Annotated in this window: 50 protein-coding genes, 1 pseudogene and 1 riboswitch (1 of these 52 cut by a window edge); of the genes and pseudogenes, 25 read left to right on the top strand and 26 right to left on the bottom strand. The window is 57.0% G+C overall.

Translation table 11 applies throughout. The annotated features are described in order from the left end of the window. Positions 1–153 precede the first annotated feature (153 nt). Complete coding sequence (gene uvrA / locus H3Z84_RS05260) at positions 154–2,973, bottom strand: excinuclease ABC subunit UvrA (protein ID WP_199456748.1); 2,820 nt, start codon at positions 2,971–2,973, stop codon at positions 154–156. 212 nt (positions 2,974–3,185) lie between these two features. On the opposite strand from uvrA, the gene H3Z84_RS05265 reads away from it, so the two are divergent. The 3 genes and pseudogenes from H3Z84_RS05265 to H3Z84_RS17340 form a co-directional block, all read left to right on the top strand. Further along, positions 3,186–4,556 (top strand): MFS transporter, encoded by a 1,371-nt coding sequence (locus tag H3Z84_RS05265; RefSeq protein WP_199456749.1) that lies wholly within the window; start codon positions 3,186–3,188, stop codon positions 4,554–4,556. 57 nt (positions 4,557–4,613) lie between these two features. Further along, positions 4,614–5,156, top strand: coding sequence for a single-stranded DNA-binding protein (gene ssb, locus H3Z84_RS05270; protein ID WP_199456750.1), 543 nt, complete (start codon positions 4,614–4,616; stop codon positions 5,154–5,156). A 486-nt stretch (positions 5,157–5,642) separates the two neighbouring features. Beyond that, positions 5,643–5,714, top strand: a pseudogene (locus tag H3Z84_RS17340) (DUF6701 domain-containing protein); the annotation flags it as partial. 24 nt (positions 5,715–5,738) lie between these two features. On the opposite strand, the gene glnG reads toward H3Z84_RS17340, so the two are convergent. From glnG to glnA, 4 genes are all read right to left on the bottom strand, one after another. Beyond that, positions 5,739–7,172, bottom strand: a complete 1,434-nt coding sequence (gene glnG / locus H3Z84_RS05275) for a nitrogen regulation protein NR(I) (RefSeq protein ID WP_199456751.1) — start codon at positions 7,170–7,172, stop codon at positions 5,739–5,741. Continuing rightward, positions 7,169–8,269, bottom strand: coding sequence for a nitrogen regulation protein NR(II) (gene glnL / locus H3Z84_RS05280; RefSeq protein WP_199456752.1), 1,101 nt, complete (start codon positions 8,267–8,269; stop codon positions 7,169–7,171). The genes glnG and glnL overlap by 4 nt, the downstream gene beginning before the upstream one ends. Before the next feature lie 261 nt (positions 8,270–8,530). Continuing rightward, the gene (locus tag H3Z84_RS05285; RefSeq protein ID WP_199456753.1) at positions 8,531–9,058 is read right to left on the bottom strand and encodes a DUF4124 domain-containing protein; all 528 of its coding nucleotides are present in this window, start codon (positions 9,056–9,058) and stop codon (positions 8,531–8,533) included. 131 nt (positions 9,059–9,189) lie between these two features. Continuing rightward, positions 9,190–10,593 carry a glutamate--ammonia ligase gene (gene glnA, locus H3Z84_RS05290; RefSeq protein ID WP_022989933.1) on the bottom strand — a complete coding sequence of 468 codons (1,404 nt, stop codon included), beginning with the start codon at positions 10,591–10,593 and terminating at the stop codon, positions 9,190–9,192. Between the two features lie 392 nt (positions 10,594–10,985). Between glnA and typA the strand changes: the two genes are divergently transcribed. The 4 genes from typA to H3Z84_RS05310 all read left to right on the top strand — a co-directional run bounded on the left by typA (position 10,986) and on the right by H3Z84_RS05310 (position 15,609). Beyond that, the gene (gene typA / locus H3Z84_RS05295) at positions 10,986–12,797 is read left to right on the top strand and encodes a translational GTPase TypA (RefSeq protein ID WP_022989932.1); all 1,812 of its coding nucleotides are present in this window, start codon (positions 10,986–10,988) and stop codon (positions 12,795–12,797) included. Between the two features lie 258 nt (positions 12,798–13,055). Further along, positions 13,056–14,018 carry a prolyl aminopeptidase gene (pip, locus tag H3Z84_RS05300; protein ID WP_199456754.1) on the top strand — a complete coding sequence of 321 codons (963 nt, stop codon included), beginning with the start codon at positions 13,056–13,058 and terminating at the stop codon, positions 14,016–14,018. Positions 14,019–14,126: 108 nt separating this feature from the next. Beyond that, positions 14,127–14,582: a D-aminoacyl-tRNA deacylase gene (gene dtd, locus H3Z84_RS05305; protein WP_199456755.1), complete on the top strand. Its 456-nt coding sequence runs from the start codon at positions 14,127–14,129 to the stop codon at positions 14,580–14,582. Between the two features lie 166 nt (positions 14,583–14,748). Next, the gene (locus H3Z84_RS05310; protein WP_199456756.1) at positions 14,749–15,609 is read left to right on the top strand and encodes a CYTH domain-containing protein; all 861 of its coding nucleotides are present in this window, start codon (positions 14,749–14,751) and stop codon (positions 15,607–15,609) included. On the opposite strand, the gene H3Z84_RS05315 is transcribed toward H3Z84_RS05310, so the two are convergent. Next, positions 15,586–16,779, bottom strand: a complete 1,194-nt coding sequence (locus H3Z84_RS05315) for a potassium channel family protein (protein WP_199456757.1) — start codon at positions 16,777–16,779, stop codon at positions 15,586–15,588. The two genes, H3Z84_RS05310 and H3Z84_RS05315, sit on opposite strands and share 24 nt — an antisense overlap. A gap of 80 nt (positions 16,780–16,859) precedes the next feature. Here H3Z84_RS05315 and glnE point away from each other — a divergent pair, with 80 nt between their 5' ends. The 3 genes from glnE to H3Z84_RS05330 all read left to right on the top strand — a co-directional run bounded on the left by glnE (position 16,860) and on the right by H3Z84_RS05330 (position 21,507). Next, positions 16,860–19,685 carry a bifunctional [glutamate--ammonia ligase]-adenylyl-L-tyrosine phosphorylase/[glutamate--ammonia-ligase] adenylyltransferase gene (glnE, locus tag H3Z84_RS05320; RefSeq protein ID WP_199456758.1) on the top strand — a complete coding sequence of 942 codons (2,826 nt, stop codon included), beginning with the start codon at positions 16,860–16,862 and terminating at the stop codon, positions 19,683–19,685. 79 nt (positions 19,686–19,764) lie between these two features. After that, on the top strand, positions 19,765–20,688 hold the full coding sequence (locus tag H3Z84_RS05325; RefSeq protein ID WP_199456759.1) for a branched-chain amino acid transaminase: 924 nt from the start codon (positions 19,765–19,767) through the stop codon (positions 20,686–20,688). Positions 20,689–20,808: 120 nt separating this feature from the next. Then, entirely contained in the window at positions 20,809–21,507 is a 699-nt protein-coding gene (locus H3Z84_RS05330) for a 3-deoxy-D-manno-octulosonic acid kinase (protein ID WP_113880424.1), read from the top strand. On the opposite strand, the gene H3Z84_RS05335 is transcribed toward H3Z84_RS05330, so the two are convergent. The 9 genes from H3Z84_RS05335 to H3Z84_RS05375 all read right to left on the bottom strand — a co-directional run bounded on the left by H3Z84_RS05335 (position 21,497) and on the right by H3Z84_RS05375 (position 30,478). Further along, entirely contained in the window at positions 21,497–22,603 is a 1,107-nt protein-coding gene (locus tag H3Z84_RS05335; protein ID WP_153741289.1) for a glycosyltransferase family 4 protein, read from the bottom strand. The two genes, H3Z84_RS05330 and H3Z84_RS05335, sit on opposite strands and share 11 nt — an antisense overlap. Further along, entirely contained in the window at positions 22,600–23,847 is a 1,248-nt protein-coding gene (locus H3Z84_RS05340; RefSeq protein ID WP_153741290.1) for an O-antigen ligase family protein, read from the bottom strand. Before H3Z84_RS05340 ends, H3Z84_RS05335 begins: the two co-directional genes overlap by 4 nt. Beyond that, positions 23,844–24,851, bottom strand: coding sequence for a WavE lipopolysaccharide synthesis family protein (locus H3Z84_RS05345; RefSeq protein ID WP_194841924.1), 1,008 nt, complete (start codon positions 24,849–24,851; stop codon positions 23,844–23,846). The genes H3Z84_RS05340 and H3Z84_RS05345 overlap by 4 nt, the downstream gene beginning before the upstream one ends. 20 nt (positions 24,852–24,871) lie before the next feature. Continuing rightward, the gene (locus H3Z84_RS05350; RefSeq protein WP_228285720.1) at positions 24,872–25,861 is read right to left on the bottom strand and encodes a hypothetical protein; all 990 of its coding nucleotides are present in this window, start codon (positions 25,859–25,861) and stop codon (positions 24,872–24,874) included. An 87-nt stretch (positions 25,862–25,948) separates the two neighbouring features. Further along, a complete protein-coding gene (locus tag H3Z84_RS05355) occupies positions 25,949–26,812 on the bottom strand; it encodes an aminoglycoside phosphotransferase family protein (RefSeq protein WP_199452546.1) in 864 nt (287 codons plus the stop codon). 40 nt (positions 26,813–26,852) lie between these two features. Continuing rightward, positions 26,853–27,407, bottom strand: coding sequence for a D-glycero-beta-D-manno-heptose 1,7-bisphosphate 7-phosphatase (gene gmhB, locus H3Z84_RS05360; protein ID WP_199452545.1), 555 nt, complete (start codon positions 27,405–27,407; stop codon positions 26,853–26,855). Then, the gene (locus H3Z84_RS05365; protein WP_199452544.1) at positions 27,404–28,447 is read right to left on the bottom strand and encodes a glycosyltransferase family 9 protein; all 1,044 of its coding nucleotides are present in this window, start codon (positions 28,445–28,447) and stop codon (positions 27,404–27,406) included. Before H3Z84_RS05365 ends, gmhB begins: the two co-directional genes overlap by 4 nt. A gap of 1 nt (position 28,448) precedes the next feature. Beyond that, positions 28,449–29,897 carry a bifunctional D-glycero-beta-D-manno-heptose-7-phosphate kinase/D-glycero-beta-D-manno-heptose 1-phosphate adenylyltransferase HldE gene (gene hldE, locus H3Z84_RS05370; RefSeq protein ID WP_416225938.1) on the bottom strand — a complete coding sequence of 483 codons (1,449 nt, stop codon included), beginning with the start codon at positions 29,895–29,897 and terminating at the stop codon, positions 28,449–28,451. Then, entirely contained in the window at positions 29,894–30,478 is a 585-nt protein-coding gene (locus H3Z84_RS05375; RefSeq protein WP_199452542.1) for a D-sedoheptulose-7-phosphate isomerase, read from the bottom strand. Before H3Z84_RS05375 ends, hldE begins: the two co-directional genes overlap by 4 nt. Before the next feature lie 264 nt (positions 30,479–30,742). Between H3Z84_RS05375 and rfaD the strand changes: the two genes are divergently transcribed. From rfaD to H3Z84_RS05390, 3 genes are read left to right on the top strand one after another with little or no spacing between them, the layout of a single operon-like run. Further along, positions 30,743–31,684, top strand: coding sequence for an ADP-glyceromanno-heptose 6-epimerase (gene rfaD / locus H3Z84_RS05380; protein ID WP_022989914.1), 942 nt, complete (start codon positions 30,743–30,745; stop codon positions 31,682–31,684). After that, on the top strand, positions 31,681–32,688 hold the full coding sequence (gene waaF / locus H3Z84_RS05385; RefSeq protein ID WP_199452541.1) for a lipopolysaccharide heptosyltransferase II: 1,008 nt from the start codon (positions 31,681–31,683) through the stop codon (positions 32,686–32,688). Before rfaD ends, waaF begins: the two co-directional genes overlap by 4 nt. After that, positions 32,685–33,434 carry a glycosyltransferase family 2 protein gene (locus H3Z84_RS05390; protein WP_199452540.1) on the top strand — a complete coding sequence of 250 codons (750 nt, stop codon included), beginning with the start codon at positions 32,685–32,687 and terminating at the stop codon, positions 33,432–33,434. The genes waaF and H3Z84_RS05390 overlap by 4 nt, the downstream gene beginning before the upstream one ends. Here H3Z84_RS05390 and H3Z84_RS05395 read toward each other — a convergent pair. Next, positions 33,418–34,512: a glycosyltransferase family 4 protein gene (locus tag H3Z84_RS05395; RefSeq protein WP_113880419.1), complete on the bottom strand. Its 1,095-nt coding sequence runs from the start codon at positions 34,510–34,512 to the stop codon at positions 33,418–33,420. The two genes, H3Z84_RS05390 and H3Z84_RS05395, sit on opposite strands and share 17 nt — an antisense overlap. Positions 34,513–34,582: 70 nt before the next feature. On the opposite strand from H3Z84_RS05395, the gene H3Z84_RS05400 reads away from it, so the two are divergent. Continuing rightward, entirely contained in the window at positions 34,583–35,611 is a 1,029-nt protein-coding gene (locus tag H3Z84_RS05400; protein ID WP_199452539.1) for a glycosyltransferase family 4 protein, read from the top strand. Positions 35,612–35,634: 23 nt separating this feature from the next. Here H3Z84_RS05400 and H3Z84_RS05405 read toward each other — a convergent pair whose 3' ends face one another. The 3 genes from H3Z84_RS05405 to H3Z84_RS05415 form a co-directional block, all read right to left on the bottom strand. Further along, positions 35,635–36,543, bottom strand: coding sequence for a lysophospholipid acyltransferase family protein (locus tag H3Z84_RS05405; RefSeq protein ID WP_011784312.1), 909 nt, complete (start codon positions 36,541–36,543; stop codon positions 35,635–35,637). Next, on the bottom strand, positions 36,540–37,958 hold the full coding sequence (locus H3Z84_RS05410; protein ID WP_011784313.1) for a mannose-1-phosphate guanylyltransferase/mannose-6-phosphate isomerase: 1,419 nt from the start codon (positions 37,956–37,958) through the stop codon (positions 36,540–36,542). Before H3Z84_RS05410 ends, H3Z84_RS05405 begins: the two co-directional genes overlap by 4 nt. Positions 37,959–38,041: 83 nt before the next feature. Beyond that, the gene (locus H3Z84_RS05415; protein WP_011784314.1) at positions 38,042–38,713 is read right to left on the bottom strand and encodes a YrbL family protein; all 672 of its coding nucleotides are present in this window, start codon (positions 38,711–38,713) and stop codon (positions 38,042–38,044) included. Positions 38,714–38,737: 24 nt separating this feature from the next. Here H3Z84_RS05415 and H3Z84_RS05420 point away from each other — a divergent pair, with 24 nt between their 5' ends. Beyond that, positions 38,738–39,394: an SGNH/GDSL hydrolase family protein gene (locus tag H3Z84_RS05420; protein WP_011784315.1), complete on the top strand. Its 657-nt coding sequence runs from the start codon at positions 38,738–38,740 to the stop codon at positions 39,392–39,394. On the opposite strand, the gene H3Z84_RS05425 is transcribed toward H3Z84_RS05420, so the two are convergent. From H3Z84_RS05425 to lpxL, 4 genes are read right to left on the bottom strand one after another with little or no spacing between them, the layout of a single operon-like run. Then, positions 39,372–40,385 carry a glycosyltransferase gene (locus H3Z84_RS05425; RefSeq protein WP_011784316.1) on the bottom strand — a complete coding sequence of 338 codons (1,014 nt, stop codon included), beginning with the start codon at positions 40,383–40,385 and terminating at the stop codon, positions 39,372–39,374. The genes H3Z84_RS05420 and H3Z84_RS05425 overlap by 23 nt on opposite strands. Next, a complete protein-coding gene (locus H3Z84_RS05430; protein ID WP_199452538.1) occupies positions 40,382–41,500 on the bottom strand; it encodes a glycosyltransferase family 4 protein in 1,119 nt (372 codons plus the stop codon). The genes H3Z84_RS05425 and H3Z84_RS05430 overlap by 4 nt, the downstream gene beginning before the upstream one ends. Then, entirely contained in the window at positions 41,497–42,462 is a 966-nt protein-coding gene (locus H3Z84_RS05435; RefSeq protein ID WP_199452537.1) for a mitochondrial fission ELM1 family protein, read from the bottom strand. The genes H3Z84_RS05430 and H3Z84_RS05435 overlap by 4 nt, the downstream gene beginning before the upstream one ends. 4 nt (positions 42,463–42,466) lie before the next feature. Next, positions 42,467–43,429: an LpxL/LpxP family Kdo(2)-lipid IV(A) lauroyl/palmitoleoyl acyltransferase gene (gene lpxL / locus H3Z84_RS05440; protein ID WP_199456760.1), complete on the bottom strand. Its 963-nt coding sequence runs from the start codon at positions 43,427–43,429 to the stop codon at positions 42,467–42,469. 102 nt (positions 43,430–43,531) lie between these two features. Between lpxL and waaA the strand changes: the two genes are divergently transcribed. Further along, positions 43,532–44,785, top strand: a complete 1,254-nt coding sequence (gene waaA / locus H3Z84_RS05445; protein ID WP_153741304.1) for a lipid IV(A) 3-deoxy-D-manno-octulosonic acid transferase — start codon at positions 43,532–43,534, stop codon at positions 44,783–44,785. A 47-nt stretch (positions 44,786–44,832) separates the two neighbouring features. On the opposite strand, the gene H3Z84_RS05450 is transcribed toward waaA, so the two are convergent. Beyond that, positions 44,833–46,236 (bottom strand): TolC family outer membrane protein, encoded by a 1,404-nt coding sequence (locus H3Z84_RS05450; protein WP_199452535.1) that lies wholly within the window; start codon positions 46,234–46,236, stop codon positions 44,833–44,835. Between the two features lie 137 nt (positions 46,237–46,373). Continuing rightward, a riboswitch (TPP riboswitch) is annotated at positions 46,374–46,487 on the top strand. An 80-nt stretch (positions 46,488–46,567) separates the two neighbouring features. Between H3Z84_RS05450 and thiC the strand changes: the two genes are divergently transcribed. The 4 genes from thiC (at position 46,568) to cpdA (ending at position 50,734) form a co-directional block, all read left to right on the top strand. Then, positions 46,568–48,445, top strand: coding sequence for a phosphomethylpyrimidine synthase ThiC (thiC, locus tag H3Z84_RS05455; RefSeq protein ID WP_199456761.1), 1,878 nt, complete (start codon positions 46,568–46,570; stop codon positions 48,443–48,445). 214 nt (positions 48,446–48,659) lie between these two features. Beyond that, positions 48,660–49,280 (top strand): NUDIX domain-containing protein, encoded by a 621-nt coding sequence (locus tag H3Z84_RS05460; RefSeq protein ID WP_199456762.1) that lies wholly within the window; start codon positions 48,660–48,662, stop codon positions 49,278–49,280. Continuing rightward, positions 49,277–49,762: a DUF1249 domain-containing protein gene (locus tag H3Z84_RS05465; protein WP_199456763.1), complete on the top strand. Its 486-nt coding sequence runs from the start codon at positions 49,277–49,279 to the stop codon at positions 49,760–49,762. Before H3Z84_RS05460 ends, H3Z84_RS05465 begins: the two co-directional genes overlap by 4 nt. A gap of 165 nt (positions 49,763–49,927) precedes the next feature. Further along, positions 49,928–50,734 carry a 3',5'-cyclic-AMP phosphodiesterase gene (gene cpdA, locus H3Z84_RS05470; protein ID WP_199456764.1) on the top strand — a complete coding sequence of 269 codons (807 nt, stop codon included), beginning with the start codon at positions 49,928–49,930 and terminating at the stop codon, positions 50,732–50,734. Positions 50,735–50,817: 83 nt separating this feature from the next. Here the strand turns inward: cpdA and metE are convergent, their stop codons facing one another. Next, complete coding sequence (gene metE / locus H3Z84_RS05475) at positions 50,818–53,088, bottom strand: 5-methyltetrahydropteroyltriglutamate--homocysteine S-methyltransferase (RefSeq protein WP_199456765.1); 2,271 nt, start codon at positions 53,086–53,088, stop codon at positions 50,818–50,820. A 115-nt stretch (positions 53,089–53,203) separates the two neighbouring features. On the opposite strand from metE, the gene H3Z84_RS05480 reads away from it, so the two are divergent. From H3Z84_RS05480 to H3Z84_RS05490, 3 genes are read left to right on the top strand one after another with little or no spacing between them, the layout of a single operon-like run. Next, positions 53,204–54,094, top strand: coding sequence for a LysR family transcriptional regulator (locus H3Z84_RS05480; protein WP_199456766.1), 891 nt, complete (start codon positions 53,204–53,206; stop codon positions 54,092–54,094). A gap of 47 nt (positions 54,095–54,141) precedes the next feature. Next, complete coding sequence (gene gcvH, locus H3Z84_RS05485) at positions 54,142–54,534, top strand: glycine cleavage system protein GcvH (protein WP_153741312.1); 393 nt, start codon at positions 54,142–54,144, stop codon at positions 54,532–54,534. Between the two features lie 6 nt (positions 54,535–54,540). Continuing rightward, positions 54,541–55,737: a class I SAM-dependent rRNA methyltransferase gene (locus H3Z84_RS05490; protein WP_199456767.1), complete on the top strand. Its 1,197-nt coding sequence runs from the start codon at positions 54,541–54,543 to the stop codon at positions 55,735–55,737. 154 nt (positions 55,738–55,891) lie between these two features. Here the strand turns inward: H3Z84_RS05490 and H3Z84_RS05495 are convergent, their stop codons facing one another. Further along, positions 55,892–56,548, bottom strand: coding sequence for an HAD family hydrolase (locus H3Z84_RS05495; protein ID WP_199456768.1), 657 nt, complete (start codon positions 56,546–56,548; stop codon positions 55,892–55,894). Positions 56,549–56,719: 171 nt separating this feature from the next. On the opposite strand from H3Z84_RS05495, the gene H3Z84_RS05500 reads away from it, so the two are divergent. Both H3Z84_RS05500 and ptsP read left to right on the top strand, forming a co-directional pair. After that, on the top strand, positions 56,720–57,232 hold the full coding sequence (locus tag H3Z84_RS05500) for an RNA pyrophosphohydrolase (RefSeq protein ID WP_022989890.1): 513 nt from the start codon (positions 56,720–56,722) through the stop codon (positions 57,230–57,232). A 29-nt stretch (positions 57,233–57,261) separates the two neighbouring features. Continuing rightward, on the top strand, positions 57,262–57,337 hold the 5' end (the start) of the coding sequence (ptsP, locus tag H3Z84_RS05505; protein ID WP_199456769.1) for a phosphoenolpyruvate--protein phosphotransferase. 2,231 nt of this gene lie beyond the right edge of the window; the window shows 76 of its 2,307 coding nt (coding positions 1–76); the start codon lies at positions 57,262–57,264; its stop codon lies beyond the right edge, outside the window.

Genomic DNA, 57,337 nt, shown 5'->3' on the forward strand with positions numbered 1-57,337 from the left:
AGGCAAAGTTGACGGGCACTGAGACTTCGGAGTAAGAAGAGAAACCCCGCGTCGCTACGCTCCGATGGGTGGCAGCCTTGCTCCGGTCCGGGTGGCAGGCTTCACGTGGAATGGGTGGCAACCTTCAGCGGTTTACGCACCGTGGCTAAAAGCCTACTTAAGCATAGGCTTCAAATAACGCCCGGTATGTGACGCCGGATTGTCCGCCACCTCCTCCGGAGTTCCCTCGGCAATAATCTGCCCGCCACCAGAACCACCCTCGGGTCCGAGGTCCACAATCCAGTCCGCCGTTTTAATCACATCCAGGTTGTGCTCGATCACTACAATGGTGTTGCCATGGTCCCGCAGCCGCTCCAGTACGGTCAGCAACTGCTGGATGTCGTAGAAATGCAGGCCGGTAGTCGGTTCATCCAGTATGTACAGGGTTTTACCGGTATCGCGCTTGGACAGTTCCTTGGCCAGTTTTACCCGCTGGGCTTCGCCGCCGGAGAGGGTGACGGCGCTTTGACCGAGGCGGATGTAGGACAAGCCCACGTCGATCAGGGTTTGCAGTTTTCGGGCAATGAAGGGCACGGCGTCGAAGAATTCACGGCCTTCTTCAACGGTCATTTCCAGCACTTCGTTGATGTTTTTGCCTTTGTAGCGGACTTCCAGGGTTTCGCGGTTGTAGCGTTTGCCTTTGCAGATGTCGCAGGGCACGTACACGTCGGGCAGGAAGTGCATTTCTACTTTGATTACGCCATCGCCCTGGCAGGCTTCGCAGCGGCCGCCTTTGACGTTGAATGAGAATCGGCCGGGTTTGTAGCCTCTGGAGCGGGCCTCCTGGGTGCCGGCGAAGAGTTCACGGATGGGGGTGAACAGGCCGGTGTAGGTAGCCGGGTTGGATCTGGGGGTTCGGCCGATGGGGCTCTGGTCTATGTCGATGACCTTGTCCAGGTGGTCCAGGCCCTTGAGGTTTTTGTAGGGGGCGTGGCTCAGGCTGGTGGCTTTGTTCAGCTTGGCTGCCGCCACCGGATAAAGGGTGGCGTTGATCAGGGTGGATTTGCCGGAGCCGGATACACCGGTGATGCAGGTCATCACGCCCAGTGGCAGGTTCAGGGTGACGTTCTGCAGGTTGTTTCCGGAGGCGCCGGATAGCACCAGTTTTTTGCCGTTGCCTTTATTTCGGGCTTTGGGAACGGCAATTTCCATTTCGCCACTGAGATACTGGCCGGTCATGGAGGCCGGGTTGGCGATGATCTCCGCCGGGGTGCCGCGGGCGACGATTTCGCCGCCGTGTACGCCGGCGCCCGGGCCGATGTCGATGACGTAGTCGGCGGCGCGGATGGCGTCTTCATCGTGCTCCACCACGATCACGGTGTTGCCCAGGTCCCGGAGGTGAGTGAGGGTTGCCAGCAGGCGGTCGTTGTCACGCTGGTGCAGGCCGATGGATGGCTCATCGAGTATGTACATGACGCCCACCAGGCCCGCGCCTATCTGGCTGGCCAGGCGGATGCGTTGGGCTTCACCGCCGGACAGGGTGTCGGCGCTGCGTTCCAGTGTGAGGTATTCCAGCCCGACGTTAACCAGGAATTGCAGGCGTTCGCGTACTTCCTTGAGGATTTTCTCGGCAATTTCACCTTTGCGGCCGGGCAGGGCCAGTTCGCTCACGTAACGATGGGCGTCGCCGACAGGCAGTCGGGTGATTTCCGGCAGGGTACGCTCTTCGATAAACACATGGCGGGCGCTGCGGCGCAAGCGTGAGCCGCCACAATCCTTACAGGGCTGGGTGCTGAGGTTACGGGCCAGTTCTTCCCGCATGCTCTGGGAGTCGGTTTCCCGGTAGCGGCGTTCCAGGTTGGGCAGTATGCCCTCGAACGGGTGCGCCTTTTCCATAATATGGCCGCGGGAATTTACATATCGGAAGGTGATGTCTTCATCGCCGGAACCATACAGCAGGGCCTGCTGGAAGTTTTCGGGCAGCTCTTCCCAGGGTGTTTCGAGGTCAATGCCATAGTGCTCCGCCACGCTGGTGAGCATCTGGAAGTAGTACACGGCGCGGCGGTCCCAGCCTTTGATGGCGCCGGAGGCCAGGGTGGCTTCCGGGCTCTGGATAACCTTTTCGGCGTCGAAAAACTGGCGCACGCCCAGGCCGTCACAGGTGGGGCAGGCGCCGGCCGGGTTGTTGAAAGAAAACAGCTTGGGTTCCAGTTCGCTCAGGGCGTAGCCGCATTGGGTACAGGCGTAGCGGGCTGAAAAGGTGTGTTCCTCGCCCTCGCCGGTCATAGGCGCGACCAGGGCAATGCCGTCTGCCAGCTCCAGGGCGGTTTCAAAGCTCTCGGCCAACCGCTGCTCCAGGCCTTCCTTCACCTTGAACCGGTCGACCACCACATCAATCTGGTGTTTGCGCTTTTTATCCAGCGCCGGCACGTCGTCGATGTCGTAAACGGTGCCATCTACCCGCAAGCGAATGAAGCCCTGGCTGCGCATGGTATCAATAACCTGCAGGTGTTCGCCTTTGCGATCCCGGATGACCGGCGCCAGGATCATCAGTTTGCTGCCTTCCGGCATGGCCATCACCTGGTCCACCATCTGGCTCACGGTCTGCGCTTCCAGCGGCTGGCCGTGGTCCGGGCAGCGGGGTTCGCCGGCGCGGGCGAACAGCAGGCGCAGGTAGTCGTATATCTCGGTAATGGTACCCACAGTAGAACGCGGGTTGTGGGAGGTGGATTTCTGCTCGATGGAAATGGCCGGGGAAAGGCCTTCGATGTGGTCCACATCGGGTTTTTCCATCATCGACAGGAACTGGCGGGCATAGGTGGACAACGATTCCACGTACCGGCGCTGGCCTTCGGCATAGAGTGTATCGAACGCCAGGGAAGATTTACCGGAACCGGAAAGGCCTGTGATGACAATCAGCTTGTCCCGCGGCATATCCAGGTCGATGTTCTTCAGGTTGTGGGTGCGTGCACCCTTGATCTGGATATGGTCCATAACACCTCGCTTGGGTAAAAACGTCGATTATATCGTTTTCGGGTGGCGCCGGCTAAACCGTGTACAGATTCCTCTGGCTGCTCTAGGCCGCCCGCAGCCGCTTTCTGCCACCCCGTTGTGAGTAGTCCCGTCTGCATAGCGCTTCTGGTACAATGCGCCGCTCGCAGTGACAGGCTGCGCCTATACATTCAACCAGTCCGGCACGGGTTAGCATGAACGCGCTTGAAAAACGCTCAGTAATAGCTCTGGCATCGGTATACGCCATGCGTATGCTGGGCCTGTTCATGGTAATGCCGGTCTTCGTTTTGCTGGGCAGCGACCTCGAAGGCGCTACGCCCGCGCTGATCGGTTTCGCAATTGGTGCCTACGGCCTGAGCCAGGCACTGCTGCAGATTCCGTTCGGTTTGCTGTCAGACCGGGTTGGCCGCAAGCGGATGATCTACATCGGCCTGGTTCTGTTCGCAGCCGGTAGTGTGCTGGCTGGCGCTGCCGATTCCATATACGTAGTTATTGCCGGGCGGATTCTTCAGGGCGCCGGCGCGATTGCCAGCGTGCTGATGGCGTTGCTCAGTGATCTCACCCGGGAGGAGCAGCGCACCAAGGCCATGGCCACCGTGGGCATTTCCATTGGCCTGTCGTTTTCGGTCTCCCTGGTTATGGGCCCGCTGCTGGGTGCGGCCTGGGGGCTGTCGGGGATTTTCTATACCACCGCGGTACTGGCGGTTCTGGCGTTGGTGGTGGTTGCCCGGGTTGTGCCCACGCCGCACCAGCACAAGGTCAGTGCCGACACCCATCCGGCCCGGGAAATGGTCAGCCGTGTCCTGGCTGATGGCCGGCTGCTGCGGCTCGATTTCGGCATATTCATCCTGCACTTTGTGCTGACCGCGCTGTTCCTGGTGTTCCCCACCATGTTGCAGGACCAGTTGGGTCTGAAGGCCAGTTCCCACTGGTGGTTCTATCTCAGCGTTATGATTACTTCGTTCTTCGCCATGGTGCCTTTCATTATCATTGGCGAGAAGAAACGCAAAATGAAACCGGTGCTGTGCGGTGCCATCGCCTTGCTGGCATTGGCGGCTGCGTCGATGACCGGTGTTGGCCAGAGCCTGTGGCTGGCGTGGGCTGTGCTATTCTTCTTCTTTATGGCGTTCAACCTGCTGGAAGCCAGCTTGCCGTCGCTGATCAGCAAAGAAGCCCCGGCCGCGGCCAAGGGCACGGCCATGGGCGTGTATTCCACTTCCCAGTTCTTCGGCGCGTTTCTGGGCGGCGCACTGGGTGGCGGGCTGTTGCAGACCGCTGGCCTGGACGGTGTGCTCTGGCTGATGGCCGCAGCGCTGGTGGTTTGGCTGCTGGTGGCGTTAACCATGCCTGCACCGGGTTACTCCACCAGTTTTGTGGTACAGCTGAAAAACGCCGTGAGTATCAGTTTTGACGAGATCGACCAGAACCTGCGAAAACTGCCGGGCGTGGAAGACGTGGTGATCGTGGAAGAGGCCGCCATGGCGTACCTGAAGGTAGACCGTCAGCATTTTCGGGAAGAGCAGCTTGCGCACTTTGAATTTGTGCGGCAGGGTAGCACTACTTAAAACACAGGATGCCTGCATGGAACGCAGGCGTTCAGCAAAAGAGACCAGGAGCATACAATGGCACGAGGCGTAAACAAGGTAATTCTTATCGGTAATCTGGGCCAGGATCCGGATACCCGTTACACCCCGAACGGCAACGCGGTGGTAAACCTCAACCTGGCGACCGATGAAAGCTACAAGGATCGTCAATCCGGCCAGCTGGTACCGAAAACCGAGTGGCACCGGGTGGTGTTGTTCGGCAAGGTGGCTGAAGTGGCGGGGCAGTACCTGCGCAAAGGTTCCAAGGTGTATATCGAAGGGCGCCTGCAAACCCGCAAATGGCAGGGGCAGGACGGCCAGGACCGTTACACCACCGAGATCGTGGTGGATATCAACGGCCAGATGCAGATGCTCGACAGCCGTGGTGGCGAAGGCGGCATGAACCAGGGCGCGCCCCAGGGCCGGCCCCAGCAAGCGGCCAGCTACAACACCCCGCCCCCGCAACAGCAGCAGGGTGGCCAGGGTAACCAGGGTGGCGGATACAGCAACCAGCCGCCCCAGCAGCAGGGCGGCGGCATGCCGGAGCCGATTGACGACTTTGATGACGATATCCCCTTCTGAGTGAGCCATTTTTCTAGGTAAATCAAGTATTTGTGACATTTTCGCTACACGTATAGGCTGTTGGTAGGCCTATTGCAAACCTGACTTATCCTCGCCCAGTAATGGGCTTGAACCTCGAAAGAGGGAGGGGAGTGCAGCATGTCAGGAAAAGGCGGGTGGCGGTGAAAGAGTCTAACTTGCGCCCGTCATTACAGGCCCCATACGGTTAAGCCTGATTGGTTGAACCATAGTCCTTTGTGGGTTTCAGGATATCAGTGACCTATGACTCTTGAGAGGTCACTTCACGTGTAGTCGGTCGGGGAAGTTGTTAGAACGCCCGGCTAACCAACCACGTGATACGCGCTCGGTGAGAGTGTTAAGGGGACGTAAGTGGAACCTAAGTGGGACGCACGTTGACTACCTGGCAGCCTGTCGGACTTGCACCTGACAGGCGCCGGATCATCGGGTGCGAACCGATCAAACACGGATAAGTGGTGTTGATCACGCGCCACCGCCACCTTCGGCGTCTACCGCGGCAACGACCGCATCATCTACTGGCGCGAAGTCCCCGCCAACTGAATCCAATCTCATGGGGGAAGAGGCTTACTCCTCCTCCCCCTCCGGATGATCCATCCCCAATTCGTTAATCTTCCGCGTCAGCGTATTCCGCCCCCAGCCCAGCAGTACCGAGGCATCCCGGCGGCGGCCGCCGGTGTGTTTCAGGGCGGCTTCGATCATGATTTTCTCGAACTCCGGCACGGCGGTGTCCAGGATGGCTTTCTTGCCCCGTTTCAGTTCCAGTTCGGCCCAGTTTTTCAGGCCTTCCTGCCAGGTCTGGCCGGTGCCGGTGTTGTCGGTGTCGGCCTGGTGCAGCAGTTCCGGGGGCAGGTCGTCTACGTGGATTTCCCGGCCGCTGGCCATTACGGTCAGCCAGCGGCAGGTGTTTTCCAGCTGGCGCACGTTGCCGGGCCAGGGCAGGGTGGTCAGGTATTCTTCGGCATCTGGCCGCAGGATTTTGGCTTCTACTGCCAGTTCCTTGGCTGCCCGTTTCAGGAAGTGCTGCATCAGTTTGGGGATGTCTTCCCGGCGTTCAGCCAGTTTGGGCAGGTGTACGCGGATTACGTTCAGGCGATGGAACAAGTCTTCGCGGAAGCTGCCGGCCTGCACCAGTTTTTCCAGGTCCTGGTGTGTGGCGGCGATGATGCGCACATCCACTTTGATGGGGGTGGTGCCGCCTACCCGGTAGAATTCGCCATCGGCCAGTACCCGCAGCAGGCGGGTCTGGGTGTCGGCGGGCATATCGCCGATTTCGTCCAGAAACAGGGTGCCGCCGTTGGCTTGCTCAAAACGGCCCTGGCGGGTGGCGCCGGCGCCGGTGAAGGCGCCTTTTTCGTGGCCGAACAGTTCCGATTCAATCAGGTCTTTGGGAATGGCGGCCATGTTCAGGGCGATGAACGGGTTGTGGGCCCGGGGGCTGTGGTTGTGCAGGGCCTGGGCCACCAGTTCTTTACCGGTGCCACTCTCGCCGTTGATCAGCACGGTAATGTTGGAGTTGGAGAGCCGGCCGATGGCCCGGAACACCTCCTGCATGGCGGGTGCTTCGCCGATGATTTCCAGGTTTTTCTGAACCGACTCCATCTGTGGTTCCGCCGCGGCCTTTTTCTCGTGGCTGTGGGCGATGGCCCGCTTAACCAGGGCCACGGCTTCGTCTACATCAAAGGGTTTGGGCAGGTATTCGAAGGCACCGGTCTGGTAGCTGGTCACCGCGCTGTCCAGGTCGGAGTGGGCGGTCATGATGATAACGGGCAGGTCCGGGTGCTTTTTCACGATCCGGGACAGCAGGGTAATGCCGTCTACGCCGGGCATGCGGATGTCGCTGATGATGGCATCTGGCTGTTCGTGCTCCAGGCGCATCATGATGCTTTCACCGCTGTCGAATACGCGGGGGTGCAGGCCAGCCTGGGTAAGGGCACGGTCCAGTACCCAGCGGATGCTTTTGTCGTCGTCTATGATCCAGACGTTTCCCGATCGGCTCATTGGTTGTCCTCCAGAGGCAGGAAGATGATGAAGTCGGTTCTTCCCGGTTCACTCTCGCATTCCACCAGCCCGCGATGCTGGCCGATGATGCTTTGGGTAATGGAAAGCCCCAGGCCCGTGCCGGACGCCCGGCCACTGATCATGGGGTAGAAAATGTTCTGCAGCAGTTCCGGCGGTATACCCGGGCCGTTGTCGATGATGTCAACCCGGCACACCAGGCGGTGGCGGCGGTGGCCGATGGTGAACTGGCGCAGGGCCCGGGTGCGGAAGGTGATGGTAGGCATGTCGCCGCTGTGGCTGTCTACCTGGTTTTCGAAGGCGGCTTCCATGGCGTTCCGCGCGATGTTCAGGAAGGCCTGGATCAGCTGTTCCTTGTCGCCGGTGAATTCCGGAATGCTGGGGTCGTAATCCCGCTTCAGGCGCACCCGGCCCTTGCTTTCGGCTTCAATCAGGGTGCGTACCCGTTCCAGTACTTCGTGGATGTTGGTACTGGCCATCTGCAGGGCCTTGTTGGGGCCCAGCATGCGGTCCACCAGGCTGCGCAGGCGGTCGGCTTCGTTAATGATCACCTGGGTGTATTCGCGCTGGTCTTCGCTGTTCAGTTCCCGGTCCAGCAGTTGCGCCGCACCTCGAATGCCCCCCAGCGGGTTCTTGATTTCGTGGGCCATGCCGCGCACCAGGATGCGGGTGGTTTCCTGCTGGGAGATGATGTCTTCTTCCCGGCTGATGCGCAGCATCCGGTCTTTCGGCTGGATTTCGATCACCAGCTCGGTCGGGTCTACGCTGACCGGGGTTACCGAGTAGTCTACGGTGAAACGTGAGCCTGTCAGCAGGGCGAACTCGGCCTCGCGGCGGGTGTAGGACTGTCCGTTGTTGAGGGCTGCGTACAGGGTCTTCAGGGCGTCGCTGGAGTCGATTAGCAGATCGCCCAGCGGTTGGCCACGGGTGCGGGTCAGGCTGGTTTCAAACAGGTTCTCGGCCGCCGGGTTCAGGTAACGGATAGTGAGGTCTTCGCCCAGCACCAGAAGGGAGGTGGTCAGGCTGTCCAGAATGCTTTTGTATCCACTGTCCGGGGTGGCGGGCGGCTGCGACGTCATGCTCGGCTTCCGTTTTCGTTTCATGCGTGTACCCCGGTTTTGCAAAATCCGAACCAGTTTTGCTGGCTGGCAGAAAAAAATGGGCAACGGCCGGGCGCGGGCCGGCCTGTAGGGCATGGCGGTGCTGTGGCTTGGTGCAGATGGTGCGGGAAAGGCTACAGGCAGCCGGCGATTTGCCCCTTCGCTGCCCAGAGTATGGCGTTAATGTGGTGCGTATGCACTAAATTGGTGCAACTAATTCCGGATGCTACCGCTGATGTGTTATCGGCGCAGGACAGACGGGCGATGAACGGTAAAGCTGATGCTGGGGCCGGTTTTCACCTGAACGCCCTGGTCGTCCACGATATGCACTCCCGCCTGGTGAGTGCCGCGATCAATGTTGTTCACGGTTACCGAGCCGGAGGAGCTCTGGCCTACGGGCTGGCCGTCGAGGGTGATTTCGTATTTGTGGCCACGCTGGAGGCCGGGGGTGCTGCGCACTTCAAAGGTGACGTCGCCACTGCCGCTGTGGAAGGCCTGGTCGTTTTGCGGGTGCACAAAGGTGAGGCTGTCGTAGTTGGCGCCTTCCTTCTGGACTTCTTGCCGCAGCTGGTCGGTTTCCCGCACCACTTCCGGTTTGGGCAGGGTGATGGTGGTAACCGGTTTTACTTTAACGGTTTCGCTGCCCTGCATCGGCTCGTCTGAGAAGGTGACGTTGCCCTGGGCATCCACATGCCGGTACACCTCCGCGTGGGCGCCGGCGGCGGCCAGTAAACAGAATCCGGTTACAAGGGCGAGAGGTGTTTTCATAATAAAGGCCTGCGTTGATCAACTGCCTCGATTATCGGCGCCGCTGGCGGGGTTTTCAACGGCTGATACAAAAAAGCCCCGCACCGGGCGGGGCTAGCTGTTACCGGGCTGCACCAAATTGGTGCGGCGGCTTAGCAGGAGTAATACAGTTCGAATTCAACCGGGTGAGTGGTCATGTTGATACGCTCAACTTCGCCACGCTTCAGGTCGATGTAGCCGGCAATCATGTCTTCGGTGAACACGCCGCCGCGGGTCAGGAACTCGTGGTCTTCCGCCAGGCAATCGAGCGCCTCCTGCAGGGTAGTGGCTACCTGCGGGATGTTCATGGCTTCTTCCTTCGGCAGGTCGTACAAGTCCTTGTCCATGGCATCGCCAGGGTGGATCTTGTTCTGGATGCCGTCCAGGCCGGCCATCATCAGGGCGGCGAAGGCCAGGTACGGGTTGGCTGCCGGGTCAGGGAAGCGCACTTCGATACGGCGTGCCTTCGGGCTGCTTACGTACGGAATCCGGATGGAAGCGGAACGGTTACGGGCAGAGTAGGCCAGCATGACCGGGGCTTCAAAGCCGGGTACCAGGCGCTTGTAGCTGTTGGTGGCCGGGTTGGTGAAGGCGTTGATGGCCTTGGAGTGCTTGATGATGCCGCCGATGTAGTACAGGGCCATTTCGCTCAGGCCGGCATAGCTGTCACCTGCAAACAGGTTTTTGCCGTCTTTGTTCAGGGACATGTGTACGTGCATGCCGGAACCGTTGTCACCCACGACCGGCTTGGGCATGAAGGTGGCGGTTTTGCCGTAGGCGTGGGCTACGTTGTGCACGCAGTACTTCAGAATCTGAACTTCGTCTGCCTTGCGGGTCAGGGTGTTCGGGCCAACGCCGATTTCACACTGGCCGGCTGTGCCCACTTCGTGGTGGTGCACTTCGATGGTCAGGCCCATGCTTTCCATAGCCGCACACATAGCGCCACGCAGGTCGTGCAGGCTGTCTACCGGCGGAACCGGGAAGTAGCCGCCTTTTACGCCCGGGCGGTGGCCGATGTTGTTGCGGTCGAAGTCTTCGCCGGATACCCAGGCGGCTTCTTCGGAGTGCAGGGAGTACATGGAGCCCTGCATGTCGGTCTTCCACTTCACGGAGTCAAAGATGAAGAACTCGGGCTCCGGGCCAAACAGGGCGCCGTCGGCAATGCCGGTGGACTTCAGGTATTCCTCTGCGCGTTGGGCAACGGAGCGGGGGTCGCGCTCGTAACCCTGCATGGTTGTCGGCTCTACAATGTTGCAGGTGATGTTAATGGTGGTTTCTTCGGTGAACGGATCCAGTACGGCGGTGTCGTCAACCGGCATCAGGATCATGTCGGACTCGTTGATGCCTTTCCAACCAGAAATAGAAGAGCCGTCGAACATCTTGCCGTCAGCGAAGAAGTCTTCGTCTACTTCAGTGGCAGGCAGTGTAACGTGCTGTTCTTTACCGCGGCTGTCGGTGAAGCGCAGGTCAACCCATTTGACTTCGTGTTCTTTGATCAAATCAATTGTCTTGGACATTGTGCATGCTCCGTAGTGATTTCGTGTTCGTTGTGCCGGATCGTTCAGTGTGCTGAGGCCCGATCTCTTGCAGGTGAAGGCAGCTTACCAGAAGCCTTTGGCCCTTACCTTTCAATTACGGCTACTCCTCACTAAGCAAGTGCCTTGCCAGTTTTGTGTAACTGCGCCACAACAGCGCAGTGGCAAGGCTTTGGTGCGTTGTGTGTGCAAAAGTGTACGGCGGCCTGCCCGGAAATGCACCAGAATAGTGCGCCATTTTGGTGCGAAAACCGGTGGATTGCCTGATATCAGTGCGCCGGAAGGGTTGGTTACATATTAGGCACTATTCTTCATATTATCGACATGGACTTTTCGATATACTGCGCGCCGCTAATTTCTGCAGGATACCCGTTGTGATTGATAAGCTTAGAAACGTCGCCATCATTGCCCACGTCGACCACGGTAAAACCACCCTGGTTGACCAGTTGCTGCGCCAGTCTGGCACCCTGGACCGTAAAGAGCTCGAAAACGAGCGCGTTATGGACTCCAACGACCAGGAAAAAGAGCGTGGCATTACCATTCTGGCAAAAAACACCGCGCTGAAATGGAAGGACTACGATATCAACATCGTAGACACCCCGGGCCACGCTGACTTCGGTGGCGAAGTTGAGCGGGTAATGAGCATGGTAGACAGTGTGCTGCTGGTGGTTGATTCCATCGACGGCCCCATGCCGCAAACCCGCTTTGTTACCCAGAAAGCTTTCGCAGCGGGTCTGCGCCCGATTGTGGTCGTGAACAAGATCGACCGCCCGGGTGCGCGCCCGGACTGGGTTGTAGACCAGGTATTTGACCTGTTCGATAACCTGGGTGCCACCGACGAGCAGCTGGACTTCCCGATTGTTTACGCCAGCGCCCTGAACGGCATTGCCGGTATGGACCATGAAGACCTCCAGGACAACATGGACGCCGTGTTCCAGGCGATTGTTGACCATGTGCCTGCGCCTTCTGTTGACATGGACGGCCCGTTCCAGATGCAGATCTCCCAGCTGGACTACAACAGCTTCCTGGGTGTAATCGGTATCGGCCGGATCATGCGCGGTAAAGTGAAGACCAACACTCCGGTGGTGGCTCTCGGTGCCGACGGCAAGAAGCGCAACGGCCGTATTCTGAAGATCATGGGCCACTCCGGCCTGCAGCGTGTGGAAGTTGAAGAAGCCCAGGCTGGCGACATTGTGTGCGTGAGTGGTCTGGACCAGCTGTTCATTTCCGACACCCTGTGTGATCCCTCTAACGTAGAAGCCCTGCCGGCGCTGACCGTTGACGAGCCCACCGTATCCATGACCTTCCAGGTAAACGATTCGCCGTTTGCCGGTAAAGAAGGCAAGTACGTGACCAGTCGTAACATCAAAGAGCGCCTGGAAAAAGAACTGCTGCACAACGTGGCACTTCGTGTTGAAGAAGGCGATTCAGCGGACAAGTTCAAGGTGTCTGGCCGTGGTGAACTGCACCTTTCGGTTCTGATCGAGAACATGCGCCGCGAAAACTTCGAGCTGGCCGTAGGCCGCCCGGAAGTGGTGGTCAAGGAAGTAAACGGCCAGAAGGAAGAGCCGTACGAAAACGTGATCATCGACATCGAAGAGCAGCACCAGGGCGCGATCATGGAACAGATGGGTCTGCGTAAGGGTGACATGACCAACATGATCCCGGACGGCAAGGGCCGAATCCGCCTGGAATACACCATTCCGGCCCGCGGCCTGATCGGTTTCCGGAACACCTTCCTGACCATGACCTCCGGTACCGGCATCCTGACCTCCACCTTCAGCCACTACGGCCCGGTGAAGATGGGTGACGTAACCAGCCGCCAGAACGGTGTTATCGTTTCCATGGCTACTGGCACTGCGCTGACCTACTCCCTGGAAACCCTGCAGAGCCGTGGCAAGCTGTTCCTTGACCCGGGCCAGGAGATCTACGAAGGCCAGCTGTGTGGTATCCACAGCCGCGACAACGACCTGGTGGTTAACCCCACTAAGGGCAAAAAGCTGGACAACATGCGTGCCTCCGGTAAAGACGAAGTGATCGGCTTGGTGCCGCCCATCAAGTTCACCCTGGAGCAGGCGCTGGAGTTCATCGACGACGACGAGCTGGTAGAAGTCACGCCCAAGTCGATCCGTCTGCGCAAGAAGCTTCTGACCGAGAACGAGCGTAAGCGCGCGGGTAAGAAGTAAAAGACTTTTTGCCACGAAATCCACGAAAAAACACGAAAGAAAGAAACTGATTGGCCACGGACACTCACTGACCCTCACGGACAAAAATGCTTTAGGCAGTTGTCCGTGTGATTCCGTGAGTGTCCGTGGCAAAAAAAATAATCATTTTCTTTTAAGTTTTTTCGTGTTCTTTAGTGGATTTCGTGGCAAAGCAATCCCTCCTTTATTGTCTCCATCCAACTCAGCTAGACTGCCGTTATCCCTGAAACGGAGTTCGTCATGCTGAACCTCTACCCGGACATCGAACCCTACGCCCGTCATCGCCTTGCGGTGGACGAACCCCATGAGCTGTACCTGGAAGAATCCGGCAATCCGGATGGCATTCCTGTGCTTGTGGTTCACGGTGGGCCGGGTGGTGGGTGTGAGGATTACCATCGGCGGTTTTTCGATGCCGAGCGGTTCCGGATTATCCTGATGGACCAGCGCGGCGCTGGCCGTTCCACGCCTTTGGCGGAGCTGGAAGGCAACAGCACCGACAAGCTGGTTCAGGATATGGAAACCATTCGCCAGTTTCTGGGCATTGACCGCTGGTTGCTGTTTGGTGGCAGCTGGGGCTCCACGCTCAGCCTGGTGTATGCCGAAACCTATCCGGAGCGGGTTCTCGGGCTGGTGTTGCGGGGCATTTTCCTGTGCCGGCCGCGAGATATTCAGTGGTTTTATCAGGAAGGCGCGAGCCGGGTGTTTCCGGATTACTGGCAGGATTTCCTGGCTCCGATTCCCGAAGCTGAGCGCGGTGATATGGTGACGGCCTACTATCGCCGGCTCACCAGCGCCAATGAACTGGAGCAGATACAGGCAGCCAAGGCCTGGTCGATCTGGGAAGGCCGTTGCGCAACTCTGCATCCGAACCCCAAGGTGGTGGAGCATTTCGGCCACCCCCATGTGGCCATCGCCCTGGCACGTATTGAGTGCCACTACTTCATGAACAACGCCTTTCTGGAACCGGATCAGATTGTGCGGGACGCGGGCCGGCTGGCGGATATCCCCGGGGTAATTGTGCACGGCCGTTACGACATGGTGTGCCCGCTGGATAATGCCCTGGCCCTGCACCAGGCCTGGCCGGAAGCCGAGCTGCATATTATCCGGGATGCCGGCCATTCCGCATCCGAGCCGGCTATTGTGGATGCGCTGTTGCGGGGTGTAGAAGAGGTAGTGGCGAAAAGCCTGCCCAGCGCCGGTTGAGCATAGACTTATTATTGGCCTTCAAGGGCTTGCGGCCCCGCTGAGGGCCCTATACACTCTTGCGCGTTGCTGATTTTTAACCCTGTGCTCATCTTGCCAAGGGATGGAATGAAAGGACTGATCCAGCGCGTTTCCGAAGCCAGTGTAACGGTGAATGGGGAAAAGATTTCCGCCATTGGGCCGGGGCTTCTGCTATTGCTGGGTGTGGAAAAGGACGACACACAGAATGAGGCCAGGGACTTGTGCCGAAAGATCCTCTCTTACCGGGTATTTCCCGACGAGCAGGGCCGGATGAACGTTAATGTTCAGGACTCCGGCGGATCCCTGCTGATTGTTCCCCAGTTCACACTTGCCGCCGATACCGGCTCCGGTACCCGCCCGGGGTTCTCGCTGGTGGCTGCGCCGGATATGGCCAATTCCCTGTATCAGAATTTTGTGGCCCGGGCCCGTGCTGAGCTTGGGGAGAGTCGTGTTGGGGAAGGGCGGTTCGGTGCAGACATGAAAGTGGCCCTGGTAAATGACGGCCCTGTCACGTTCATGCTGGAAACCGGCAAAAAGGGTTAGTGCACAGAAATGTGACAGAGTTGTATCTGGCGCCTCACAAAAGGGCGGTAGATAAGGTAATGTTTGAGCCGGTTTGTGGTTTTGCTAATCTAGTAGTTATAAAGCCGGTGACTCTGTCACCGGCTTTTCTGTTTTGGCAGGAAAAGAAATCATCAGGAGCACTCCAGTGGCCACGGAACTTGAAGTAAAGCTGACCCTATCGGAATCCGCACAGTCCCGGGCCTTCGAGTGGCTCAAAGGTCAACCGGGTGCAAGCGAAGGTCCGGTTAAAACACTGGTCAATCGTTACTATGACACCCCGAATGCTGCGTTGAATCAGGCCCGTGCCGCGTTGCGAGTCCGTCAGGCCGGTGGTCGCTACATCCAGACCTTGAAAACCCAGGGCGAGTTCGTAAACGGAGCCCATCGCCGCCAGGAGTGGGAGTGGGATCTGCCGGGGCCGGATCTGGATCTTGAGCTTCTGGAACAGACTCCGTTGAGATCTGAGGTCGACCTTGGCGAACTGGAACTGGTTTTCGAGACCAACTTCCAGAGGCGCATTATCATGCTGGAGCAAGCAGAGTCCGTCATTGAGGTCGCTCTGGACTCAGGCGAAGTGGTAGGCGGAAAGCAGGCAAGGCCCCTGTATGAAGTGGAATTTGAGCTGAAAGCGGGCGAGCCGGCAGCGCTGCTTGAAAATGCCCGCGCGCTCGCACAAGCCGTTCCGGTATTTCTTAACCTTGTGAGCAAAGCCGAGCAGGGCTACTACCTTGCCGGAATCTACCGCCCGTCCCTGGCATTGCCAGCTTCAGGGTTCAGCTCGCTATCCTTTCTGCATTACCTGAGTCTGGCCTGGTTAACCGGTGATACGATGCGTCTGCCCGCCAGCACGCTTGCGGAGATTGAGCGGCAGGCGGAAGCGGTCGGGCTAGTGCCGGTGTGGAGGCCGGTAGCCAGGGCACTGGAAGACGGTATTGCCGTGGCGAGCCTGGTTGAGCAGTTTCCTGAGTTCGGCCAGTTGCAGTTAGCGCTCGCTGCCGCCGGCTGAAGGATTTTCTTCAGGCTTCTCGGTGACGGCTTTCTCGTTTTGCTCATGCATGGCGCGCCACTGCTTGAGAAACTCCCGATACCGGTCAAGCGCTTCCTCTACCACTGACACCTCCGGCGTCTCGCTGGAGCTAACCAGAACAATCAGCCCCTTGCCCTCAACTTCGGCGTTGGTTTCCGGATGGCAGATCACTTCATTTTCGTGGTCGATATAAGCCAGTGCCGTGCCAATGCCGTGGCGAACTAGAGCGCTGACGATGTCTGCCCAGGTCAGGTCGTCCAGTTCCAGGTCGTAGCGGTGGGGGTGGTCACGCTCGTAGTTGAACATGTCTTCCAGCACTTTCTCTGAACCTGGCGCCACCACGGCGCGCACCATGATTTCCGGATAGGTTCGAACCGGCCGGATGATGGTTCTCACCCCCAGGGCCTTGAAGCGATCCCGGTTGGCATCACTCACGCATTCCACGGTGGTTTTGCCGCCAAGGTTGGACTCTGCCAGCCGGTGGGCGATATCGAAGGTCAGGCTATCGGAGAAAGGGTCGGACTCGTCGGCCGCCAGGACGATGACATGCCTGGCACTACCGGCGTGGACGGATTTCAGCGCTTCCGGATCATTGCCTGCACCGTGGAAGTGCACCATGCCGCAATCCCGAAGCTCTGCCGGCAGGCCTCCGGGAAACTGTCGGGTCAGAAGCATGATCGGCACTGTGTGGTACTCTGGTATCGACCGAATCTGCGTGGCGAAGCGCATGAAGTATTGTTCGCCACCGGTGCGTGGGGTGTTGATGATTAAGATGTGGTCTTTCATGTTGTAAATCCAGCGTCCGGAGAGGATTCGTTCACGGCGGTAGAACCGGTATTCAATATAGTCGCTGACAATCAGTGTGAGCAGGGTGATGGCAGTTACAAACATCAGCACCACGGTACTGATGCGACCGATGGCGGTTACCGGCGCGTAGTCACCATAGCCTACGGTGACCAGTGTGGTCATTGTGAGCCACACAGCTTCGAAAAAACTCAAAGGCTCTACAGCCCAGAGGATCAGGATCTGCGCGGAAACCAGGGCTCCCAGTGTCAGGAATAGCCGGCTGATGCGTTGGCGGATCAGCCCTCCCATTGGGAGGTGTGGCTGCGAGTGTTCCGGGTTCAGCGGGCGACGATTGCGCATCATGGAGTGGGGCTGCCTGTTCAGTCCGTGGCAAGTTCGTTATACAGTACCGGAAATATATCAGAGAGACAGGGGTTTGCGTTATGTCTGAGCCTATGGGTTCGTTACCAGCGGAGCTGTCACAGGCGGATGTTGCCGAGGCCTGCGCCCGCAGTGTGTTTCTGGCCCAGACGCTGGAACGTTATCCGGAGCAGGTTCAGGCTGCCGTTAAGGCTCGCCCGCTGACCGAGCCGACTACAGAAGCGTGGCTGAAACAGCGCTGGGGCGATTTCCTGGCTACCGTTGATGCCGAACCGACGCTGCATGCAGCACTTCGCCAGTACCGTCGGGAAATCCAGTTCCGCATTATCTGGCGTGACCTGATGAACTGGGCAGACCTGAACGAAACCATGCTGGCCACCAGCGCCTTTGCCGACGTGGCCATTGATGGCGCTCTCAGCTGGCTTTATGAAAAGGCCTGTGAGGAATTCGGTACCCCCATGGGTCGTGACCCGGTGACCGGTGCCCACGTGCCCCAGAAAATGGTGGTGCTGGGTATGGGTAAGCTGGGCGGTCGGGAGCTCAACGTTTCCTCGGATATCGACCTGATCTTTGCCTTTCCCTCCAAGGGGGAAACCGAAGGTGGCCGCCGGGCCCTGGATAACCAGCAGTTCTTCATCCGCCTTGGCCAGCGACTGATTCAGGCGCTGGACCAGATTACGGCGGATGGTTTTGTGTTCCGGGTGGACATGCGCCTGCGGCCCTACGGCCAGAGTGGCGCGCTCGCTCTTAGCTTTGCCGCCCTGGAAACCTATTACCAGGATCAGGGGCGCGATTGGGAACGTTACGCCATGGTCAAGGCCCGCGTTGTGGCTGGCGACCGGCGTGCCGGTGAGGTGTTGATGGCGAGCCTCAAGCCCTTTGTTTACCGCAAATACATTGATTTCAGTGCGTTCGAGTCACTTCGTAGCATGAAAGACATGATCAGCCGGGAAGTTCGCCGCAAGGGGCTGGAGAACAATATCAAACTGGGCAGTGGCGGTATCCGCGAGATCGAATTCGTGGTGCAGGCTTTCCAGCTGATCCGCGGCGGCCGAGACCGGGAGCTGCAACAGCGGGAATTGCTGAATATCCTCAAGGAACTGGAAGAGCTGGAGCTGCTGCCGTCTTCTGTTGTGAAGGAGTTGCGCGAGGCCTATGTGTTTCTGCGCAACCTGGAACACGCCCTGCAGGGTATGGAAGACAAGCAGACCCAGGTTCTGCCGGACGATGAACTGTCGCAGGCCCGGGTTGCGCGCATTATGGAGTTTGATGACTGGGCCGCCTTCCAGCATGCGCTGGATGAACACCGCAACCGCGTGGCCCGGCACTTCGCCAACATCATTGCGACCGAGGACGAGGAAGGCGATTCCGAAAACGGCGTTGATGACGGCTGTTACGAGCTCTGGCTGGCAGAAATGGAAGAGCCCGCCGCTATAGAGTGGCTGGCGGAAAAGGGCTTCGAAAACCCGGAAGACAGTTACAAGCGCCTGGCGAGCCTGCGGGATAGCCGAACCGTGCAGACCCTGCAAACCCAGGGCCGCAAACGGCTGAACCAGTTCATGCCGTTATTGCTGAACGCGTTGATGGATGTTGAGAATGCGTCGGAAACCCTCGACCGGGTATTGCAGCTGGTCGAGGCCATTTTGCGCCGCACCGCCTACATGGTGCTGCTGGTGGAAAACCCCGGCGCGCTTACGCAGCTGGTGCGCCTGTGTTGCGACAGCCCCTGGATTGCCCGCCTGCTGGCAGAAACCCCGCTGCTGCTGGACGAACTGCTGAATGCCGAGAGCCTGTACAGCCCGCCTGCCAAGGAAGAGCTGCAGGACGACCTGCGCCAGCAGATGCTGCGCATTCCCTATGAAGACCTGGAAGAGCAGATGGAGGCCTTGCGTTACTTCAAGAAGGCCCATGTGCTGCGGGTGGCCGCGTCTGAGCTTAAGGGTACCTTGCCGCTGATGAAGGTGAGTGATTACCTGACCTGGATTGCCGAAGTGGTGCTGGACCATGTGGTGGATGTGGCTTTCTCCAACCTGGTCAGCCGCCATGGTTATCCGCGGCGGGCGGATGGTTCGGCGTGTGACACAGACTTCGCCATCATCGGCTACGGCAAGCTCGGCGGTATCGAACTCGGTTACACCTCGGACCTCGACTTGGTGTTTGTGCATCAGGCCGATCCGCAACTGGCCACCGATGGTGACAAGCCCATCGACAACGCGGTGTTCTACACCCGCCTGGGCCAGCGCATTGTGCACATTCTCAGCACCCAGACGCCCTCAGGCCAGCTTTATGAAGTGGATATGCGGTTGCGCCCGTCCGGTAACTCCGGCTTGCTGGTGAGTACCCTGCAGGCCTTTGAGAAATATCAGCAGAACGATGCCTGGACCTGGGAGCATCAGGCCCTGGCCCGGGCCCGTGGCGTTGCCGGCTGCCCGGATACCCTTCAAGCCTTCGAGGATATTCGCCACCAGATTCTGTGCGCGCCAAGGGATAAAACCGCCCTGCGCCAGGAGGTGGTGGAGATGCGGGAGAAAATGCGCAGCAGCCTGGGTACCCCGGAAATCCGGCGGGACGAAGTGTTTCACATCAAACATGATGCCGGCGGTATTGTGGATATCGAATTCATGATGCAGTACCTGATGCTGGCCTGGAGTGCTGAACACCCGGAGCTGACCCAGTGGAGCGACAATATTCGCCAGATGGAAGAGCTGGGCCGTGCCGGTGTATTGCCGGTGGAGGACACAGAGAAGTTGCGGGAGGTATACATTACCTTGCGTTCGACCATTCACCGCCGGGCGCTGCAAAACCTGAATAGCCAGGTGGAGGGCAGCGCATTTCAGGAAGAGCGTGACTACATCCAAAGTATGTGGAAAAAAGTCATGGTTGAGTAGCAAGCTAAATTTATTTCGGGCAGCGTTTGCTGCTAGAATGCCAGTTCCCCGAAAACCGCTTACTCAGGAGCAGAACAGAATGTCGATGGCTGATCGCGATGGCCTTATCTGGCTGGATGGTGAAATGGTTCCCTGGCGGGAAGCCAAAACCCACGTCCTCACCCACACCCTGCACTATGGCCTGGGTTGCTTTGAAGGTGTTCGTGCTTATAACACCGCGAATGGCCCGGCGATTTTCCGCCTGAAAGAACACACCGACCGCCTGTTCCGTTCAGCGCACATCCTGAACATGAAGATGCCGTTCTCCAAGGACGAGATCAATGAAGCCCAGCGTGCCGCGGTGCGGGAAAACAATCTTGATGAAGCTTACTTGCGCCCGATGGCATTCCTGGGCTCTGAAGGTATGGGGCTGCGTGCCGACAACCTGAAGGTGCACGTGATGGTTGCCGCCTGGAGCTGGCCGTCTTACATGTCGCCGGAAGCGAAGGAGTTGGGCATCAAGGTGCGTACCTCGTCCTACACTCGCCACCATGTAAATATCACCATGTGCAAGGCGAAGGCCAACGGTAACTACATCAACTCCATGCTGGCCCTGAACGAAGCTATCTCCGGCGGTGCGGAAGAAGCCCTGCTGCTGGATAACGAAGGCTACGTGGCGGAAGGTTCCGGTGAGAACATCTTTATCGTGCGTGATGGTGTGTTGCACACGCCCGAGCTGACTTCCTGCCTGGCCGGCATCACCCGCGCCACCATCATCGACTTCGCCAAAGACCTGGGCCTGGTGGTGAAAGAACGCCGCATCACCCGCGACGAAGTGTACATTGCCGAAGAAGCCTTCTTCACCGGTACCGCCGCAGAAGTACTGCCCATCCGCGAACTGGACGGCCGCCAGATTGGCGAAGGCAAGCGTGGGCCGATTACCGAAAAGTTGCAGAGTATGTATTTTGATGCGGTGAAGGGGAAGCTGGCTGCGCATCAGGAGTGGCTGACGGCAGTTCGCTAACCGGGTAATCGTGCTCGATCAGTGTAGAAGCCGCCCCAAGTTTTCCGTGGGGCGGCTTTTTTATTAAAGTTGTTGGTGAATGGCCTTGTGAGAGGTTCAGTGGTGGGCTCAGATACGGAAGTGCACATAAAACGCGATGGCATCAACGCACTGGTGGTGCCTGAGTGGGCAGAGCAGTTCGACCCTGATTGGTTTGACCCTGATTATTGGGGTGAGCGCGCGGTGCCGGTTTCTTCGGGGGGGCGTGGGAGCGCCTGGTTTATTGAGCGCAGCCCGGAACATTGGGTGCTTCGCCATTACCGTCGGGGAGGATTGGTCGGAAAGCTGATACGTGATCGGTACCTATACGCAGGCGAGGTGCGCGTGCGCGCGTTCGTTGAATTCCGACTGTTAGTCCAGCTCCGTGTTTTGGGGCTTCCTGTTCCTAAGCCCGTGGCTGTTGTGTACCAGCGCAAGGGGGTACTTTACTCCTCGGCCATTATCATCGAACGCTTGCAAGGTGTTCGCCCATTAGGGGATGTTGCTCTGTCCCTGGACGCAACCCGTTGGCGCGAAATCGGGCAAGTGATTCGTCAATTCCATGATGCGGGTTTGTATCACGCGGATTTGAACTGTTTCAACATCCTGGTCGGAGAGACTTCAACCCACCTGATAGACTTTGATAAAGGTGAGCTGCGCTCCCGAACCCCTTATCGGACTTCCTGGAAAGGTAATACGCTAGATCGGTTGAAGCGTTCCCTGAATAAGGCTTATGGCGAAGAGCTGGAGCGTGAATGGCAGTTTTTCCTTGAGGGGTACAACGCCTCCACTAACGTTTGATGAGAGAGCTCAATAGATCCGCCATAGCCTGTTTTTGGTTTACCATTGAATACTGTTGGGCAAGACTTGCCGCCGCCTGACTAGCTCGCTTTCCTGCGTCAGGGTCTGTCAGCATGTTCTGCGCGGCTTTACCCCACTCCTCCAGGTTGTAGCCACTGATTACCTCTGGCACTGAGTGATCCTGCATCAACTCAGCGACGCCGACGTTGTCACTTGCGATTGTAGGCACTCCACAGGCCAGCCCCTCCAGAACTACACGGCCATATTCTTCCAGTAAGGCGGGGAATATGTGCAAATCCAAGGCATGAAACAGTTCGTGGACGTTTGGTACCGGGTCGATAAATCGAATCCGGGACTGCAGGCCGTTTACTGATATCTGGTCGGCAAAACGAGTACTGTTGGATTTCCCCACGACAAGGAATTCAATCGGAAAGGATGTGTTTGCTGCAAGAAATCCGGCGACCTCCAGAAAGAAACGAACGTTTCGTTTGGTAAAGTCTCCGGAGGTGATCAGTCCAACAACCTTGGATGTTTCAGGGAGCTGCAGTTCTCGGCGAGCTTTACACCGGAGTGCTTCTTTGTCAGACACGTTGAACAGACTGGTGTCAACGCCCTGATAGAAAACTCGTAGTTTGTCGTTGGGCACTGAATATCGCTGCTGGAAATCATCGGCCATAAGCTTGGAGTTGGTGATGAGCGCCCGATAATCTCCTGCCGAGATGACGGAGTCATGGAATGCTGCAACATCAAGTTCAGGTGTGCCGCATGTTTCTTCATGCAATCTGACACAGTTGTGCATCACCAGGATGTCATTGCTGTGGCTGTCACCATGACTGAAAAAGAGGTCGTAGGGGTTTGCTCTCAGCCAGTGTTGTACACGCTTATCAAACCAGGTTCGGCGATAGGCGCCTTTGATGGGCCACCGCATGATGCGAACAAAATCCGCTCCACACTCATCCAGGATTTCCCGGTTATAGCGTTCTGCAATAATCGTAATGTCATAGCCCATAGCCTTGAGGTACTTGCAATGTTCAATCACGCACCTAACCGCACCGGTGTGTCTTTGGATTTGTCTGATAGCGATGATGGCTCTCAATGTGGACGCTCCCTATAGGTGTTACAGATGAACCAGGCTGCGACAGCATAATACAACCCAAAGTTCTGAAGAATTCTCCTCTGATCAAACAGAGTGATGGTAAGTCCAAAGAAGATGAACGATAGAAAAATCACAGCCAGCGTAACACGCAGAATATGGTGGTTCAGATGGCTGCCAGGGCGAGGTGTGGCCAAGTAGAACAAGGGAAGGGTCAGAATCAAAAGTAGAAGAAACAGACCTATCAGGCCGTGAGAGGCAAGCTGATACAGGTATTGATTGTGTGGCTCGGAAGAGAAATCTGACATGAGTGGTTTTAGTTGCCCTTCGGAAATCCGGGTCAGGATTTCCGTTCGGTATCCCGAGAAACCTGAGCCAATAAAAGGGGCCTCGGTGACAACGTTCATCGCGGCATCCCACATGAGTAGGCGCATTCCCATGGAGGTATACATCTGACCTTCTGAGAACTTATCAATCTCATTCAGGGTTAACTCGTATCGTTCGGATATTGGGTCAACAAATTTGACTGAGACGATGGCAACCGAAGCGACGAGAGCGAGTGTAATGACAAAGTAACGGATTTGGTTTCGGGTAACACTGAACCAGAATCCAATGGCGAGAAGTGCCAGAAACAAAGCAACCAGGCCGCCCCGGGATCCGGACTCCATAAAGGCTATCAGTGCGCCAACACTTCCCATCGCGGCTATCACATACCAGTGACGCTTGCTCTGGGTGAGTAATCCTCCAACGCAGAGTATCAAGGTAATAAGGGCGATATTGCCAAAATGGATGGCATGAACCAGTCCGTCTAACCTGCCCTCGCCGTCGTGCACAATCCAATACGCCAGAAACACCAGACCGCTCAGCGAAAAACTCAGTAACAGATCCTTTGCCCGGAACCGCGCGTGAAACAGGAGTGCGATGACAGGAATGCTGATCAAGAGCAGGGCGTGTCGCTCCACACGGGATTTTGCGAAATCGCTGGGATCAACGAGCCAGTAAATAATGATTGACCACATAAAGAAGAGAAAAGGTGCGGCAACGAATAGCAGGGCCTTTGGTTCAAAGCAAAGTCTCCTGCGAACGTTGGCGCTGATCGCAAATGAGACGATTCCGGCGAGCCCCAAAAGATACCAAAGGGCACTGCCGTATCCATCAACGATGACGCTGAGTGCAGGGAAGGTGCCAATGACGATAAGCAGTAAATACTTGAGGGCGGATGCCAGGCCATGTTGTGCTGGGGTCATTTGATGCCGCCTGACTCACTGCTGCGTCTGTTTTTGTAGAGCTTGACGATGGTCTCCAGCTTGACAGGATGCACATGGACCAAGCGTTTCAGAAACAGGTTTGCCTTCACTGAAGCCGGTGCTTTAGGGAAATCCGGGTCGCAGTAACGGCGATAAATCTCTTGCCACTCCCAGTGTTGCCACTGGGCGCATTGCCCTTTGGTACGTGAGATTCGGGCGGTTCCGAGAAACTTCTGGCAAAGCCCCAAGCCGAGGTCGGCAGGGGAGGCTATTACCAGGTTGTTGGCGAAACAAAGGTCAGACTGCTCCAGCCGGCTGGCTGATCGATCAAGTAACTCGTTGACATGTATTGAAGTGTCAAATTTCTGCAGGGCCTTTATCCAGAACATCTGAGTGCAATCGGGCGGATAACTTTTGTACAGGGCACCTTCATTATCGTGAATAGGGTCTTGGGCATCCTCAAAAAGATCGAGATCCCAAAGGGTTCTCAGGTCTTCGGTTAAGCCAAAATAGAAAAAGTCAGAGAGATGGAAGGGTACCCGGAATCCTTTAGCGTACTGTCTGGTGAATACGTTTGAGACGACAACTCTCTCTTTCAGAAAGCAATGCGTTGAGGTTCTTTTGGGGTATTCACGTTGCAGAGCTACGAAGTTGTTTCCCGTCAGATAGTTGTCACTACGTAATTTGACCGCGTATTTCGTGGTGACCTCTCTCAAGCCCTCACGTGTTGATACTATCTGCCTGTTATTGTTGAAGCGATGTGGCGCGCCGTCCCTTCCAAAAAACCTGACATTAGACCCGGGATCTTCAGATATGACGAGCCGATCGTAATCGAGCCCAGCGAGTTCCTGGCCGGGCCATGTTGAGAGAATCAGCGTGCTACCAGGAAGGTGCTGCCGAACTGACTCCAGGCATTTCTGGGTAATGCCTGGTTCTTGTTCACGGTCCTGAAAGCTCTGCACAGGGCCTTGGACAACCACGCTAATGTCAGAAAAGTCGCTCATTCGAATGCTCGTATCAGGTTTTATATGCCAATATCAAAGCCAATAGACTCTTCAAGCATTTCTTTTAGGTCGTCGCTATTACGTTTGATATTTATCGCGTCGCAGCTCTTGAAAGGGTTTGTTCGGGCGTAATCGTTGATTACGATTCTTCGGCCATGCACCAGGCCAAAAATAATATCGTCGTAAGGAATATTTAGGCGCTCAAGTTGCTTGATGGTTGCTTCCCGAAAGCTTTCCTTCCGCGATGTAGTGATAATTATCTGGACCTTTCCAGATTTGTGAAGTTTGTTCAGGACCTGAATGTTCTTTGTTATGCCATCGGTTTCACCCCAATACGGTGAGTTGTATTGAGCCGAATTCTCTACCAAGGTTCCATCAAGGTCTACGAAGAGCGTAGAGTATTGAGCCTTATATTGATTCCATTCGCGAATCGTTCCCCAGTCACAATAATCTTCACTATGCAGGGCGTTGAACGTATGGCCGTCCAGGAGCATCTGATAGATAATATTAGATATGTAAAGGTCGGGCGAGTCGCTGCTCAGCTTTTCATAAGTGTCCATAAAGGTTTGGGCTGACTCAAAAACGTAGCCTCCCACACAGAATGTTGAGCTAACGATCTTTTTCTCAACAATATTTTGCACAAAGCCATACTCATCAATGTCTATATAGCTTTTGTTTCGTGCATTAACGGTTTCTAGCTCGTGGAGGTCCAGACAGCAGACGTGGTTTCCCTCCTTAACGGGAGCAGAAAACTGGTTGTCAGAGTCTTTAATGAATATTGGACCGTTGATGCCCGCAGCCTTGAGTCCTTGATAAACCGTCTCGGGCTGGTTCCGTGTGCGTTCTTCCAGCATGATAAAACGAAGTTTGTCTCTGTGGCCAATTTCATCAAACTGAGTCTCAATCGCGACTCTTACGGAATGTTTGTCTTCATGCTCCTGTAAGCAGATCAAGTTGATACTTTCAAATTTATCCAGATCCAGTTTTTTGATTGCTTCAACAATCATCATGTGGCCCCTTGGGTGAGTAAGGAGCCATTTGGGTTTCATGTCTGGGAACCGTGATGAGCTTCCAGCAACTGGTAGAATTAGATGCATTTAGTCCTCCAGAGTCTTCAGGGATGTTTGAATGAAATTTAAAGTGGTTGTGTCGTTGGCGTATGGCAAAATTCTTAGAACGTTGACAGATTGGAGTATGTTGTACTCTTTCCCGGAGATTCCGAGAGCTGATAGCTTACGTTTTGCGAATATATCCAACTGCCGAAGCCCTTGGCAGACTCGAAGATGAGAGATCGGTTTTTTGGACTTGGTGAGAGACCAGTGAAGGTGCGTATCCTGCCGGAGCTTGACTAGGTCCATGATTGGGGAGTCGATATAGCTGTCCAGGAAATCGAATAGGCCGATGCAATTACCATTGGCAGAAAAAACGATGTTGGACAGGGTAAAATCGCCGTGACACCAACCATTCGGAATATTAATTTCTTTTTTTGTTAATCGGTCTCGCAATTTATTCCCGAAGAGCTGGTCGATCTCTTGTTTTTGAGGCTCCCCTGAAATGTTGCGAGAGATTTCATCCAGCTTTAACAAAGCCGACGTATTAACTGTTTGGTAGTCGGTTCGCAGGTTGTGATCGATGAAGCCTTCGATTGCTTTGATACTTTGCATTAACGCAGGTACGGAACAAACGCCAAGGAAGTCGATGAAGTTCAGGTAGGGTAGAAATTCCATTCGTGCGGAATAGAGGCCGGGATTATCCGCTTCATCATAGAGTTCTGGGACTATTATGGCAGGGTTCGTAAGTGCGTGTCGGAAGTCGTTTTGTTTGCGAATTTGTGCCTGGAGACGCGGAATATACGACGGGAGTGCGCATTCTTTTTCAACCATGATTCGCTGGTCATGAGTAAGCAGCCTTACGGTGCATCCCGAATTGCCAGAAATCTCAATTGAAGGCTGATGTAGCATTCCCGCTCCTTAGCTTTCTATTTGGTCTTATGTAATCACACTAGACCGATGATCTATCGTGGATAATCTGGTCAACATGCGTTAGCAGAGATAGTGAGGCCTCGTTGTTCGGCAACGTCACAAAGAGGCTGCCGGTCAACACCCTTACCTTTGTGCCGATACCGGCTCGTTCCGCTGCTGCAACGTCACTTGGTTTATCCCCGACCATAATGCACTCCGCCGGGTCCAGCTCAAACTCCTCAATCCCCCTCAATATCATCCCCGGCTTCGGCTTCCTACAGTCACAGTCTCGTTCACCTGCAGGTTCGAAATCCGGATGATGCGGACAATGATAAACCTTGGAGATGGTCACGCCCTGTTCCTTGAAGCGTTCCACCATCCAATCTGTGAGTTCCTGGAATTGGGCTTCGGAGTACATACCTCGGGCAATGCCGGATTGATTGGTGACGACAATCAACAGGTAGCCCCTTTCCTGAAAATGCCGGCAGGCTTCAAAAATCCCGTCTACAAACTCGAAATCTTCTTTGCGATAAACATAGCCGTGATCCACGTTGATCACGCCATCGCGGTCCAGAAATACGGCTTTGTTGGTCATAGGTTCTGTTCCTGAATACAGCGGTCCAACATGTCGATAACCTGTTCTGTCGTGATGTTTTCCATCAACTCTGCGCCCTTGAGCCTCTGGCCCCAGCGGCTTTGTTCCGGCGTTTCCCCTCGCATCTGCTTCAGTGCGGAGGTATAGGCATCTACCACGTATTCCTGCCACAGGTAGGGGCCGGTGCGTTTCGGGTTGCTGTGGGCATAGAGGCCAATAACCGGCGTGCCGGCGGCAACGGCCATGTGTGCGGGGCCGGTGTCTGGTGCCAGTACAAGGCTTGCTTCGCCAATCAGGGCGAACAGCTGCTTCAGGCTCGACAGGCCAACCATGTTGCGTATGGGGTGTTTGGCGTGGGCCTGAATGTTGGCAGCCAATTCCTTCTCACGCTCTCCCGGGCCGCCACAAAGATAAACCGAAAAGCCCAGGCTGGCGGCGTGGTCGGCAACGGCCGCGTAGCGCTCAGGCAGCCAGTTCCGCTCGGCGTTCGAGGCGGCGGGGGTGATGATCAGGTGTTTGCGGGTACCGGGGTCGAGCTGGGTTTTGGCCCAGTCCCGGTCTTTCGCATTCACCGGAATGTTCCAGGCGGGGGCTTCAAGAGGAATGCCCAGCGATTTCTGGAACTGTCGAAAATTATCTAACACATGCACCTTGTCGGTCGGCTCAACCCGTTCGTTGATAAACAGGCTGTGCAGCTCTTTGCTTTTGGCTTTGTCGTAGCCGATTCGTCGCTTGGCGGAAATACACAAGCTGGCGAGATTCGCTCTCAGGGCGACTTGCATGAGTAGAAGGGCGTCAAATTGTTTGCCCTGGAGCTGGCGTCGAAGGTTGCGGTACGCGGCCATGCCCTGCTTCTTGTCAAACACGACAAAGTTGACGCCGTCCATGCCCGCCATCAGTGCGGCTTCAGCCTTGCCGATCACCCAAGTGATCTCAGCTTCCGGGTAATGCTGCCGGATAGCATGAACTACTGCAGCGGCGTTGCAGGTGTCACCAATGGCCGACAGGCGCAGCAGGCAGATGGAGCGTGGCGCAGACAAATCAGCCTCGAACTTTCTTGATCAGCCCGGTGGTGGAACGGCCTTCAACCGTGGGCAGAATGGCAACCTCACCGCCGTTTTCCTGAACAAAGTCCGCGCCGACGATGGTGTCGATTGAGTAGTCGCCGCCTTTGGCGAGCACCTGCGGGTTCACCCGTTTGATGAGTTGCTCCGGGGTGTCGTTCTCCTCAGTGTTGTCACCGAAGGGGATGACCCAGTCCACACAGGCCAGGGCGGATAGCACTTCCATCCGGTCTTCCAGCGAGTTCACCGGGCGCTCCTCGCCCTTCAGGCGACGCACGGAGGCATCGGAGTTCAGCCCGACAACCAGTCTGTCACCGAGCGCCCGGGCCTGGGCCAGGTAGCGCACATGGCCGGCGTGCAGGATGTCGAAGCAACCGTTGGTAAAGACAATCCGTTCGCCCTGTTGTCGGGCGTAATCAATGTGCAGCAGGCTCTGCTCGACACTGGGGTGGTAGCCGCTGGTCTTGGCCGACCACTGGTGGCTGGCGCGGGCAGCCAGTTCCTCCGGGGAAACGGTTGCGGCGCCTAGTTTGGCGACCACAATGCCAGCCGCAAGGTTGGACAGCCAGGCGGCGTCTTTCAGATCAAACCCGGCGCTCAGCAAGGTGCCCAGAGTGGCGATCACGGTGTCACCGGCACCGGTGACGTCACTCACTTCCAGGACTTCCGCCGGGAAATGGTGATGTTCAGTCTGGGTTATCAGGCTCATGCCTTGTTCGCTACGGGTCAGCAGCATGGTATCGATACCCGCTTCGGCCAGCATGGCGCGGGCAGAACTCAGCATCGCTTCATCGGACGAGGCATCCCCACCGGCCGCCTTGAATTCGGTCAGGTTCGGGGTGATGACGGTTGCGCCACGATACAGTGAGAAGTCTTTGCTTTTCGGGTCCACCAGCACTTGCTTGCCGGCCTTTCGCGCAGCCTGGATCAGGTCACCAACACAGGCGAGGGTGCCTTTGGCGTAGTCGCTGATGATGACGGTATTGTATTGCTCAACCAGTTCGCCGTAACGCTGCTTGACGCTTTCGGCCTGGGCGACGGGAAAGGTGTCTTCCATGTCTAGCCGAACCATCTGTTGATGGCGGGAGATAATACGGGTTTTGGATATGGTGCGTGCGTCGTCCAGTTCCAGGAGCTCGGAATGGACCTTTTCCTTGACTAGAAGATCTTTCAGCAAACGACCGTCTGTGTCGTTGCCGATGATTCCGAGAATGGCGGCCTGGCCGTCAAGGTGGGCGATGTTTCTGGCAACGTTGGCGGCACCGCCGGCCCGGTCTTCTGTGTGGGCGACACGTACCACCGGCACCGGTGCTTCCGGTGAAATGCGGTTGGTGTCACCAATGAAATAGCGGTCGAGCATGACATCGCCAATCACCAGCACAGAGGCGTTCTGAAGCTGGTCCAGCCGGGCCAGATCAAGCATCAGTCAAGGCCTCCCGACAGCACCACCTCATCCATTGCTTCACACAGCCAGTGGCCGATGAACATATGGGCCTCCTGGATGCGGGCGGTTTCGTCACTGTTGATGATGATGGACAGCCTGGCGATGTCTTTTACCTTGCCGCCATCCCGGCCGGTCAGAGCAACGGTTGCGGCGCCCATGTCGTTGGCAGCTTTCAGGGCCCGGTTGATGTTCTCACTCTGGCCGGAGGTGGTCAGGCCGATCACCAGATCTTCAGGCTTTCCCAGGCCCAGAACTTGTCGCTCAAATACGGTCTCGAATTCGTAGTCGTTCGGGTGTGCTGTCAGAATGGACGTGTCTGTGGTCAGGGCGATGGAGGCCAGGGGGCCGCGCTCTTTTTTATAGCGGACCATAAACTCGGCCGCCAAATGCTGCGAATCTGCAGCACTGCCGCCGTTGCCCAAGAAAATGATCTTGCCGCCCAGTTTCAGGCTTTGGCGCGTCAGCTCCAACAGTTGCTCGACGGCTTCCTGGTGTTCTTCCATCACTGCAAAGGTTTTGCGGTGCCGTTCCAGAGTGGCGAGGTAGCTGCTTGGCTGGGACATGGGAGCCTCCGGTGTTAGCTTTCATCTGGGCGCGCCGGTGTTTCACGGCACCGGCTAGAAGGCGCAAAGTGTACCATGGTGGCTTAAGGCGTCCCATATGCTTTTTTCCGTACTAAACGGCTGTTAATGCAGTGTTCACAGTGTTCTTCGCCACTGATGTGAATGGTTTTGGCGGTTTTAGCTATGGGTAAAAGAGGTTAAGATGGCAGCCATATTCCGGGCCGTTGTCAGGCCCGCCCGCACGGAATTTTCAGGAGCCTTACCATGATTGTCGTCACTGGCGGTGCCGGTTTCATCGGAGCGAACATTGTCCACGCACTTAATCAGCGTGGCGAGACAGACATTCTCGTTGTTGACGATCTGACCGACGGCACCTATTTCCGTAATCTGGCGGAACTGGATATCACCGATTACATGGACAAAGGCGAGTTCCTGGAGCGGGTTAAGGCGAATGACCTGCCGGTGGGCATCCGGGCGATCTTCCACGAAGGGGCGTGTTCAGACACCACCGAGTGGGACGGCAAGTTCATGATGGAGAACAACTACACCTACTCCAAGGTGTTGCTGCATTGGTGCCTGGACCACAAAGTGCCTTTTCTCTACGCCTCCAGTGCGGCGGTCTACGGCGCCAGCGATGAGTTCCGGGAAGCGCGCGAGTGCGAACGGCCACTGAACGTCTATGGCTATTCCAAGTGGCAGTTTGACCAGTACGTGCGCACGATTCTGCCGTCTGCCCGTAGCCAGATTGTCGGCTTCCGTTACTTCAACGTCTACGGCCCCAGAGAGCAGCACAAGGGCAAGATGGCGTCCGTGGCCTATCACCTGCACGAACAGATCAAAGCTGGCCAGAATCCCAAGCTGTTCCAAGGTTGGGATGGCTATTCTGACGGTGGGCAACAGCGTGACTTTGTATATGTAGACGACGTGTGCAAGGTGAACCTGTGGTTCTATGATAATCCGGACCAGTCCGGCATTTTCAATCTGGGCACTGGCCGTGCCCAGTCGTTCCTGGAGGTGGCCGAGGCGGTCATCCAATACCACGGTAAGGGCAAGGTGGAGTTCATCCCTTTCCCGGATGAGCTGAAAGGCCGTTATCAGAGCTTTACCCAGGCGGATGTCAGTGCGTTGCGTGATGCGGGCTATACCGATTCGTTCACCGACGTTGCCAATGGTGTAGCGGCCTACCTGGCTTGGCTGGATCGATGAAATATCTGGTGGTTGGCCCGTCTTGGGTGGGTGACATGGTTATGGCTCAGGCGCTGTTCATGTCCCTCAAACAACAGGACCCGCAAGCAAAAATCGACGTGCTGGCTCCCGGGTGGTCGCTCCCGATCATCGCCCGTATGCCTGAGGTCAACACAGGCATCGCGGCACCCTGGAAAAGTGGTGAGCTGGCCCTGAAGGCCCAGTGGCGATTGGCCCGAACGCTGAAAGGATACGATAAAGCGATTGTCCTGCCGCGTTCGTTCAAGTCCTCTCTGATCCCTTTCTTTGCAGGCATTCCCGAGCGAGTTGGTTTCAGTGGGGAAGGGCGCTCGATTCTACTGACCGATGCCCGGCGCAGACGCCCGACCCGAGACGGCTCTATCATCACCGACAAAACCGTGTGGCGTTACATGGGGCTTGGGGCCAGCAAGGCGGATTACGAGAACTATCAGTTTGATGTGCCACAACCGTCACTGACGATTGACAAAGCGAACCTGAACGACGTGATGGGTAAACTGGGCCTGGACCCGGAACGCCCCGCCATTGCCATCTGCCCCGGTGCGGAGTTCGGCCCAGCAAAGCAGTGGCCTCTTGAAAACCACCGGGCGCTCGCTGAAAAACTGGTGCAGCAGGGCTTTCAGGTCTGGGTTATGGGCGGTCCGAAAGATGTGGAGCCGGGTGAGCAGATTGCCAATGGTCAGGAGGGCGTGTTCAATCTTTGTGGCAAAACCCGCCTGGAAGATACCGTGGACCTGTTCAGTCATTGCCGCAAAGTGGTCAGTCACGATTCCGGCTTGATGCACGTGGCCGCCGCTTCTGGTGCTGATGTGGTTGCCATCTACGGTTCCACCAGCCCGGATTTCACACCGCCACTGACGGATAAGGCGACGATTGTCCGGCATCCGGTGGAGTGTAGTCCCTGCTTTGAGCGAACCTGCCGTTTTGGCCATTACAACTGCTTGACCGGTATTTCCGTGCAGCGGGTTCTGGAGGCGTGCCAGTGAAACTGAGCGCGGTACTGATCACTAAGAACGCAGGGCCTGAGTTTGCCAAATGCCTTGAGAGTCTGGCGTTCGCCGATGAGATTGTGATTCTGGATTCCGGTTCGACAGACGATACGTTGTCTGTCGCCGAGAGATTCGGCGCGCGCATTTTCCAATCGGACGACTGGCCAGGCTTTGGTCCGCAGCGTCAGAGGGCCCAAAGCCACGCGCAGGGCGAGTGGTTGTTCTGGATCGATACCGACGAAGTGGTCACCCCGGAACTGGCCTCCTCCATTCAGCGCGCCATCGAACAGGCTCCGGCGAAGAAGGTGTTTCAGGTAAAGCGGTTGTCGTGGTTTTTTGGTCGTTTCATCCGGCACTCTGGCTGGTATCCCGACAAAGTGGTCCGGTTGTACCGCCGTGAAGAATACGGGTATGACAATGCTCTGGTGCATGAAAAGGTGCACTGTCCCGATGCCAGCGTAGAAACGCTTGACGGGGATTTGTTGCACTATACCGCGACCAATTTCCCGGATTACATGGCGAAATCCGTCCGCTATGCGGAGGATTGGGCCGAGGGGCGGGCCCGCCGTGGCAAGAAAGCCTCACTGTTTTCCGCCTGCACCCACAGTTTAGGCGCATTTGTCCGGAAGTATCTGCTTCAAAGGGGTTTTCTGGACGGCCGGCATGGGTTTTTGCTGGCCGTCACCACCGCCATTTATGCCTTCAACAAATACGCAGCACTCTGGATTAAAACTCGCCGTTGACGGTTTCCCTCAGCACCTTCAAAAGGGCTTCAGACGAATGCTGTACGTGAAAGTGCGAGGCGATTCTATCTCGAGCGCTTTGGCCCATATTTGCGCATAGTTCTGGGGATTCATGCAGCCGCTGAATGCCTGCAGCAATTTCTTCAGCGCTACCGGGCGTTACGCGTATGCCGGAAACGCCATCTTCAATGAGCTCCGCACTTCCTCCGGTATCGCTGACGATTGGTGCAACGCCATAGGCCATAGCTTCAATCACCGTTTTTGGAAGCCCCTCGCGTTTGGTCGAAGCCAGCACGGATACCTGGCAGGACGCAATGATGGCTGGCGCGTCTTTTCTGAATCCAGTCAGGTGAATTCTGTCGGCCATCGGGCTGGCCTGGATTAGAGCCTGAACCTCTGGATTGTCCATTCCCCGGCCCACGAGCAATAGGTGGATGTTGCTGTCCGCGGGTAAAAGGTGTGTGGCTTTCAGCAGAATTGGCAGTCCTTTTCTGGGGCGGATATTTGCCACCGACCCAACCACAAAGGCGCCATCCGGTACGCCGAATTGTTTGAGGTCTACCGGAGTATCCTGGTACCAGTCGAGATCGTGGCCTTTATAGACCGTACAAACTTTGTCTTTGTTGCCCCAGACGTGCTTTTGTAGGTCATCGCGGGTTGCTTTGGAAACGCAGATAATTCGATCCACCCGTGGGCTTAAGTGGGTCAGGTAGCCACTTGGGTCCCAGCGGCTGATATTGCCGGTTTGGCCTCGATAGGTCATAACTTTGACTGGCAGGCCGATTGCCGCAAGGTTGGTGTTAGCGATGGCTTTGTTGTTAAAGCAGTACACGGCGTCAAACTTGCCTTCGATCAGGAGGTGACGAATTCGACGAATGGCTTCAGGCTCTATTTTCTTTCGGGGATGGAAACCGTGTACCTTGATGCCGTTTTCTTCAAATCGGGAGCGGTACTCCGCATCCGGTTGTGTCATCAGCTCAACTTCGACACCCAATTTTGCCAGCCCGATCAGCATTTCGGCTTCTGGCCGAACAGAGTTCCAGGTATCTACATAGGAGCTGATTACAAGTAGCTTCACAGTGTTATGTCCTTTTCATGGTCGATCTCTTACACTGCCGCCATTAAAACATCGACGGGGCCGAGTTGGTATGCACATTTGCCACGTAAATCTGGCCGGAGGTTTTTCCGGCGGTGAGCGACAGACCGTAAACCTGATTCGGGAGCTGGCGAAGCGTGGCATTCAGCAATCGCTGGTGGCCCGGCCGGGGAGTCGTCTATGGGCTGAGCTGGAAAGCATCCAATCGCTCGGTAGGCGAGAGACTGCACATTTTCTGCTGGGCCACGGCAAGGGGGATTGGGACCTCGTTCATTGCCACGACGGTAAATCAGTCTACTGGGCCTGGATCGAGTCCCGCCTGCGTAGAACGCCTTACGTCGTAACACGGCGAGTCGATAATCCCATCGGAACCGGGCGCCTGACGTCTGCGGCCTATGGCGGAGCCGCGACCGTCGTCTGCCTGAGTTCGGCCATTGAATCAGTTGTACAACAGCGACTGGGCCGCGTGGACACTGTCATCATTCCCTCGAGTTTCTCAGGCTTTCCCGCCGCACCAGACGCCGTCGAAGCTATCCGGCAGCAGTATCCCGCCAAACGCCTGGTTGGCCAAGTGGGGCGCCTCCTGAAGCACAAGGGTTATCACATCACGATTGAGGCAGCGCGTTTGCTGGGCAGCCTCAGGCCAGACGTGCAGTTCATTTTCCTGGGAGAAGGGCCAGATGAACAGTGGCTCAAGTCCCAGGCACAGGGTTTGCCCAACGTCAGTTTTCTGGGGCATAAAGATAACGTCGGGGATTGGTTGGCAGCTCTGGATGTCTTCGTGTTCCCCTCACTCTCCGAGGGGCTTGGCTCAACGATTCTTGAGGCCATGCAACATCGTGTGCCGGTGGTTGGGGCCAAAGCCGGAGGCATTCCTGATCTGATCTCCGATAAAGCGAATGGTCTTCTGGTATCTCCGGGTGACCCGGAGGCTTTGGCTTCGGCGATTCAGTTTATCCTCGATAACCCAGAGCAGGCCGCCGCTTTCGCAGACGCTGCCCAGGCTGGATTAACAGCGTTCAGCCCTGCGTCGGTAGCGGAGCGTTACCTGGGACTCTACTCCGCAACCTTGCAATCCTAAGGTAGTTCCTGGCAGCCGGGCGGTTAGTCGCAAATCTGCCCGGGCTTATAAGGATTCGGGTTCCCCGGCGGCCGGTGCCGCATACGTTTGTACTCCCACTGGTACTGTTCAGGGGCCATTCGTACCACCTTTTCCACGGATTGATTCAATGCGGTGGCGCCGGCCACTGCATCATCGGCACCAATGCCAGGCTCCGCCGGAGTGACCAGAATCTTGAAGCCTTCGCCGTTGGGCAGGCGCTCGGCGTAGGTCACCAGAACATTGGCCCCGGTTTTCTGTACCAACTTGCCGACCAGGGTCATGGTCATCACGTCCATGCCAAAAAAGGGCGCGTAGGCGTTGGTTTTGCCCCGGGGAGACTGGTCGGGAAGAATGCCGGCTACGCCACCTTCCTTCAAAATGCCCATCAGGCGCATCAGGCCTTTACGGTCGCCGCGTACCAGTTCGGAGCCCAGGCGCCCCCTCACCCGAATCATGTAATCTTCGAATTCCTTGATGTGCGGAGGGCTATATAGCGCGGCCATCTTATAGCGGGAAGAGAAAAACAGGCCGGCCAGCTCCCAGTTGCCAAGGTGGGGCGCGAGCAAGATCAATCCTTTGCCGGTCGCCAGGGCCTCATCAACCAGCTCCAGGCCTTCCGTTTCCTTGATCAACCCAAGGCACTTATCTACGGGCCACTCCCACATCAGCGGAATTTCCAGGGCCGTCATGCCGGTGTGGGCCAGGGAGTCTCTGGAAAGGTCCCTGCGCTGCTCTTCGGTGAGTTCCGGCAGGCAGATGTCCAGATTGATGTCGGTGATCTTCTTTGGCCTGCCGCCCAGTTTCCAGGCCAGGAGCCCCAGCCATTTGCCGATGAACTGTGCGGCTCCCAGGGGTAAATAGCTAACCATCCGCAACAGGCCGGCAATCAGGTAATACTTGAATTTGCTCATGATCTGCCGTACCGGTCCTCGAATCGTACAATATCGTCTTCGCCCAGATAGGATCCGGACTGCACTTCAATCAGTTCCAGATCAATAACGCCGGGGTTTTCAAGGCAATGGATCTGGCCGACCGGTATGTAAGTGGACTGGTTCTCGGTCACCAGGTACGACTCCTCGCCATTGGTTACCTTTGCGGTGCCGCTGACGACAATCCAGTGTTCTGCCCGGTGGTGGTGCATCTGGACAGACAGCTTGGCGCCGGGCTTCACGGTGATGCGTTTCACCTGGTAGCGGTGGCCATTATCGATGGAATCATATACACCCCAGGGCCGGTAGACTTCCCGGTGATTCATGTGCTCGTGTCGACCATCATTCTTGATGCGTTCAACCACCTTTTTGACATCCTGGACCTGATCTTTATGGGCGACCAGCAAGGCGTCTTTGGTTTCAATGATCACCAGATCTTTCACGCCAACCGTGGCCACAAGGCGGCTGTCTGCCCGGACCAGAGTGCTCTCTGTGTTATGGGCAATGACATCACCGCTGAATGCGTTTCCGCAGCTGTCTTTCTCGGAAACTTCCCACAAGGCGGACCAGGAGCCGATATCGCTCCAGCCGGCATCGAGCGCTACCACGGCGGCGTTATCGGTCTTTTCCATCACGGCGTAATCGATGGAATCTTCCGGGCACTCGGCGAATACGCTTTCATTCACGCGGGTGAAGTGCAGATCCTCGCTGGCGTCGTCCAGCGCTGCCTGGCAGATCGCAAGAATGTCCGGGCGGTGTTTCTGCAGTTCCTGAAGGTAGGTGCGGGCGCCGAACAGGAACATGCCACTGTTCCAGAGGTAATCACCGGATGCGAGGTATTCTTCCGCGGTAGTCTGGTCGGGCTTCTCTACAAACCGGCTAACGCTGAAGCTGTCGTCCGCCAATTTCGGGCCTTGCTGGATGTAGCCGTAACCGGTTTCCGCATGGCCGGGTACTATGCCGAAGGTCACCAGCTTGTCCTGCTGAGCCAGGGGTATGGCTTTCTGGATGCCGCTCTGGAACGCAGCGATATCTTTGATCAGGTGGTCTGCGGCCAGAACCAGCATCAGCGGGTTCTGGTTTTCATCGATGTTCTTGACCAGTTGCAGGGCTGCCAGAGCGATGGCCGGTGCCGTGTTGCGTCCACAAGGCTCCAGAATAATTCGGGCATCTTTGTAGCCCGCCTGGCGCATTTGCTCAGCCGCCAGAAAACGGTGGTCTTCATTGCAGATCAGGAGTGGATCGGCGGATTCCATACCATCCAGCCGCGCCACGGTCAGCTGCAGCATGGATAGATGTTGGTCCGTCAGTTTCAGGAACTGCTTGGGGTTCAGTTGCCTGGATAACGGCCAAAGGCGAGAGCCGGTGCCTCCGGCCATAATGACGGGGTGAATCATGTGCGCGCTCCAGGGTGTTGAATTGTTGCCAATTCGGCTAAGAATCACTGACACTATATGTTAACACGCAGATCTTAACGGTTTTATCTTAGGCGTTGGAAATCTTCCCAGGATAGACCTTCGCCGTTTTGTTCCCAGGCCAGTCGTTTTCTGAACCTGTCGATCTTTCTATCTATGTAATGTGAACTCCAGCCCGGTAGCGGCGCCAGCGCCTGGGGGATCGTTGGCGCCCCGAGACCATCCACCAGAAACAATTGAGTGCGGCCAATCCGATCCGTGACGACCAGGTTATGAGGGAGCAGGTTTCTGGTGAGTATTCGGGTTTGTTTCAGCCAGTCGAGAAATTCTCTGATGCCTGTTTCCAGTTCCGGTGTCAGGCCATGGTCTTGCATCAGTGTTTCGAGCGTTGGCGCAACATTGCCATCAGCACAACGAATCAGTTCGCTTTCATTGGCCTCGCCAAGGGAAGTTTGCACGCTTCCATAGAACCTTGGCAGATGCGACCAGACAAGATCTTCGCGACCTTTAGCGAGCAGTTCTCGTATGGCACGCTGATTGTGCGCGATGATCTCCTGGGTGTTATCGTTGAGCCGATTGGTTCCTAAAAGCTGCTTGAGGCGTGATTGCCTTTGGGTGCGGGCTGCAATATTTTCGGGGCGAACGATCTTCAGGCAGCGGGCTGAATCTAACGGGTGTTCGTAACACAGGCGATTGTAGCCCTGCGCGAACGGCAACTTGTCAGACAGGTCTAGCATGGTTTCATTAGTTGAGGCGAGAGAGTGAATCGGGCAATAGCATACGGGGATTGCAACACAGAAGGGCTTAAAGGTGAATGTTTCCCTTTATGGCCACAGATTGTTTGTGAGTCGGAAGCGCTTGAGCTGACCAATTGCGGACACACTATGAGCACGACTCGTGAACTGCTTGAGTACAATCGTGCTTTCCCCGCGTCACAGTACGCTGTTGCTTTTGTCCAGTATGGTCTGGTGGACTCCTGGCTAACGTTTCGCGGGGCACCCTATGTGCTTTATTACCCTGATTTCCCCTTGCGTAAACTGGCCAGAAAGCTGGTTAAGAAGCTCAAGAAACTGGCGCGTGTATGGCAGCTGCAAAAGCGTTTGGGGGCTGTTGAACAGGTACCGTTATCAGAATACGTGGATAACCTTCATCAGGTGATTGTATCGGCGCCCAAGACCCGTTTTATTCTTGTTGCAACGGCGCCCAACCTGGATGAGCCACGCAACCCAAGGATCAAAGTCTACAACGAAGCATTAGCGAGGATTGCGGAATCCCACGATAATGTGATGTACGTGGATGTTTATGAGGATATCTGGGCGCATCGCGACCTCACTCTCATGGAGGACGGTACTCACCTGACAGCCGCAGGGCATGAACGGATTGCGGCGAAGATTATTAGTGTATTGAAACAAGGTTAGCGATAGCTCTCTGATAGACATTCAGCGTTTGGCTAGCCATGCTGGAAAGCGATAGTTGATCAGCAGCAAATGCTTGTGCTTCTGCCTGCTCGGCGACCAATGTTGAAGTGTCTTGGCTTAGATAAGCAGCAAACCGCTTTGGGTCTTCACCACGAAAGATGTGTTTTTCAGGCAAGATTTCGTTGGCTATCGGTACGTCGGTTGAAATGACGGGCTTACCGAGCAAGAGCGCTTCTGCACACACATAAGAAAACCCTTCTCTTTCAGAGCTGATCACCACCCCATCTGCCGCAGCCATCAGTGCGGGAACGTCTGAGCGGAAGCCAAGCAACTTCACCGTCTCAGACTGATGGGTTGAGCTGATGAGATCCGCAAGTCGCTGCCGCTCAGGCCCGTCACCCGCTATGAGCAGGGTTCCCGGGCAATACTGAAAGGTTCTGATGAGAAAGTCGAAGCCTTTGACCGACACCAATCTGCCCACGGCCAGCCAAACCGGCCGTTCTGTTTCCTTGGGAAGCAGGGCTGGCGCCTGAGGAATAACCGATACGCCATTGTAGATGACCGTAACGCCCGGTTGGGCGATGTCCGTTGCAAGGGCCTGACTGACGGCGATCAGTTGGTGAAACGCAGCGGCTTTAGGGTAGCGCGACTTGAAGCCGTGAATGGTCGCTACTCGCATCAGGCTTCTCGTAAAAGGTGTCAGCCGCTGAAGAACGAAGGCCGCTTTCGTGCCCTGTGCATGAATAACATCGAAACCGTTGGCTCTGATTAGACGAAGGACGGTGAGCAGTAAAAAGGGAGAGTTGCGTGAGCCACCTGTATCCAATGCTCGCGTTTTTACCGCTGGTTCAAGGTCCGAGAGATGCTGTGATGCAGCCGCCAACGTCACCGTGTGCCCCAGTCGTGCCAGTTCGCTGGAGAGTTCACGGGCGTGTTTTTCCATGCCGCCGGTATCTGGATTGTCCGAGAGCATCAGCATCAGAATATTCACGGGGTGAGATCCTGCCGCGCTGCCATCAGTTTTTGATAGATGGCGAGCGTGGCCTCCGTCTGCGCCCGCAACAAAAACCGCTCCGGCAACTCAATCTCCGGCCGGGGCTTATCCAGCAGGCCCAGCACCGCACTGGCGAAAGCCCCTGTATCATCCGGCGTAACCAGTCCCTCGCGGAAACAGGCCTGCAGGGTTTCTGCGGCGCCACCCCGGTTGTAAGCCACCACCGGTGTGCCGGACGCCAGGGCTTCGGTTACTGTCCGCCCGAACGGCTCAGGCTTGGTGGACATATGGCACACCACATCGGCCAGCAGGTACAGGTTGGTCATGTCATTGCGCTGCCCCAGGAAGGTGACCTTGTCGGTCAGGCCCAGGCGGCTGCGTTCTTTTTCCAGCTCTTGCAGAAATCTTTCCTTACCGGGCTCTGCGCCGCCAACGATGATGCCGTGACAATCCGGCCGTTGGCGTACGATTCTGGCCATGGCTTCCATGAAATGCAGCTGGCCTTTCCAGCGGGAAATCCGGCCGGGCATCATGATGATCTTCTTGCCAGCCAGTTGTGGAAACCGCGATAGCAGGATATCAAGCCACTGGTCGTTGATGGCGCGGTTGCGGAAGGCGTCAATGTCTACGCCGCGCTGGATTACTGTCAGTTTGTTTTCCGGAACAGGAAAGTTTTCCAGTACGTAGTCCCGGACACAATTGGAAACCGCTATCACCTGGTCTGCCCTGGCCATGATGGCGCTGTAGGGGTTTACGGAATACATACCGTGAAAGGTGGAGACAATGGCTGGGCGCTCATGTTGCGGTAGTGTTTTCAGGGCCAGGTGGATAATCCATGCGGGCATCCTTGAGCGCACGTGCACAATATCCGGCTTGAGCTCTTGCAGCAGTTTGCGCATTGGTAAAACCTGCCCGAACGAGGCGGGTGTTTTACGGTGAATTGGCATGTGGATATGAGTCGAGCCCTGGCCGCGAACCTGTTCGGCCATTGGTCCACCGTTGGAGACCACGAATGACTGATGGCCACGTTTGACCAGTTCTGCCGCAAACTCTACGGTGCCACGTTCCACGCCGCCGCTGTACAAGGCGGGTAAGGCCTGCAGTATTTTCACGGTCGTTGCTCCTTGTTTTGTCCGGACTGGAGAAGGCGGGGAAAGCGCTCGATGATCCAGCGCGCTGCCCTATCGGCTTCCCATAGCCTCGGGTGTTGTGGCTGGTGTTCTGCCATTACACTGGCATGGTCGCTCCAGTGGGCGACCAGCCCGAGCCTGGCTAAACGGCTAATGCCATTAACCACCCGGCTACCCGCCTGGGGGGGCAGGTCGAAAATGCCGGTAGGAACGCCAGAGGTGGCGGCTTCACACACCATGGACATGCTGTCTGGCGTTACCCAGACAGCCCGGGAGGTTTCCAGCTGGTGTTTCAGCCAGTCGTCGTAGGTCTGGCTGTGGTGAACAACCAAGATGTTTTCGTTTTGAAGTTCCGTCAGTCTCCGGTAAAGAGCCTCCGGTGTGCGGCGGGAATCGCTGATGGTCCAGTGCCACCGGGGGTATCGGGCAATCAGGTCGCTGATCTGCGAGGTGATTGTGTCGTTGTTCCAGTCAAAGTGCTCCGAGGGACCACCGACGAGTATGAGTGCGTTCGGCTTGCCGGTCAGTTCGGACAGCGGCGTGATTGCATTGATGACGCCCTCCGTGTTCAGCACGGTTTTTGAAGGTTTTACGTCGTCGTGGGCGGGAATGATGGCGCCATCTACCCAGTTAAGGGGAAAGGCTGGTTTCATCAGTACCAGTGTTTTTGCCTTGCGGTACCGGCGCAGGGCCAGTAGCAGCCGGTGAGTGCCGGAACCCGCCGCAACAATCAGGTCAGGTTGGGGCAAGGCCTTGTCCATAGTGGGAGCCAGCCCGAGCAAAGCCCGCCAGAGCGGCACGGTGTAATCCGCAGCGTTTAACCAATACAGCTTTGCGCCCGTTAGTGCGCGCAAACGCCCGGCAAGGCCTCGCAACTGGCTGCGGTGGCCGGGTTTGTTGTCGGTAATCAGCCAGATGACCGGCGCCTGCGCATCGTCTTCCAAGGGACTAGCCTTTTTTCTTGCGTTTGCGGCCGTAGAAGCCGGGGTCGTCTTTGTCCGGCCGGGTTTTGAAGCGGCGGTGCATCCAAAGGTACTGATCCGGCGCCTTGCGGATTTCCTGTTCGATAATGGCGTTGATGCGTGTAGCATCTTGCAGGTCATCGCCGGTCGGGAAATTTTCCAGCGCCGGCTGGAAATAGATGTCGTAGCCCGGTTTGTCTTCGCGGCGGAAGTGGCTGAACGGCACTACCTTGCATTTGCTGCGCTCCACAATCCGGGACGTGGCGGTAATGCTGCCGGCCGGAATGCCGAAGAAAGGGGCAAAAACGATGTCTTTGCGGCCGTAATCCTGGTCGGTGGCGTACCACACCGCGTGATTCTGCTTCAGGCACTTGAACAAGCCGCGCAGGTCCTTGGCGCCCAGCACCGTGCCATAGCGCCGGCCCCGGGCACGGGTCATCACCGCGTTCATCAGCGGGTTGTTGTGGTCCCGCTGCATCACGTCCGCTTCAATAAACTCGGTAACCAGGCTGCCCCCCAGGTCCAGCGTGCTGTAATGGCCGCCCAGAAGCAGCACGCCGTGGCCGCCTTCCAGTGCCTTCTCAAGATGCTCCACACCATGCACCTGCGTGATGCCGGTAAGTTTGGCCGGGTTTCGGAACCAGGCAATGCCCAGTTCCATCACACCAATACCGTTGGCGATAAAGGCATTGCGCACCAGTGCGTCCTGTTGGTGCTTGTTCAGCTCAGGAAAACACAGCCGGATGTTGGTTTCGGTAATATGTCGCCGGCTCTTCGCCAGTTTCCAGGCGGCCAGGCCGATCACCTTGCCCAGCCACCATTGAAAGCGGATAGGTAACTGCGCAGCCAGCCACATCACCGCAATGCCCAGCCAGGTTGGCCACCAGCGGGGATGGCGGTAAGCTGAGTAGTCGGTGTTTCTGGGGAGTTTGCGGTACTTCTTTTTCAAAATCGTGAATCCTGCATCGACAAACGTTTTACCGGGGGGCAAGATGCCCGTCCACAACAAATTTATCCCTATGATAACGCACTGTTTTGCCGGGAGTCCTGCGTGTTCCAGTTTATCTATTCCCTGCTGATCCGGCTCGCCCTGCCGTTTATCCTTGTCCGGCTCTGGTGGCAGGGCCGCAAGGCGCCGGCCTTGAGGCAGAACTGGCAGCACCGGCTGGGACTGGTGCCCGAGATGCACGGGCCGGTTATCTGGGTTCACGCAGTTTCCGTGGGAGAAACCATTGCCGCCGGCCCCATGGTCCGGCGCCTGCTGGCCCGTAACCTGGGTGCGACCATCCTGATGACAGCTATGACCGATACCGGGCTGGCCCAGGCCCGGAAGATGTTTGGTGACAGGGTAGCCTATGCCTACGCCCCTTACGACACACCAGGCGCTATCCGCCGTTTTCTGAATCGGGTTAACCCCCGCATCCTGGTGATCATGGAAACGGAAATCTGGCCCAATATGATTCGCCAGTGCCGACACCGTCATGTGCCTGTTTTTCTGATCAATGCCCGTCTGTCTGAACGATCTGCCCGGGGGTATGAACGGGTTCGGGGCGTGGCAGCACCTATTATCAAAAGCATCAGCTGGGTGGCTGCGCAAGCCGAAAAAGACGCAGAGCGGTTTCGCCGCATCGGAGTGGCTCCGGGTAATGTTGAGGTCACCGGCAGCGTAAAATTCGATGCGGATATTCCTGATGATGTCCGTGCGGCCTCTGTCAGCTTCCGAAAATCCCTGGGTGAGCGCCCCGTTTGGATTGCCGGCAGCACCCACACCGGAGAAGACGAGCAATTGCTGGCGGCTCATCGCCAGATTCTGGCTCAGCACGCCGATGCCTTACTCATCATTGTGCCCCGGCATCCGGAGCGGTTTGATTCGGTAGCTGAGATGGCTCAAGGCGAGGGCTTTTCCGTGGTTCGCCGGTCAACAGGAGCATCTCCCGCTGGTGCGGAGGTGTATCTTGGCGACACCATGGGAGAGCTGATGATGCTTTACGGAGCCAGTGACCTCGCCTTCGTGGGCGGCTCACTGATCGAGCGGGGAGGGCACAATCCGCTGGAGCCTGCGGCCTGGGGCATTCCGGTATTCTCCGGCACTCATGTGTTTAATTTCGAGACAATCTATCAGCGCTTACTGGATGATCAGGGTGTCCAGCTGGTCGAAAATGCGGATGAGCTGGCGCGGGCGATCTGTTCACTGATAGACGACCCGGAGGCGCTGAAGGCATACGGTGAGCGGGCTCTGGCGGTGGTCAACAAGAACCGGGGTGCGCTGGATAAGGTCGTGGAGGGTATTACGGAGCGGTTGTAACTCCGGGTGCCGCACTGGCACCCGGAATATTCTGCAAGCTGCCCGACTTACTGCACCGGATCGTCCAGTGTCTTTCCTTCTTCGGCCAGGGCTTCAATGCCCCGTGCGCCTTCGCTGAGCCAGTTGTTCAGGTCAATCAGATCCTGCGGGCTCAGGGTGCCTGCCGCCTGCTTCAGTTGCAGGGTGTTGATCACGTAGTCATAGCGGGCGTTGGCGTAATCCCGCAGCGCCACGTAGTACGCACGTTCTGCATCCAGCACTTCCACAATGTTCCGGGTACCTACATCATAGCCGGCGCGGGTTGCATCCAGTGCACTGCGGCGGGAGATGATGGTTTGCTCAAGGGCAGAGGCTGTCTCCACGTTGTTGTTCACGGTCAGGAACAGGCTGCGGGTGTTCACCTGTACATCCCGGCGCACCGTATTCAGGTCCTGTTCGGCGGCGGTGACCAGCGAACGCTGTTCCCGGGCGCCGGCCTGGGTGCCGCCGCCCGTGTAGAGCGGGATGGTCAGTGACAGTGAGGCAACGGACTGGCTGCGCTCCTGCTGGGTAAAAAGGGCGTTCTCCAGACTGGTTTCCTGGTAGGAGGCGCTCAGCTCAAGGGTTGGCAAATGACCGGACTTTGCCGCTTTCAGGCTGGCTTCGCTGGCATTGAGTTGCCTCAGGGCCGCCTGAATAGACCAGTTTTGCTCCACCGCGGTTGCTTCCCACGAAGTCGGATCCATGGGCTCCGGGCGCCCGAGCGGAAAATTCTGCCTGAGATTTTCCATGGCGTCCGGATATTCTCCGGTTAACCGGGCCAGTTGTTCCCTGGCCACATTCAGGTCGTTGTCGGCGGCGATGCGCTGGCTCCTGGCATCGTCGTAGCTGGCACGCGCTTCATAGACTTCGGTGACGGCAATGAGCCCCACGTCAAACCGTTCCCGGGCCTGTTCGTACTGGCGCTGGATGGCCGTTTCAGTCGCTTTTGCGGTTGTGACGGTGTCCTTGGCGCGCAGGACATCGAAGTAGGCGGTTGCCACATCCAGAATCAGTTGTTGCTGGGCCAGGTTGTACTGGGCCTCGGCCGCCTCGGCCTGGAATTGGCTGGCTTCGTAGCTGAACCAGTCTTGAGCCCGGAACAGTGGCTGGGTCAGCTCGACGCCGTAGCGGTAGGTTCGATAACTGTCTCCCGAGAAGAGTTGCCGCGTCAGCTCATCGGCGTTTGCCCCCCCGGGTATATTCCTGGGCTCGAAACGTGTGTAGCTTGCTGACCCAACCGCCGAGATTTTGGGCAGCAGGGCGCTCTTGCTGACATCGCTGGTTGCCTGCTGTGCCTGGAACTGTGCCATGGCAGAGGCAATGCCGGAGTCATAAGACAGGGCTTTCTCGTAGGTTTCCATCAGATCCAGAGCAAGCGCAGGCTGGGCTGCGAGCAGGGTGATCAATCCTGGAAGTAAACGTTTTTTCATTGGTTCTCCTGAAATACTGACTCCGGGAATCTGCCCGGCAATGACCCAAAGGTATTGGTTGACCATTATGGACAATAATCGTTCCCGTCTCTAGACTTGCTAAGTCCACGTATTTTGTGGGCAAACCAATTCAGAATCGCGTCTTGACGGGGTGCTGATTCGCCATAAACTGGCGATCGGCTGAGATTGCAACGCAGAACCCGCGACCTGATCCGGATAATACCGGCGTAGGGATTAAGGCCAGATGAACCGCGACACCATGCCTGTAGGGCTATTTGTCGCAACTCCGTCATACGCGACCCGATACCACAAGAGCAACCGGGAGCATTTCATGACGGACTTACCAGCATACCTCAGCGACTCCGCAAAAGTAGACTCCGCAGCAATCAAACCATTACCAAGCTCACGAAAAATATACGTGCAGGGTAGCCGACCTGATCTGCGGGTGCCAATGCGGGAAATTACCGTGGGCGACACCCCCACTGAAATGGGTGGCGAAAAGAACCCGCCAGTGGTGGTGTACGACACCTCCGGGCCCTACACAGACCCGGAAGCCACTATTGATCTGCGTAAGGGCTTGCCGCCGGTTCGTGCCGCCTGGATTGCCGAACGGGGCGATGTAGAGCAACTGGACGGCTACACCTCCGAATTCACCCGCCGCCGCATGAAAGACCCTCAGCTTGATCCCCTGCGGTTTATGGACGAGCGAAAGCCACTTCGCGCCAAGCCCGGCAGAAACGTATCCCAGATGCACTATGCCCGCCAGGGCATCATTACGCCGGAGATGGAATACGTTGCTATCCGGGAGAATATGAAGCTGCAAGACGCCCGGGCCAATGGCTTGCTGGTGGATCAACACCCCGGCCAGTCCTTCGGTGCCAACCTGCCGCCTGAAATCACCCCCGAGTTTGTTCGGGATGAAGTGGCCCGGGGCCGTGCGATTATTCCCGCCAACATCAACCATCCGGAAACCGAGCCGATGATCATCGGTCGCAACTTCCTGGTGAAAATCAACGGCAACATCGGCAACTCGGCGGTGACCTCGTCCATCGAAGACGAAGTAGAAAAACTGACCTGGGGTATCCGCTGGGGTTCCGACACGGTGATGGACCTGTCCACCGGCAAGAACATCCACGAAACCCGCGAGTGGATCATCCGCAACTCCCCGGTTCCCATCGGCACCGTGCCTATCTATCAGGCGCTGGAAAAGGTGGGCGGCGTTGCGGAAGACCTGACCTGGGAAATCTTCCGGGACACCCTGATCGAACAAGCCGAGCAAGGGGTGGATTACTTTACCATCCACGCCGGCGTCCGCCTGCACCATGTGCCTATGACTGCCAAGCGCACCACAGGCATCGTCTCCCGGGGTGGTTCGATCATGGCCAAATGGTGTCTGGCTCACCACAAGGAAAGCTTCCTGTACGAGCACTTCGAAGACATCTGCGAAATCATGAAAGCCTACGATGTCTCTTTCAGCCTTGGCGACGGCCTGCGCCCCGGCTCCATCGCCGACGCCAACGACGCAGCCCAGTTCGGCGAGCTGGAAACCCTGGGAGAGCTCACCAAGATCGCCTGGAAACACGACGTCCAGTGCATGATCGAAGGCCCCGGCCACGTGCCCATGCACCTGATCAAGGAGAACATGGACAAGCAGCTGGAATGCTGCGACGAGGCGCCGTTCTACACCCTCGGCCCGCTGACCACGGATATTGCCCCGGGCTATGACCACATCACCTCCGGTATCGGCGCGGCGATGATCGGCTGGTATGGCTGCGCCATGCTTTGCTACGTCACCCCGAAAGAGCATCTGGGCCTGCCCAATAAAGACGACGTGAAAACCGGCATCATTACCTACAAAATCGCCGCCCATGCTGCCGATCTCGCCAAAGGCCACCCAGGCGCCCAGATTCGCGATAACGCCCTGTCCAAGGCCCGCTTCGAGTTCCGCTGGGAAGACCAGTTCAACCTCGGCCTGGACCCGGACACCGCCCGCGCCTACCACGACGAAACCCTGCCCAAGGAATCTGCCAAAGTGGCCCACTTCTGCTCCATGTGCGGGCCGAAGTTCTGTTCCATGAAAATCTCGCAGGAAGTGAGGGATTACGCAGCAGAGCAGGGCATTGACGAAGTCTCGGCAATTGACGCCGGCATGGAGGCCAAGTCTCGGGAGTTCGTGGAGTCTGGCTCCAAGCTTTACGACAAGGTTTGAGGTTGGAGTTTGTGAGCACCTAGCCTTTTGGTTGGGTGCTTAGAGCCATGGATGGCGGAGCAGAAGCGCCACATGGACGTGCCGCAAGGAGCGGTTTTTGGAAAGGACGTCCCAAGGACCGCCAAACTTCGGGCTAGAAGGCTGGGGCCGTAACTTGCAGCTTCACCATCATTACCGCTATCGTTCCAAGCCGAACACCAAACCGGAAACCCGAATGCCGAAACCGTTCCAGTTCAACGCCAGCGACGTCAAAATCGAAAAACGCGAAACCGTCTTCCAGGGCTTCTTCCGCATGGACAAGCTCTGGCTGACCCACCCGCGCTTTGACGGCCGCGACATGCCCACCTTCACCCGCGAACTCTTCATCCGCGGCGACGCCACCTGCGTGCTCCCCTACGACCCGGAAAGGGATGAAGTCGTACTGCTGGAACAATTCCGCCTCGGCGCCCTGGGCCGCAACCAATCCCCCTGGTTGCTGGAGCTCGTAGCCGGAATGAACGAAGAAGGCGAAAGCCCGGAAGACGTAGCCCAGCGGGAAGGGCAGGAAGAAGCCGGCCTGAGTTTCAGCCGGCTGGACAAGATCTGTGATTACCTGGTTTCCCCCGGCGGCACCACTGAGATGATCCACCTCTATTGCGGACAGGTCAGCACTGCCGAAGCCGGTGGTATTTTCGGTATGGAGCACGAACACGAAGACATTCTCAGCCACGTGGTCAGCGCCGGCGAGTGCTTCGCCATGATTGCCGATGGCCGCATTAACAATGCCGCTGCGATCATTGCTATCCAGTGGCTACAGCTGAACCGCGACAGGCTGCGCCGGGAGTGGTTGGCATGACTGAGTGGGTGAAGCGTCCCAAGTCGTATGTGCCGGATTTACGCCAGCTGGGTGCGTTGTGTGATGGCAACTATCAGCGGCTCCGCAAACTGCGGCAGCTGGAATCCGATGGCAAGCCGGTGTGCGAGTTTGAATTGCACCGGGAGAGCCAGTACTTGGGGCGAGTGCGGATTGAAGTGCTGCAAACGGCAAAGTTCACCGAAACCCTGTTGCTGGAGCAGGTCCACAACAGCGGCCGCTGGTTGAATAATCCCCAGATGACCGTGCGTGTCTACCACGATGCAATGATGGCAGAAGTCATCAGTTGCTACCGGCAACGCCAGATCGCGCCGGTGAACGATTACCCGAACCGTTTTATGCATCACCCCGATGAAAAGGTTCAGGTGAATGGTTTCCTGGCCGACTGGCTGGATTACTGTTTGCGCTTCGGGCACCTGCCCATGGAGAAGGCCGTCTGGTCGGCGGGTGAGGGGATCGACTAGACAGCGTCTCACTCTGCCTGTGGTGAAGTTGTCAAAAACTGCAAAAATTTTGTGTCTGCGGGCCAGAATGTGAACAATCTACGATTTCACATTAATCAAAAGGAACCCGGCCATCGTACACTCATTGTAATTTCAACCGTCTGCCCCGAACACAACAGGTCCTGAATGTCTGACCACCAATCTGCCCGCCCGCTAAAAGTCTTACAGCTGACAGACCCGCACCTGATGGCACGGGAAGATGGTGCCCTGCTGGGGGTGAACACCCGCGAAAGCCTGTCGGCCGTCATTGAAGAGGCTCTGCGCAGCCATGGCCAGCCTGACCTGATTCTGGCCACCGGCGATATCAGCCAGGATGCTTCCGTGGCTTCCTACCATTATTTCGGACAGAAACTGGAGGCTTTTCAGTGCCCGTCTGCCTGGATTGCCGGCAATCACGATGACTCAGTCACCATGTACGCCGTTGCTGATGAATTCGACGCCCGGCGCCGGCAGTTTGTGCTTGGGGGCTGGCACTTCGTTATGCTGGATTCCTCCGTACACGGGAAAGTGCATGGAGAGCTTTCGGCGGACGAATTGGCGTTTCTGGACCAAACCCTGTCGGAACACTCGGGCTTGCCTACCATGGTTTGCCTGCACCATCACCCCGTCGATATCGGCTCGGACTGGATGAACCAGATAGGCCTCAAAAACCGTGAGGCTTTCTGGCAGGTGATCGACCGGCACACGAACGTCAGATGCGTGCTCTGGGGGCACATTCATCAGGAGCTTCAGCAGCAGCGCAACGGCGTGCAGCTAATGGCCTCTCCGTCGACCTGTATTCAGTTTGCGCGAGGTTCCACAGATTTTGCGGTAGAACCGCTAGCCCCGGGCTACCGTTGGTTTGAGCTCGATCCTTCCGGCAACATCGCCACAAAAGTCTGCCGCGCAGAGCAGTTCCGGTTCAACCTGGATGAAGGTAGCGCCGGCTACTAGCCGATCAAGATGTCCCTATATATTCCCAATGGCTGACCTGCACGCCGGTTTGTAACATATAGGGACAAAACTGTGCGCGAGTGTCAGGCCCGCAGTGCTTGCGCAGCCGCCACCATTGTCTCCAGCGCCGGCGTCACTTCCTCCCACTTGCGGGTTTTCAATCCGCAATCCGGGTTAATCCACAGCCGCTCTGCCGGGATGCGCTCTGCCGCCAGGGTCATCAGGTTGATGATGTGGTCCTTGTCCGGAATGTTGGGCGAGTGGATGTCATACACGCCCGGCCCGATATCGTTCGGGTATTCAAAGTTCCGGAAGGCATCCAGCAGTTCCATATCTGACCGCGAGGTTTCAATGGTGATCACATCGGCATCCATGCGGGCGATGGCTTCGATGATGTCGTTGAACTCCGAATAGCACATATGGGTGTGGATCTGGGTGCCGTCTTCCACGCCATTGGCAGCGATGCGGAAGCTGTTGATGGCCCAGTCCAGGTAGTTTGCCCAGTCTGACTGCCGCAACGGCAGGCCTTCGCGCAGGGCGGCTTCGTCGATCTGGATGATATTCACGCCGGCTTTCTCCAGATCCTGCACTTCCTCGCGAATGGCCAGGGCCAGTTGCAGGCAGGAGTCTTTTCTTGGCTGATCGTCCCGCACGAAGGACCAGTTCAGAATGGTCACCGGGCCGGTCAGCATACCCTTCACCGGTTTGTCGGTGAGAGACTGGGCGTAGCGGATCCAGTCCACAGTCATTGCCCTGGGCCGGCGAATGTCGCCAAACAGAATGGGCGGTTTCACGCAGCGGGAGCCATAGGACTGTACCCAGCCGAAGCGCGTAAAGGCGTAGCCATCCAGCTGTTCACCGAAGTATTCCACCATGTCGTTGCGCTCGGGTTCGCCGTGCACCAACACATCCAGCCCCAGTTTTTCCTGCGCTTCGATGCAACGGGCGATTTCTGCCTGCATTTGCTCGGTGTATTGGGTGCCGCTCAGCTCGCCTTTGCGGAACTGCAGGCGGGCCTGGCGGATTTCCGGAGTTTGCGGGAAGGAGCCAATGGTGGTGGTCGGGAATGCCGGCAGGCTAAGAATTTGCCGTTGTTTGGCGATTCGCTGGGGGTAGGGGCTTTGGCGATTACCCAGCTCTGGCGTTACCGCAGCAACGGCTTTTTGAACGGTAGGGTTGGTTACCCGGCTGGATCTGCGACGGCTTTCGATGGCGATACGGTTTTCAGCCAGTTCGCTGCGCACGGCGGTGCGACCTTCGTTAAGTGCTTTTGCAAGCGTTTGCAGCTCATCGAGTTTCTGCACTGCAAAGGCCAGCCAGCTACGGATTTCGGTTTCCAGCTCCTGCTCACGGGCCAGGTCGACCGGCACGTGCAGCAGTGAACAGGAGGGCGCCAGCCACAGGCGCTCGCCCAGCTTTTCGTTCAGTGGTTCGAGCCAGTCCAGAATATTGTTCAGGTCGGATTTCCAGATGTTGCGGCCATTGATCACGCCCAGCGAGAGAATCTTGTGGCTCGGCAGCCAGTCCGCCACCCGGCTGACTTCTGCCGGTGCGCTCACGGCATCAATGTGCAGCCCGGCCACCGGCAGTTCGCAGGCCAGTTGCAGGTTGTCCCGGAGTTCTCCGAAGTAGGTGGCCAGCAGCAGTTTCGGGCGATTGGCCTTGAGCTGGTGATAGGCCAGATTGAAGGCATAGCGCCAGTTGGCGTCCAGGTCGGTCACCAGGGCCGGTTCATCAATCTGTACCCAGTCAGCGCCGGCATCGGCCAGGGCTTCCAGCAGTTGCGAATACGCAGGCAGCAGGCGTTCCAGCAAGTCCAGCCGGTTGCTGCCATCGGAGGTTTTACCCAGCCAGAGATAGGTCACCGGGCCAATGATCACGGGTTTGGCCTTAACGCCCTGTGCCTGCGCCTCGGCCAACTGGCTCAGCAGGCGTTCGGGGTTCAGTTCAAAGCGGGTGTCGGCGGTAAACTCCGGCACAATGTAGTGATAGTTGGTGTCGAACCACTTGGTCATCTCGCCCGCCGCGGTGGCGCAACAGGGGCTGTCATTGGCGCCTCGGCCCCGGGCGGCGCGGAAATAGGCGTCCAGCTCCGAGCCTTGCTTGCCTGTGGCTCTCTCAGGCAGGTTGCCCAGGGTAACGGACATGTCCAGCACCTGGTCGTACAGGGAAAAATCCCCTACGGGCACGAAATCCAGCCCTGCTTGTTGCTGCCAGTGGCGTCGTCGCAGTTCGGCGGCTGTGATGGCTAATTCCTGCTCGGTCTGCCGGCCAGCCCAGTAACTTTCCAGTGCAAATTTCAGCTCCCGCTGACTGCCTATGCGGGGAAAGCCCAGGTTGTGTGTGATTGCCATGATCGAATCCTTGAATCCTGTGTGTTGAATCAGAAGGGCAAAGGTTAGGTGGGTGACAGCATGAATAAAAATGGTATTATTTCAGCATTCAATGAATATTATTCACGGATTGGTCATGATCGAACGGCATCACCTGGAAATATTGCGCGCGGTTGAGCGTCAGGGCTCGCTCACTGCTGCAGCGGAGCAGCTGCACCTCACCCAGTCGGCGCTGTCTCACTCGATGCGTAAGCTGGAGCAACAGCTGGGCACTCCGGTCTGGCTTCGCGAAGGCCGTCAGTTGCGGTTTACCCAGGCCGGCAATCAGCTGCTGGGGCTGGCGAATCGGTTGCTGCCACAGTTTGAGCATGCAGAAATGCAGATCCGCCAGATTGCCAAAGGCCAGCGAGGCAGCTTGCGGGTGGGTATGGAATGCCATCCCTGTTACCAATGGCTGTTGAAGGTCGTCGGCCCCTACTTGCAGCAATGGCCGGATGTCGATGTGGATGTAAAACAGGAGTTCCAGTTCGGTGGCATGGGCGCGTTGTTCGGCCATGACATCGACCTGCTGGTGACCCCGGACCCGCTGCACAAGCCCGGCGTGTGTTTCGAGCCGGTATTCGATTATGAGCAGGTGCTGGTCGTCCCCGAAACCCATCCGCTGGCGGGCGAGCACTGGGTAGAACCCCATCAGCTCGAGCAGGAAACCCTCATTACCTATCCGGTTGCGGTCGAGCGCCTAGACATTTTTACCCGGTTCTTCCTGCCCGCCCATACTGGTCCGGCTCGGCATAAAACCATTGAAACCACTGACATCATGTTGCAGATGGTGGCCGCAGGGCGAGGCGTGAGTGCACTGCCCCGGTGGCTGGTGGATGAATATGCCCGCAACCTGCCTATAAAAGCCCTGAAACTGGGCCAGCAGGGCATGCCCAAACAGATCTTTCTGGGCTTCCGGGAGCGCGACGAAGCCGTGGATTACCTGAACGCGTTCGTGAAGCTGGCCCGGAGCATTCGCTGGAACTAATCTCTTCGGTTAAACTGCGCGGAAAATTTCAACAGGACACACAAATCATGAGCGACATTCCTGCAGATCTGAAATACATCGAGACTCACCAATGGGTGCGGGTAGAGGCTGACGGCACGGCTACCGTGGGCATCACCGACTTTGCCCAGGAGCAACTGGGCGATGTGGTCTACATCGGCGTGCCCGAGGTCGGCGTGACTGTTAACGGTGGTGAGGAAGCCGGTGTGGCGGAATCCGTTAAGTCAGCGTCTGACGTATTCAGCCCGGTGACCGGTGAGGTTATCGAGATCAATGAAAAGCTTGAAGACGAGCCGGAAATCGTCAATGAAGACCCGTATGGCGATGGCTGGATGTTCAAGGTGAAGCTGGCCGATGAAGGCGAGCTTGACGGCCTGATGGATGCTGCGGCGTACGCAGAACACGTGGCCGCTGAGGAATAATCATTGATGGACTTTCCCGTTCTGTACCTGCGCAAAGGCGCAGAACGCCGTCTCCGTGCCGGCCACTTGTGGGTTTACAGCAATGAGGTGGACACCAAGCGTAGCCCGCTGCCGGGGTTTGAACCTGGCTCGCAGGTGCAGGTGCGTGCTTCGAATGACAAGCCCATGGGTATCGCCTTTGTGAATCCTCATGCGTTGATTTGCGGCCGGCTGATCAGCCGGGAGGCGGACCATGGCATGACGCCGAAGCGCTTAACCGACCGCATGGAGGCAGCACTGAGTCTGCGGGAAAGATTGTTTCACAAACCGTTCTACCGCTGGGTCTTTGGCGACAGCGATGGCTTGTCTGGTCTGGTGGTTGACCGCTTTGACGACGTAGTCGTGGTGCAAATCTCCACCGCCGGCATGGAGCAAATGAAAGACGCCATCGTGCGAGCCGTTCAGCGCCTGGCCCATGCCCGCATTATCGTGCTGAAAAACGATGGCAAGATGCGCAAGGTGGAAGGTCTGGATACCTACGTGGAATTTGCTCATGGCCCGGAAGCCGACACCGTTCTGGTAGAAGAAAACGGCGCCCGCTTTGAAGTGCCATTGGCTGGCGGCCAGAAAACCGGCTGGTTCTACGACCACCGCATGAACCGCCAGCGCCTTCAGGCCTATGCGCCCGGCAAGAAGGTGCTGGATGTGTTCAGCTACGTGGGTGGTTGGGGTATTCAAGCGGCTTGTGCGGGTGCATCCCAGGTGACCTGTGTAGACGCGTCTTCATCGGCAGTGGATGCGGTGCATCACAATGCCAAACTGAACGGGCTGGAGAATGTGGATACGATTGAAGGCGATGCTTTCGACGCCCTGAAAGCCCTGGCGGACGAGAAAGAGAAGTTCGACATCGTAGTGCTGGACCCGCCCGCACTCATTCCCCGCCGCCGGGATCAGAAAGCGGGTGAACAGGCCTATGCCAGGCTGAACCAGCTCGGACTGCGCTTGCTGGAGCGTGATGGATTGCTGGTATCCGCATCTTGCTCCATGCATTTGTCCCAGGAAAAGCTGATCGACATTATTCGGGGCAGCGGCCGCAAGATTGACCGGTTTGTGCAGCTGTTGGAGCAGGGCCATCAGGCACCTGATCATCCGATCGTGCCGGGGATTCCGGAGACCGACTATATCAAGTCGTGCTTTGTGCGCTCTCTTACCGGGTTTTTGTGATAGGCACGCTAGTCCCAAGGTAGGTCATGGGCAGGTAGGTCCTTCCGGGATCGTCAAAATCATGGATGATTTTGTCGAGCGTACATGGACGTATTCACAGCGTATCCCGGAAGGACCTACCTGCCCACGACCGGTGCGGTAGCACCAGCTACGATCAATCCCGCAGCGACATCACCGCCCAGCCATTCTCGATAGCCGTCTTCTCCAGCGTCGGGTCCGGGTCCACCGCCACCGCATTCGCCACCTGTTTTAGCAGCGGCAAATCATTGTGGGAATCGCTGTAGAACCATGCGCCGTCCAGGCTCTCGTTATGGGCGGCCAGCCAGTCATTCAGCCGCACCACCTTGCCTTCCTGGAAACTCGGCGTACCCGCCACTTCGCCGGTGAACTTGCCGTTTACCAGCTCCGGTTCCGTGGCAATCAGGTGGTCTACGCCCAGTAACTCGGCAATCGGTTCGGTAATAAATCGGTTAGTGGCGGTGATGATCATCAGCGTATGACCCTGCTCGCGGTGCTCTGCCAGCAGTTTCGCGGCCTTGTCCTGCATCATCGGCTGAACTTTCTTGGCCATAAAGGCTTCGCGCCAGCTTTCCAGCTCATCCATGCTGTGCCGGGTTAACGGCGCCAGTACAAAACGCTGATAGTGGAAAACGTCCAGCTCGCCGTTCAGGTATTCCTCATAGAAGCGGTCATTGGCCCGCTTGTACTCTTCGGCATCCACCATGCCTTCTTCCACCAGAAACTCACCCCATGCGTGGTCGCTGTCACCATTGAGCAGGGTGTTGTCCAGATCAAAAATTGCGAGCGTCAAGCCGTTTCCTCCCATCGTTACAGGCTTCGTAGCAAGGCGCACAGTCTAGCATGACCTGCCGCCAACGGCTCCGTTTGCCGAACCCTTGGGATTCTGTAAGAATGAGAGCAACTTGGACAATTTCCGCCGGTTACAAATTAACCGGCAGCCGACTTTAACGAGGACTGTGCCGTGATCGACTCAGACGGTTTCAGACCCAACGTCGGAATCATTCTGGCCAACCACAGGGGAGAAGTTCTCTGGGCAAGGCGAATAGGGCAGGACTCCTGGCAGTTTCCGCAGGGTGGTATCAAGCACAATGAATCACCGGAAGACGCGCTGTATCGGGAGCTTGGAGAGGAAATCGGCCTCAGTGCCAGCGATGTGGAAATCATCAGCTGCACCCGGGGCTGGCTGCGATACCGTCTTCCGCGAAGGATGGTACGCCACAACTCGCACCCCGTTTGTGTGGGGCAAAAACAGAAATGGTTCCTGCTGAGGATGTTATCGCCAGACGCGCATGTACGCGTGGATGGCACGGATTCACCGGAGTTCGACGGCTGGCAGTGGGTAAGCTACTGGTATCCGTTGGGGCAGGTGGTCTCATTCAAGAGAGAAGTATACAGACGTGCGCTGAGAGAACTGGCTCCCAGACTGTTCCATAACATGGAACAGTGGCATCGGAGTGAGCAGAACCGGCGTTGAAGGAACATCAGAAATGACGGACTGACTCCATGCTGAGCATCCTGCGAAGTCTAGTACAAGAGGTGAACAGCGCCCGCGATCTGAACGAGGCGCTGGAGATCATCG

It is taken from the genome of Marinobacter sp. bablab_jr003, from assembly GCF_016464245.1.
In the GTDB taxonomy this organism is placed as follows: domain Bacteria; phylum Pseudomonadota; class Gammaproteobacteria; order Pseudomonadales; family Oleiphilaceae; genus Marinobacter; species Marinobacter vinifirmus.

Bases quoted from the DNA above. Each gene is read 5' to 3' on its own strand.
- H3Z84_RS05355 (WP_199452546.1), bottom strand. From the start codon at position 26,812: ATGCTACATCAGCCTTCAATTGAGATTTCTGGCAATTCGGGATGCACC.
- H3Z84_RS05315 (WP_199456757.1), bottom strand. From the start codon at position 16,779: ATGATGCGCAATCGTCGCCCGCTGAACCCGGAACACTCGCAGCCACAC.
- cpdA (WP_199456764.1), top strand. From the start codon at position 49,928: ATGTCTGACCACCAATCTGCCCGCCCGCTAAAAGTCTTACAGCTGACA.
- H3Z84_RS05490 (WP_199456767.1), top strand. From the start codon at position 54,541: ATGGACTTTCCCGTTCTGTACCTGCGCAAAGGCGCAGAACGCCGTCTC.
- metE (WP_199456765.1), bottom strand. From the start codon at position 53,088: ATGGCAATCACACACAACCTGGGCTTTCCCCGCATAGGCAGTCAGCGG.
- pip (WP_199456754.1), top strand. From the start codon at position 13,056: ATGCTGAACCTCTACCCGGACATCGAACCCTACGCCCGTCATCGCCTT.
- H3Z84_RS05450 (WP_199452535.1), bottom strand. From the start codon at position 46,236: ATGAAAAAACGTTTACTTCCAGGATTGATCACCCTGCTCGCAGCCCAG.
- thiC (WP_199456761.1), top strand. From the start codon at position 46,568: ATGACGGACTTACCAGCATACCTCAGCGACTCCGCAAAAGTAGACTCC.
- H3Z84_RS05325 (WP_199456759.1), top strand. From the start codon at position 19,765: ATGTCGATGGCTGATCGCGATGGCCTTATCTGGCTGGATGGTGAAATG.
- H3Z84_RS05460 (WP_199456762.1), top strand. From the start codon at position 48,660: ATGCCGAAACCGTTCCAGTTCAACGCCAGCGACGTCAAAATCGAAAAA.
- glnL (WP_199456752.1), bottom strand. From the start codon at position 8,269: ATGACGTCGCAGCCGCCCGCCACCCCGGACAGTGGATACAAAAGCATT.
- glnG (WP_199456751.1), bottom strand. From the start codon at position 7,172: ATGAGCCGATCGGGAAACGTCTGGATCATAGACGACGACAAAAGCATC.
- uvrA (WP_199456748.1), bottom strand. From the start codon at position 2,973: ATGGACCATATCCAGATCAAGGGTGCACGCACCCACAACCTGAAGAAC.
- H3Z84_RS05405 (WP_011784312.1), bottom strand. From the start codon at position 36,543: ATGAGCAAATTCAAGTATTACCTGATTGCCGGCCTGTTGCGGATGGTT.
- H3Z84_RS05345 (WP_194841924.1), bottom strand. From the start codon at position 24,851: ATGAGCGACTTTTCTGACATTAGCGTGGTTGTCCAAGGCCCTGTGCAG.
- dtd (WP_199456755.1), top strand. From the start codon at position 14,127: ATGAAAGGACTGATCCAGCGCGTTTCCGAAGCCAGTGTAACGGTGAAT.
- glnE (WP_199456758.1), top strand. From the start codon at position 16,860: ATGTCTGAGCCTATGGGTTCGTTACCAGCGGAGCTGTCACAGGCGGAT.
- rfaD (WP_022989914.1), top strand. From the start codon at position 30,743: ATGATTGTCGTCACTGGCGGTGCCGGTTTCATCGGAGCGAACATTGTC.
- H3Z84_RS05265 (WP_199456749.1), top strand. From the start codon at position 3,186: ATGAACGCGCTTGAAAAACGCTCAGTAATAGCTCTGGCATCGGTATAC.
- H3Z84_RS05465 (WP_199456763.1), top strand. From the start codon at position 49,277: ATGACTGAGTGGGTGAAGCGTCCCAAGTCGTATGTGCCGGATTTACGC.
- H3Z84_RS05340 (WP_153741290.1), bottom strand. From the start codon at position 23,847: ATGACCCCAGCACAACATGGCCTGGCATCCGCCCTCAAGTATTTACTG.
- gmhB (WP_199452545.1), bottom strand. From the start codon at position 27,407: ATGACCAACAAAGCCGTATTTCTGGACCGCGATGGCGTGATCAACGTG.
- glnA (WP_022989933.1), bottom strand. From the start codon at position 10,593: ATGTCCAAGACAATTGATTTGATCAAAGAACACGAAGTCAAATGGGTT.
- ssb (WP_199456750.1), top strand. From the start codon at position 4,614: ATGGCACGAGGCGTAAACAAGGTAATTCTTATCGGTAATCTGGGCCAG.
- H3Z84_RS05285 (WP_199456753.1), bottom strand. From the start codon at position 9,058: ATGAAAACACCTCTCGCCCTTGTAACCGGATTCTGTTTACTGGCCGCC.
- H3Z84_RS05415 (WP_011784314.1), bottom strand. From the start codon at position 38,713: ATGCTAGACCTGTCTGACAAGTTGCCGTTCGCGCAGGGCTACAATCGC.
- H3Z84_RS05350 (WP_228285720.1), bottom strand. From the start codon at position 25,861: ATGATGATTGTTGAAGCAATCAAAAAACTGGATCTGGATAAATTTGAA.
- H3Z84_RS05400 (WP_199452539.1), top strand. From the start codon at position 34,583: ATGCACATTTGCCACGTAAATCTGGCCGGAGGTTTTTCCGGCGGTGAG.
- gcvH (WP_153741312.1), top strand. From the start codon at position 54,142: ATGAGCGACATTCCTGCAGATCTGAAATACATCGAGACTCACCAATGG.
- H3Z84_RS05480 (WP_199456766.1), top strand. From the start codon at position 53,204: ATGATCGAACGGCATCACCTGGAAATATTGCGCGCGGTTGAGCGTCAG.
- H3Z84_RS05410 (WP_011784313.1), bottom strand. From the start codon at position 37,958: ATGATTCACCCCGTCATTATGGCCGGAGGCACCGGCTCTCGCCTTTGG.
- waaF (WP_199452541.1), top strand. From the start codon at position 31,681: ATGAAATATCTGGTGGTTGGCCCGTCTTGGGTGGGTGACATGGTTATG.
- H3Z84_RS05375 (WP_199452542.1), bottom strand. From the start codon at position 30,478: ATGTCCCAGCCAAGCAGCTACCTCGCCACTCTGGAACGGCACCGCAAA.